Genomic DNA, 54,743 nt, shown 5'->3' on the forward strand with positions numbered 1-54,743 from the left:
TCGCGGTAGCGCTCGGCGTAGTCGAGGCCGTAGCCGATGACGAACTCGTTGGGGATGTCGAACCCGATGTACTTCACCGGCACCTCGACCTTCACGGCGTCGGGCTTGCGCAGCAGCGCGCACACCTCGAGCGACGCCGGCTGCCGGCCGCCGAGGTTCTTCAGCAGCCAGGAGAGCGTGAGGCCGGAGTCGATGATGTCCTCGAGCACGAGGACGTGCTTGCCGGTGATGTCGCGGTCGAGGTCCTTGAGGATCCGCACGACGCCGGAGGAGCTGGTGGCCGAGCCGTAGGAGGAGACGGCCATGAACTCCATCTGCGTGGGCAGCTGCAGCGCCCGGGCGAAGTCGCTCATGAAGAGCACCGCGCCCTTGAGCACGCCGACCAGGAGGACCTCCTTGCCGGCGTAGTCGGCGGCGATCTCGGTGGCCAGCTCGGCGATCTTCTGCTGGATCTGCTCCTCCGAGAGGAGCACGTGGTCGATGTCCGGGCCGTACCCGTGGTCGGGGCCGAGGGCCCCGGGAGTGCTGACGGCTTCGGTCACGCGAGCGGCTCCTCGGAGTGCGGGGGTGGTGCGACCCGGTCGTCCGGGCCCAGCAGGACCAGCCTGCCAGACGCCCGGACGACGCCCGCGCCGCCGGGTAGGTCGACCCGGCCCTGCCCCCGCCACCGGACGAGCAGCGCCTCGACCGCGGCCAGGTGCACCGCCTGCAGGTCGGGGACCCCGCCGGCCCGCAGCCACAGGCGCAGCACCCGTCGCCGCAGCGCCGCGGGCAGCGCCTCCACCGCCTCGACCGGCAGCTCGCCGCCGTGGCCGGGCAGGGCGTCGGCGGCCAGCGCGTCGAGGGCGTCGAGGTCCTCGCGCAGCTGCGCCGCCGTCCTCGCCAGCGCCGGGGCCACCCCGCCGCCGAGCACCTCCTCCAGCAGCGGCAGGACCTCGGTGCGCAGCCGGACGCGCGTGTAGGCCGGGTCGGCGTTCCACGGGTCGTCCCACACGGGCAGCCCCTGGTCGGCGCACGCCTGGCGCGCGGTGGCCCGGCGGACGCCGAGCAACGGGCGCCAGTACGGCGGGCGGTACTCGACCATGCCGGCCACCGAGCGCGGCCCCGAACCCCGGCCGAGGCCCAGCAGGACCGTCTCGGCCTGGTCGTCGAGGGTGTGCGCCAGGGCGATCCGGGCGGCGTGCTGCTCCGCGGCGGCGCCCAGGACGGCGTACCGGGCGGCGCGCGCGGCCCCTTCCGGTCCGCCGTCGTCCCCCACCTTGGCGCTGAGCACGACGACGGGGTCCAGGCCGAGCCCCCGCAGCAGCTCGGCGGTGCGGTCGGCGCGCTGCGCCGACCCCGGCTGCAACCCGTGGTCGACGGTCACCCCGCCGACCCGGACGCCGGCGTCGCGCGCCTCGAAGGCCAGGGCGGCCGCCAGCGCGACGGAGTCCGCTCCCCCGCTGCACGCCACGAGCACCGGCTGCGGCGAGCTCCGCAGCCCGGCGCGCACCGCGTGCCGCAGGACGGCGACCGCGCGGGGAGGACCGGCCACGGCGGGCTCAGGCGGGGATGGCGGGACGGCCGTGCACGCGCTCGACCCAGCGCTCGGGCGCGGTGAGCTCGTCGATCCGCGGCAGGTTCTCGGGGCCCTCCCACACGCGGTTGAACCCGTCCATGCCGACCAGCTCGATCACCCCGCCGACGAAGACGCGCCCCTCGGCGTACTGCTTCATCTTCTGCTCGAGGCCGAGCAGGCGGCGCACCACGCGGTCGAGCGGGCCGCGGCCCTTGCGGCGCTGGGCGAACCGCTTCCGCAGGGTCCGCACGGACGGGACGACGTCCGGGCCGACCTCGTCCATGACGTACTCGGCGTGCCCCTCGACCAGGCTCATGACCGCGGTGACCCGGTCAAGCACGGCCCGCTGCTCGGGGTCGCGGACCAGCGCCATCAGGCCCTCGGACTCGCCGTCGCCACCCCGGACGGCGTCGGTGAGGCTGCGCAGCACGTCCTGCAGCCGCTCCCGCAGCACGTCCGCGTTCAGGTCGGTGGCCTCCACGAACCGGGCGATCTCCGCCTCGAGGTGGCCCTTGAGCCAGGGCACGGCGGTGAACTGCAGCTGGTGGGTGACCTCGTGCAGGCAGACCCAGAGCCGGAAGTCGGCGGGGTCGACGCCGAGCTTCCGCTCGGTCGCCACGATGTTGGGGGCCACGAGGAGCAGCTGGCCGCCGGTGCCGAAGACCTCGTACTGACCGAGGACGCGCGAGGACAGGAAGGCCAGGATGCCGCCGGCCTGGACGCCGGTGGCCCGGGACCCGATCGCGGTGGCGATCGCCCCGGGGCGGGAGTCCTGCTTGGCGGCGAGGGCCTCAACCAGCGGGTCGAGGAGCGCGGCCATGCCCCGGGCGTTCGCGTCGGCCCAGCCGGGGCGGTCGACCACGACGACCTGAGGTGCCGGGCCGCCGGGCACCGGGCTCAGGCCGGTCAGCCGCTCGACGTGCGCGACGGCGACGGCCGCGGCCTCGTGCAGGTCGCGGACGACGCCGGCGGCCTCCTCGCGCGTGGTCGCGGGTCCCGCGCTCATCAGCTTGCGGGCCGTGCGTCCGGCGAGGTCCCAGTCGACCATCGAGGAGGCGCTCGTCATCGCCTCACCGTACGCGGACGGGCGCCGGACGGGCCTCCGTTCAGCGGCAGCCGCAGCCGGCGAGCGCAGCGGCGACGTCGTCGAGCGCGGCCTCGGCAGCGGCCTCGCTGCCGGAGCCGTCGGCCACGACGGCGAACGACAGCAGTCGACCGTCGGTGGTCACCACCGTCCCGGCGAGCGCGTGCACCCCGAGGAGGGTGCCCGTCTTGGCACGGACGGTGCCGGGCGCGGCGCCGGCGTCCCCGCGGTCGAACAGCGTGCCGTCGTAGCCGGCCACCGGCAGGCCCGACAGCAGCGCCGAGGTCCCGTCGAGGGTGCCGTCGGCGGCGCTGGTGACGACCTCGGTGAGCACGGCGGCCGGGATCCGGTCGGACTGCGACAGCCCGCTGCCGTCGAACAGCGCGACGCCCGTCGTGTCGATGCCCGCCCCGGACAGCGCCTGGACGATCGCCTGCGCGCCGCCCTCGAAGGTGGCCGGGAGGTCCTCGGCGATCGCCACGTGGCGGGCCAGCGACTCGGCCAGCATGTTGTCCGACATCGACAGCATCTGCTCGACCAGCCGGCCGACCGGCGCCGACCGGACCGTCGCGAGCGTCTCCGCGCCGGCCGGGGCCTCGCCGAGGACGACGGTCGCGCCGGGCGCGCCGAGGGCGTCGGCGAGAGCAGACCCGGCGTCGATCCCCGGCTGCCCGCTGCGCGCCTGGGAGCCCGGGCTGACCCGGGCGCCGTCGACGGCCGTCGCGGTCACCGGGGCGGCGTAGGTGGAGGGGGCGTCGCCGGTCCCCCACCCGGACGCGGTCAGTGCGCCGCTGAAGAGCGAGTTGTCGACGACGATCCGGGTGACCGGCGTCCCCGCCGGCATCGCGGCGACGACCTGGGCGGCCAGGTCGGCGACCGTCGCTGCTCCCGGGTAGGACTGGGACGGCGAGGTGCGGGACAGGGTGGGGTCGCCGCCGCCGACCAGCACGACCTCGCCCGGGCTCGCGCCGGCGACGACCGTCGTCTCCAGGGTCTCGGCCGGGTCGAGGGTGACGAGGGTCGCCGCGGCGGTGAGCAGCTTCGCCGTCGACGCGGGGACGGCGGGGTCGCTGGCGTCCAGGTCGAGCAGGACGCCGCCGGTGGCGACGTCCACGACCTCCGCGGACACCCCGGTGCCGAGACCCGCGGCGGTCAGCAGCGGGGTGAGCTGGCTGCTGAGGACGGCGGGGTCCGGGGCGGGGGCGTCGGTGCCCAGCGAGGCGAGGACCGGGGAGGCGTCGCCCAGGTCGGGCAGCTCGGCGTCGGGCACGTCGACGGCCTCGGGGCCGCCCCCGCCGTTCCCGCCGCTGAGCAGCAGGCCGACGCCGACACCGCCGCCGATGAGGAGCAGGACGAGCCCGATGATGCCCATCGCGAGCCGTCGGCGGAAACGCCCGGTCTTCGCTGTGACGATCGTCGAACCACTCGACGCGATGGTGCCCACCCCCCAGAAAGGCGACCCGCCGATTGCTGCGGGTCGCCGTGGGTCACACTACGTCCGTGCAGTTCGACGTGACGGTAGAAATCCCGAAGGGCCAGCGGAACAAGTACGAGCTGGACCATGCCACCGGACGCATCCGCTTGGACCGGATGCTGTTCACCTCCACCCGCTACCCGGCGGACTACGGCTACATCGAGAACACCCTGGGGCAGGACGGCGACCCGCTCGACGCCCTGGTCCTGCTCGAGGAGCCGACCTTCCCCGGGTGCCTGATCACCTGCCGGGCCATCGGCATGTTCCGCATGACCGATGAAGCGGGCGGGGACGACAAGGTCCTCACCGTGCCGGCGACCGACCCGCGGATGTCCCACCTCATGGACATCTCCGACGTGTCGGAGTTCGACCGCCTGGAGATCCAGCACTTCTTCGAGACCTACAAGGACCTCGAGCCCGGCAAGTCCGTCGAGGGCGCCGAGTGGGTCGGCCGAGAAGAGGCCGAGAAGGAGATCCTGGCTTCGCTCGAGCGCGCCAAGAACGGCGACGCCCACCACTGAACCGGCTCGGTCCGCCGGGTCGCCGAACGCATCGACGGCGGCACACCTCCCGCGAGGTGTGCCGCCGTCGGCGTTCCAGCCCTGCTCAGCCGGCGCGCGTCAGCGACGTCGTGTCCACCCGGCCGAAGACGTCGACCACCAGGTCGGCGACCGCGTCGGAGTGGACGGACTGGGTGACGTCGAAGAACAGGGGGATGACCGGCATGTCCTCCAGGACGACGTCCTCGGCCCGGTTGTAGGCGCCGATGGCGTCGGCACCGCTCGCGGCCGCGTTGCCCTCGGCGACCAGCGCGTCGAACGCCGCGCTGCTGTAGAAGGCGTAGTTGGCATCGGACCCGGTGGAGAACAGCGGCTCCAGGAAGTTCTGCGGGCTCGGGTAGTCCATCGACCAGCCCATGCGGAACGGGCCGGTCATGCCCTGGGTGGCCAGCAGCGGGCCGTACTGCGGCGGGGCCAGCTCGCCGTGCAGCACGTACTCGACGCCGAGGTTGCTCCGCAGCTGGTTGCCGACGGCCTCCATCCACGGGTCGTTGCCGGCGCCGGCGTTGAACCACAGGTCGATCGGCCGGGTCCGGTCGAAGCCGGCCTCGTCGAGCAGCTCGTTCGCCCGCTCGACGTCGAGGGTGCAGTACGCGCAGGCACCGTCGCGGTGACCGTCGACGACCGGCGGCACGATCGCGTCCGCAGCCTCGCGGGTACCGGCGAAGATCTGCTCGGCGATGAGGTCGCGGTCGATCGCGAGCGACAGCGCCTGGCGCACCCGCGGGTCGCTGTAGCGCTCGTCGTACAGCGGCAGGCCGAGGTAGGTCAGGCCGGACGCGGAGGTCTCGACGTAGCGCCCCTCGAAGTCCTCGGGCGCGGTGCCGCTCGCGTCGGCCGGGATCCGCGGGACGACGTCGACGTTGCCGGCCAGGGCGTCGGTGTACGCGGTGCTGGTCTCGGCGTAGACGCGGAACTCGATCGCGTCGACGGCGGGCCGCTCGCCGGCGAACTCGTCGTAGGCCCGGACCGTGATGCCCTCGCCCGGCTCGAACGCGCCGTCGGCGCGGAACGGCCCGTTGCCGACCGGACGGGTGCCGAAGGCCTCCGGGTCGTCGAAGAACGACTGCGGCAGCGGGAAGAACGGGTTGTAGCCGAGCGTCACCGGGAACTGCGCGAACGGCGCGGCCAGCGTCACGGTGAAGGTGGAGTCGTCGACCACCCGCAGGCCGCTCATCTCCGTCGCGGCGGGCTCGCCGGTGGGCTCGCCCTCGTCGTCGGTCGGGGCCTGCAGGTCGCCGAAGCCCTCGACGTTGGCGAAGAAGTAGGAGCCGGCCTGCGCGTTCTGGCTGTACGCCGTCCAGTTCCAGGCGTCGACGAACGACGCGGCCGTCACCGGGGTCCCGTCGTGGAACGTCCAGCCGTCGCGCAGCTCCACCGTCCAGGTGGTGCTGTCCTCCGAGGTGACCGACTCGGCGACGCCGGTGTAGCTGACCTCCCCGTCGGCGGTGTACTCGACCAGGCCGGTCCAGAGGGACTCGAGGACCTGGCTGCCGTACTCCTCGACGGTGTTGCCGGGGACCAGGGAGCTCATCGGCTCGCCGATCGCGATGCTGACCGCCTCCGGCGAGCCCGTGCCACCGGCCGCCGCCCCACCGCAGCCGGTGAGGAGCACGGCGCCGGCGAGGACCGCGACGTGGAGACGGAGGGAACGCTTGAGAGGTGTCATGACCGCGCTTTCCCGCAGCCGATCGTCGTGGCCGCGGACGTGGAACGGCGCGGCTGCGGTCGCAGCCGTACTCACCGGCATCCGCAGAGCAGGTCGTCGCGAAGCGGGCGCCGCTTGAGGGAGACGTGGGTCATAGGACCCCGGGAACGACGCAGCGGGCCCGTCCGGATGGACGAACCCGCTGGTGGTGAGGGAGAGCCGCCTGTCGGAATCGAACCGACGACCTTCTCATTACGAGTGAGATGCTCTACCGACTGAGCTAAGGCGGCGGACTGCCCGCACAGCCTACGACACCGCGGCGCCCGCTCCGCGCAGGGCCACCCGGGTCAGGCGGGCAGGCGCAACGCCACGGTCAGCGCCTCGAGGGCGATCCGCGGCTTCACGTTCTGCTCGAGCGCGAGCCGGCAGTCCAGCACGGCGTCGATGCGCCGTAGCGCCCCCTCGGCGCCGATCCGGCGGGCCAGCTCGGCGGCGTCGGCCCGGCGGTCGGGGTGCAGCAGCTGGGGCGGGTCCTCGCCGGTGGCGTCCAGGACGAGCGCGTCCCGGTAGAGGCCGGCGAGGTCGACGAGGGCACGGTCGAGCGAGTCGCGGCCGAGCCGGGTCGCCCGCGACTTCTGCCGCTTCTCCAGCTCCTTGAGCTGGCCCGCGCCGCGGCTGGCGGCCGCGACGCCCGGGCCGCGGGCACCGACGCCGAGGCTGGCCTTCACCGCCTCGGTCTCGGCACCGTCGAGCGCGGCCGTCGCCTCGTCGGCCTCCTCCTGCGCGGCCCCGACCAGGTCGTCGGCGGCGTCGAGGCAGGCGGCCAGCGAGACGAGCTTCAGAGGCACGTCGAGGACGGCCTTGCGCGCCATCCGCGCCGCCTCGTCGCGGGCCAGCCGGCGGGCGCGGCCGACGTGCCCGGCCGCCGCCGCGGCGGCCCAGGCGGCGAGGGCCGGGTCGATGCCGTCGCGGCTCACCAGGACGTCGGCGACGGCGTCGACGGGCGGGGTGCGCAGACCGACCACGCGGCAGCGGGAACGGATGGTCACCGGCACGTCGTCCGGGTGCAGGCTCGGCGCGCAGAGCAGGAAGACCGTCCGCGCGGGCGGCTCCTCGAGCATCTTCAGGACCGTGTTGGCCGCCTGCTCGGTCATCCGGTCGGCGTCCTCGACCAGCACGACCTGCCAGCGACCCTGCGACGGCGCGCGCCCGGCGATCCGCACGATCTCGCGGACCTCGGCGACACCGATCGACAGCCCCTCGGGGACCACGGTCTGCACGTCGGCGTGCGTACCGGCCAGCACGGTCCGGCAGGCGTGGCAGGTGCCGTCACCGCCGGCGGGGCACTGGAGCGCCGCCGCGAAGGCACGGGCCGCGACCGAGCGGCCGGACCCGGGCGGGCCGGTGAACAGCCAGGCGTGCGTCATGGCCGCGGGGTCGGCGACGGCGGCCCGCAGCTCCGCGACCACGGCTTCCTGGCCGATGACCTGCGACCAGACTCCCCCGGCGCCGCTCACGGGTGCAGCTGCGGGGTCGAGCCGGTCTGGGCGTGCGGCCGGTGCGGCCCGGTCGGGGTCAGCTCCTCGTGCGCCACCGTGGCGCCGTTGACCCGGGACCGGCCGACGTCCTGCTGCGCCAGCTGCTGCAGGGGCAGGCCGGAGAGCAGCTCGGCGATGCGGACGCGGATCGCCGCCGCGATCTGGTCCGGCGACTCCCGGGCGTCCAGGACCAGGTACCGGTCGGGATCGGACTCGGCCAGGGCGCGGAACGTCTGCCGGACCCGCTGGTGGAACTCGAGGGACTCCGACTCCAGCCGGTCGGCCACCGCGCGGCCGCGCGCCCGCGCGAGGCCCACCTCCGGCGGCAGGTCGAGCAGGATCGTCAGGTCGGGCTGCAGGCCCTCGGTGGCCCAGCGGGAGAGCATCCGGACGTCGTCCAGCGGGATGGTGCGGCCCGCGCCCTGGTAGGCCAGCGAGCTGTCGACGAACCGGTCGGTGATCACGACCTCGCCCGCGTCGAGGGCCGGGCGCAGGACGTCGTGGACGTGCTGGGCGCGGTCGGCGGCGTAGAGCAGCGCCTCGGACCGGGACGAGATGCCGACCTGCGCCTTGTCGAGCACGATCGCCCGGATCCCGGCGCCCGAGGGGGTGGCGCCCGGCTCGAAGGTGGCCCGTGCGACCAGCCCCTCGTTGGTCAGCCACTCCTGCAGCCGGCGGACCTGCGTGGACTTGCCGGCTCCCTCGCCGCCCTCGAACGCGATGAGCACCCCGCCGCCGGCCAGGCGCCGCCGGGCGGTGGTGTCGCGGCGGATGGCGGTGACGACGTCGGCCAGCAGCGGCACCGGCCGCCCGTCGTCCATCTGGCGGTAGGCCAGGATGCCGACGCCCAGGGCCAGCAGGCCGGCGACGAAGAGCATGATCCGCTCGCCGGTGATCGGGACGGCGAACACCCCGACGTCCACGGAGTGCTGGCCGATGGCGCCGACGCAGAACGGGACGACCGCCAAGGAGAGGATCAGCGCCGCCCGGACCAGCGACTGGACGATGGCGAACGTGCGGCCGCGGATCTCGTCCTCGACCTCGGTGCCCAGCAAGGTGAAGCCGGCCAGGTACGCGATGCCGGCGAAGAACCCCATGAAGACGACCAGCAGCAGCGCGATCCACAGCGTGAAGGTCCACGACATGAGCAGGACCATCACCCCGGCCACCGCCACGGCGAGGCCGAAGATCCGCTCGCGCGCGAGGTCGCGGGCGATGCTCGGACCGAACGCGATGCCGGCCCCGAGGCCCACGAAGACGGCCCCGAAGAGCAGCCCGTAGGCGGCCTCCCCACCGCCGAGCGCGTTGGCGAAGGCCTGCCCGGTCGCGATGATCACGCCGGCCGCGGCCATGGCGCCGGTGATGCCGATGACCAGCCCGCGCACCAGCGGGGTGTGCCCGGCGAAGGAGAAGCCGTGCCGGAGGGAACCCAGGAAGCTCTCCTGGGTCGTGACCGTGCCGGCCGCGCGCCGGCCGCTGATCGACGGCAGGTTCCAGATGACCACCGCGGCGACCAGGAAGGTCAGCGCGTTCAGGTACAGCGCGAGGTCCACCTCGTCGACGCCCGGCAGCAGGTCCGAGACGGTCCCGCCGATGGTGGCCAGCACGGCGAACACGATGGCCGCGAGCACGGGGGTGAGCCCGTAGGTGGTCACCAGGGACAGCTGGTTGGCCGGCTCCAGCTGGTCCTTGCGCAGCATGTTCGGCACCGCGGCGTCCTTGGCCGGGATCCAGAACAGGCTGAACGCCTCGATGACGAACTGGGCGATCAGCAACCAGAGCAGGTTGTCGACGATGGGGATCGAGGCGAACAACCCGAACCGGATGACGTCGGTGATCACCATCGTCTTGCGGCGGTCGAACCGGTCGGCGAAAGCCCCGGCCAGGGGGCCGAGCACGATCGCCGGCAGCAGGCGGAAGAGGAGCACGGCGCCGGTCGCGAAGTTCTGCGCGGCGTAGTCCTCGAAGGCCATCCGGGCGGTCGCGGTGATCGCCAGCAGGCCCAGCCAGTCGCCGAAGCTGGACAGCGACATCGACAGCCACAGCTTGCGGAAGTCCTTGACCCGCAGCACGGCGCGCAGCTTGGCCACCAGGCCGACCCCGCCCAGCGCGTCGACGTGCCCGTCCTCGTCGGTCTGCCGCTCACCGACCGGTGCATCGTCCTGGCGCGCCCCGGCGTCCAGCTCCGTCATCGGCACCGCGGCGTCGGCCGGCACCGGCGTGCCCGCAGAGGGCAGGCCGTCGGCCGGCGAAGTCGTCCCTGCGGCCGGGCGCGCCTCGTCGGGCGGCGGCGCCGGGGACGTCGGGTCGGACGGAATCGGTGCTCCCGGGGTCGGAGGTAGGGCGGCGAGCGGTCCCTGGGAAGGGTCACGTTACCGGGGCGCGAGGACGATTCCGGGAGCTTTGCGCCCGGACGGCTGACGGACGCCGCCGATTCCGGCCGCCAGGTGACCGGGGCGGAACTAGGGTCCGAACCGATGGTGGAGCCCGGGCGGACGAGCGGTGACGGAGCGCCGGACGGTGGCCGCGCGCCCGCCGCGTGGGATCCGGCCGGCTACCTGCGCTTCGCCGGGGAGCGGGCGCGGCCGTTCGCGGAGCTGCTCTCGCGGGTCGCGGCGGACGCCCCCGCGCGGGTGGTCGACCTGGGCTGCGGCGAGGGCAGCCTGACCGCGTCCCTGGCCCGCCGCTGGCCGGGAGCGCACGTCACCGGGATCGACTCCTCCCCCGAGATGCTCGCCGCCGCGGCCGCGTCGGCCGTGCCGGGCCGCGTCGAGTTCGAGCTCGGCGACGTGCGGGAGTGGGCGGCCGGGGAACCGGTCGACGTGGTGGTCAGCAACGCCGTGCTGCACTGGGTGCCCGGCCACGAGCGCCTGCTGACCCGGTGGGCGGGTGGTCTGCGTCCCGGCGGCTGGCTCGCCGTGCAGGTGCCGGGCAACTTTCGTGCGCCGACCCACGCCCTGCTCGCCGCGCTGTGCCGGTCACCAAGGTGGGCCGGGCGGCTGGCCGGCGCGGCACCGGACCCGGACGCCGTCCTCGACCCCCTCGGGTACCTCGACGTCCTGACCGCGGCAGGGCTGTCCGCCGACGCCTGGGAGACGACGTACCTGCACGTGCTGCGGGGGCCCGACCCCGTGCTCGGGTGGGTGCGCAGCACCGTCCTGCGTCCGGTGCTCGCCCTGCTGCCCGACGACGACGCGACCCGCTTCACCGCCGAGTACGCCGCCGGGCTCCGCGAGGCCTATCCCCCACGGCTGGACGGCACGACCGTGCTCCCCTTCCGCCGCGTGTTCGCGGTGGGGAGCCGGCTCAGCGAGGGGTGAGCCGGTAGGCGCGGGTCACGTAGGGCAGGTCGATCCCGCTGCTGCCCGCCGTGCCGGGGTGCTCGGACAGCAGGTGCCGCACGCCGGACAGGAACTCCGTCCGCCGGGCGTCGTCCATCACCGCGACGTAGCTGCGGGTCGCGATGCCGGCCACGACGTCCTCGGGCGTCAGCCGCTGCACGATGCCCGATTCGCGCACGGCGACCTCGGCCGAGAGCTCCTCGGCGAACCGGTCCACCACGCCCTGGTCCGCCTCGTGGCCTCGCGCCTCGTCGGCGATCAGCTCCTCCAGCGCCGCGATCCACGGCACCCGGGCGTCCCGGGTGTTCCAGACCAGCCCCAGCACGCCACCCGGGCGCAGCACCCGGCGGATCTCCCGCGCGGCCGGTGCCGGGTCGAACCAGTGCGCCGCCTGGCCGGCGACGACGGCGTCGACCGAGCCGGCCTCCGCCGGCAGCGACTCCGCGGTGCCCACGGCGGTCCGCACCCCCGGGAGCCGGGCGGTCAGCTCGGCCAGCATCTCCGGCGACGGGTCGACCGCCAGGACGTCGTGTGCCAGTCCGGCGACGACCTCGGTCAGCAGACCGGTGCCCGCACCCAGGTCCAGCACGCGCTCCCGCCGGCCCTCCAGCAGGAACGCCACCGCGTCCGCCGGGTAGGTCGGGCGCAGCGCGGCGTAGCCGGCCGCGACCGCCCCGAACGAGCGCGCCCTGACGGCGAAGTCCTGCTCGACCGGGCCGGTCACGCCGGTCAGCCCGCGGTGACCGGCGCGCTCGCCTTGGCGGCGGCGGCCTTCTTGGCGGGCGCCTTCTTGGCCGCCGTCTTCTTCGCCGCGGTCTTCTTGGCTGCCTTCTTCTTCTTGGACGGGCCGGCAGCGCGGCGGTCGGCCAGGAGCTCGGCGGCGCGCTCGATGGTGATCGTCTCGACGTCGTCGCCCTTGCGCAGGCTGGCGTTGGTCTCGCCGTCGGTGACGTAGGGACCGAACCGGCCCTCGCGGACGGTGATCTGCCCCTGGGTCACCGGGTCGGGGCCGAGCTCCTTGAGCGGCGCCTTCGCCGCGGCGCGACCACGCTGCTTCGGCTGGGCGAAGATCGCCAGCGCCTCCTCCAGCGTCGTCGTGAAGAGCTTCTCCTCGCTGTCGAGCGAGCGGGAGTCGGTGCCCTTCTTCAGGTAGGGCCCGTACCGGCCGTTGAGCGCCTGGATCTCCTCGCCGTCCGGCGCGGTGCCGACCGTGCGCGGGAGGGTCAGCAGCCGCAGCGCGTCCTCGAGGGTGACGGTCTCCGGCGACATCGACGAGAACAGGCTCGCCGTCCGCGGCGTGTCCTTGCTGCCCTCGGGGACCACCGTCGTCACGTACGGGCCGTACCGGCCGGCCTTCACGACGACCGGGTGCCCGGACTCGGGGTCGGTGCCGAGCTCGCGGTCGCCGGAGGGCGCCTCCAGCAGCTCGCGCACCTTGTCGGTGGTCAGCTCGTCGGGCGCGAGGTCCTCGGGGATGCTGACCCGCGCGCCCTCCTCGCCGCCGGCCTGCAGGTAGGGCCCGTAGCGGCCGACCCGCACCACGACCGGCTTGCCGTCCGGGCTGGTCGCCCGGAGGGGAATGGAGTTCACGCCGCGCGCGTCGATCTCCTCGAGCCGCTGGCCGACGATCTGCTTGAGCCCGCCGGACTCGGCGATCCCGCCGTCGCCACGGCCGCCACCGCCGAAGTAGAACTCGGTCAGCCAGTCGACCCGGCCGAGGGTGCCGCCGGCGATCTCGTCGAGCTCCTCCTCCAGCGAGGCGGTGAACTGGTAGTCGACGAGCTGGGCGAAGTGCTGCTCGAGCAGGTTCACCACGGCGAACGCGATGAACGAGGGCACGAGCGAGTTGCCCTTCTTCCAGACGTAGCCGCGGTCCTGGATGGTCTGCATGATCGACGCGAAGGTCGACGGCCGGCCGATCCCCAGCTCCTCGAGCCGGGCGACCAGGCTCGGCTCGGTGTACCGCGCCGGCGGGCTGGTGGTGTGGCCCTTGGCGTCGAGCGCCTGGGTGTCGAGCTGCTGGCCGCGCTCGAGCCGGGGCAGCCGGCGCTCGGCGTCGTCGGAGCCCTCGTCGTCGCCACCGTTGGCCGGCGCCTCGTCCCGCGACTCCACGTAGGCCTTGAGGAAGCCGGGGAAGGTGATCGTGCGGCCGCTGGCGGTGAACTCGACGGCTTCGTCGGTGGCGCTGCGCCCGGCGAGCCGGATGCTGACCGTCTGCCCGACGGCGTCGGCCATCTGCGAGGCCACGGTGCGCTGCCAGATCAACTCGTAGAGGCGGAACTCGTCGCGAGCGAGCTGGGGGGCCAGCTGGCCGGGCGTGCGGAAGTTGTCGCCGGCGGGACGGATCGCCTCGTGCGCCTCCTGGGCGCCCTTCGCCTTGCTCTTGTACCGGCGCGCCTCGGCCGGGACGTACGCGTCGCCGTAGAGCTCGCGGGCCTGCTGCCGGGCGGCGTTGATCGCCTCCTGCGACAAGTTCGTCGAGTCGGTGCGCATGTAGGTGATGTGACCGTTCTCGTAGAGCCGCTGCGCGACCCGCATCGTCTGCGCCGAGGACCAGCCGAGCTTGCGGCCGGCGTCCATCTGCAGCGTCGAGGTGGTGAACGGCGCGTACGGGCGACGGCGGTAGGGCTTCTCGTCGACCCGGCCGACGGTCACCTGGCGGCCCGCGAGGCGCGCCGCGAGCCCGCGGGCGCCGGCCTCGTCCAGGTGGACGACGTCACCGCTGACCCGGCCGGTGGCGGGGTCGAAGTCCTTGCCGGTGGCGACCCGGCTGTCGTCGACGCTGACCAGCTTGGCCCGGACGGTCGTGGGCTCGCCCTCGTCGGTCGCCGCGCCCGGGCGGGGGACGGCGAAGGTGCCCTCGAGCGACCAGTAGTCGGCGGCGTGGAACGCCATGCGCTCCCGCTCGCGCTCCACGACGATCCGCGTCGCGACCGACTGCACGCGTCCGGCGGAGAGCTTGGGCAGCACCTTCTTCCAGAGCACCGGGGAGACCTCGTAGCCGTAGAGGCGGTCGAGGATCCGGCGGGTCTCCTGCGCGTCGACCAGGGCGGTGTCGAGCTCGCGCGGGTTGGCGACCGCACGGGCGATCGCCTCCGGGGTGATCTCGTGGAAGACCATGCGGTGCACGGGCACCCGGGGCTTCAGCGTGTCCACCAGGTGCCAGGCGATGGCCTCGCCCTCGCGGTCCTCATCTGTGGCGAGGTAGACCTCGCTGGCGCCCTTCATCAGCTGCTTGAGCCGGCTGACCTGCTGCTTCCGATCGGGGCTGACGACGTACAGCGGCTCGAAGGAGTTGTCGACGTCGACGCCGAGCCGCGCCCAGGCGGCGCCCTTGTGCTCGGCGGGGACGTCGGCGGCGTTGCGCGGCAGGTCGCGGATGTGCCCGACGCTGGCCTCGACCACGTAGCCACTGCCGAGGTAGCCGGCGATCTTGTTCGCCTTGGTCGGCGACTCCACGATGACCAGCGGCTTGCCGCCGGGCGCAGCGGCGCGACGGCGGGCGGGCGCCTTCGTCCCGCCGTCGGTCGCGGTGGCGCTCTCGCTTCCGGGCTGGCTGGTCTTCGTGGGCACGGTGCTCCTGTCGGTGGTGCTGCGTCGGTGCTCTGGTGGTGCTGGGTGTCGAGCGGCGCGGGCTGCCGGGACGGTGCCCGGTTCGTCGGCCCAGTGCGGGCGGACTCCCCCGGCGCCGGCGGGCGCCGCCGCGAGAACGCCCCTCGGCGGGCCACGGTAGGCCACGCACCGGACGCAGTGCCGGGGGCGACCCACCGTGGGCGTGCCGTCACCCGGACAAACGTCGGCCGCACCCAGGTGTTCCCCGACCCGCCCGACCCGGCCCTCAGCCGGGGACGCGCACCCCCACGACGACCTCCCCCACGGCGGGCAGGGTCGGGCCCTCCGGGTCGTAGTAGTCGGAGTGCCCGGCATCGGGGTCGACGGGCAGCGCGCTGGAGCCGAAGGCCGCGGAACCGGTCCAGCGCCCGAACCACTGGGAGAGGACGACGAGGTCGCCCGGGGCCGCGGCGTCGTACACCTCCCGGGCCTCCAGGCTCCGCGCGTCGTCCTCCATCCCGGGGCTGCCGAGCAGGACGACCGCGTCGGCGTCGAGCGCGCCCGGCTCGTCCGCCGCCTCGTCGACCACCACCGTGCCGTAGCTGTGCGCCAGGACGGTCGCCCGTGCGTCCGCGGCGGCGACGGCGGCCCGCCCCGCGTCCAGGCCGGCGAGGGAGTCGGCCAGCTCGTTTCCACCCTCGACCGCGCTGCGCCGGGTGAGGATCCGACCCAGGCTCGTGGGGCTGTCGTAGCCGAGCCAGACCGCCGTCGCCACGGTGGTGCCCGGCGCCGCCAACCGGGCCGCGCGTCCCACGTCACGGGCGTCACCCACCAGCGCGCCCAGGTCGTCCGCCGGGGTGTTCTGGATGCCGGGGACGAGCACCGCGACCGCGTCGGCGGTGTCGAGGTCGCCGAGGCCGAGAACCACGCGGTCGGCGGGCAGGTCGAACAGCTGCAGCTGCACCTGCCGCCCGGCGGCCTCCTCCTCCTCGATGCGGCGGGCGACGGCGCGGGCGGTCGCGGCGGGTCCCGGCGGCATCCCGCGGTCGTCGAGTGCGGCGGCGAGGAGCTGCCGGTTGGCCAGGTCGCGAGCCCACGCGGGGAGGCCGTCGCGGCTCCCGAGACCCACCGGGTCGGCGCGCAGCGCGGCGAGCTGGGTGGTCAGCGGCAGCGCCGCCCACCACAGGGCCACCGCCTCCGGCGGACCGGACGGGCCCCGGCTGCTGCAGACCGGGTCGGCCACGGGGACCCAGGAGGCGAGGTTCGCGAAGTCGGGCGGGGCGAAGGCGTCGCGGACGCCCACCGCCGCCAGCGCGGCGCCCGCGACGGCCGACGCGTCGGACGCCGCGGACGCGTGGCGGAGGGCCGCCTCCGCCGCCGCCACCGCGGCCGAGGCGGACGGGGTCAGCTCGGTTCCCGGCACGAGGGCCTCGACGGCGGAGGCGAGGCGGCCGCGGTCGTCGAGGGCCGCGCCGAGCCCGCCGGGGACCTCGTCCGCCCTCGCCAGCGCCTCGCGGGCTAGCTCCTGCGCCGCGTCGGCCTCGGCGCCCAGCCGCTCGAAGGCGGTGACCGACTCGGCCAGGGCGCGCTCGACCGCCCACGCCCCCGTGGCGAGCTCGCGGACCGCGGCGGCCGCGCTCAGCGCGGCGGGGCCCGCCCAGTGCTCGCCCGAGTCGAGGGTGCGCGCGATGCCCTCCAGCCGCGCGCGCCACCCGGGCAGCCGCTCGGCGACGGCGCCGAGCGCGGTGACCGCCCCGCGCACGCGGTGGACCTCCCAGCTCGCGACCGACTGCAGGCGCAGCGGAGTGGTCATCGGGGCATCTCCCGGCGGCGGCCCATCCACCCGGCGATCCGGGCGTCCTCCTCCAGGTAGGCCTGCACCGCGCCGGACACCGTCCGCGCCAGCGCCGACGTGCGCTCGGCCAGCGATTCCTCGAGGCCCGCCCAGGCCGTGCCTGCCGCGCCCGCCGCCCAGCCCTCCTCCCCCTCCAGCGCGGCCGCGAGGGAGCCGGCCGCCGCCCGGCAGCGGTCGACGTCGTAGGCGAGCTCGCCCGCCAGACCGGTGAGCTCCTCGGCCAGCGCCGCCAGCGCCTGCGGGTGGACCAGGACGGACCCGGTGGGACTCGGCGATGTCATGGGTGCTCCCTGTCGTCCGGCGGCCTGATGGGGCCGTGGGGTCCGGACGCTAGGAGCGCGGAGCGGTACGCGTGCGCCGTCGTCCACAGGCACGCGACCGGTCCACACCTCGCGTGGGAACCTCCGGCCGGGCGGTGCCGGCCGGAGGATCCCCGCGAGGTCAGGGCGCGGTGGTCGTGAGGCTGCCGTCCGCGGCGTCGCTCGGGGCGCCGCCGACGACGACCGACCGGCGCTTCGAGACGACCACGGAGACCACGATGATCGCGACGGCGGCAAGGGCGATGAGCACCCGCACCGTCGTGTTGGCGTCGTCGCCGACCGACAGGCTCACGATGGCCGGCGCGATGAGCAGGGCGACGAGGTTCATCACCTTGATCAGCGGGTTGATCGCCGGGCCGGCGGTGTCCTTGAACGGGTCGCCCACGGTGTCGCCGATGACCGTGGCCGCGTGGGCCTCGCTGCCCTTCCCGCCGTACGCGCCGTCCTCGACCATCTTCTTGGCGTTGTCCCACGCGCCGCCGGAGTTGGACAGGAAGACCGCCATCAGGGTGCCGGCGGCGATCGCGCCGACCAGGTAGGCGGCCAGCGGCCCGAAGCCGAGGCCGAAGCCGACCGCGACGGGCGCGAGGACGGCGAGCAGACCGGGGGTGGCCAGCTCGCGCAGCGAGTCCTTGGTGCAGATGTCGACGACTGCGCTGTAGTCGGGGCGCTCGCTGAAGTCCATGATCCCGGGCTTGGTCCGGAACTGCTCCCGCACCTCGAAGACCACCCGTCCGGCGGCGCGGGACACCGCGCTGATGGCCAGGCCGGAGAAGAAGAAGACCACCGCGGCGCCCACCACGGCCCCCACCACGTTGTTCGGGTTCACCAGGCTGAAGGCGTCCCCGAGGGTGTCGCCCGCCTCGTCGAGGGCCACCCCGATCTGGGCGTTGTACGACCCGAAGAGCGCGGTGGCGGCCAGGACCGCCGTCGCGATCGCGATGCCCTTCGTGATGGCCTTGGTGGTGTTGCCGACGGCGTCGAGGTCGGTGAGCACCCGCGCGCCCTCGTCGTCGATGTCGCCGGACATCTCGGCGATGCCCTGCGCGTTGTCGCTGACCGGGCCGAACGTGTCCATCGAGACGATGACGCCCGCGGTGGTGAGCAGGCCGCAGCCGGCCAGGGCGACCGCGTACAGGGCGGCGCCGCCACCGATCAGGAAGGCGCCGTACACCGCGCCGCCGATGAGGACGGCCGCGTAGACGGCGGACTCCAGGCCGAGCGAGATGCCGGAGAGGATCACCGTCGCCGGGCCGGTCAGGGAGCTCCGGCCGATGTCCTTGACCGGCTTGCGGCTGGTCTCGGTGAAGTAGCCGGTGAGCTGCTGGATGGCGGCGGCGAGCACGACGCCGATGAGCACGGACACGAAGCCGAGCACCTGCGGGCTGACCGAGAGGTCCACGCCCTCGTCGATGCTGGGCAGGTAGATGAAGGCCGCCGCGGCGACGAGCACGAGGGAGACCGCCGCCGAGGTGAAGAAGCCCCGGTTGATGGGCGCCATCCCGCTCGCGTCGGTCTTGCCGGGGTTGGAGGCGAGGATGCCGACGACCGAGGCGATGACGCCGATGGCGGCGATCAGCAGCGGGAACACCATGCCGACCGACCCGAAGAAGACCTGACCGAGGATGAGCGCGGCCACGAGGGTGACGGCGTAGGACTCGAAGAGGTCCGCGGCCATGCCGGCGCAGTCGCCCACGTTGTCGCCCACGTTGTCGGCGATGGTGGCGGCGTTGCGCGGGTCGTCCTCGGGGATGCCGGCCTCGACCTTGCCCACGAGGTCGGCCCCCACGTCGGCGGCCTTGGTGAAGATGCCGCCGCCGACACGCATGAACATGGCCAGCAGGGCCCCGCCGAAGCCGAAGCCCTCGAGCACCACGGGGGCCGTCTCGTTGAAGAAGAGCAGCGCCAGCGCCGCACCGAACAGGCCGAGGCCGACGGTGATCATGCCGACGACACCGCCGGTGCGGTAGGCGATGCGGAAGGCCGGCATGAAGCCGCCGCCGCGGGCGGCGGCCGCCACGCGCACGTTGCCGCGGGTGGCCAGCGTCATGCCGATGAACCCGACGGACGCGGAGAAGAAGGCACCGACGAGGAAGAAGACGGCCCGCCCGATGCGGGTCTCCCAGCCGCCCTCGGCGACCGGGAGGACGAGGAGGAGCAGGAACACGATCACTGCGAAGACGCCGAGCGTGCGGAACTGCCGTCTCAGGTAGGCCGCCGCGCCCTCCTGCACCGCCTGCGCGATCTCGCGCATCTTCACCGTGCCCTGGTCGGCGCCCAGGACGGCGCGGACCAGGTACCCGGCGAACCCGAGGGCGGCCAGGGAGACGACGAGGACGACGGCGACCAGCGCCATGTCCCCGCCGGACAGCGAACTGTCGGGCATGTGTTCCTCCAAGTGCGGTCGGCAGCCGCCGGGAGGCGTCGGTGCTCCCCGGAACGGCGGAGGTCCCGCTCGGCACCCGGGGAGCCCCGCGAACCGAACGTTGCGGGAGTGTAAGGGAGATCACACCGAGTGCAGATGCCCAGCACGGCTTGTTACCCGCATCACACGGATGGGATTCGTCGCCGACGTCCGTCGGCGGGGCGTGTGACAGTTGAGCCGTGACCACGCTGCACCCGGTCGCCCCGGTCGTCCCGCCGGGCGCCGACCTCCTCGCCTCCGTCCTCGCCGGCACCGGCGACGACGAGCAGCCGGTCACGCACGTCCACCACCTGCCGGTGCGCGAGAGCAGCACCCTGCCGTGGCCGGAGTGGGTGAGCGGTGACCTGCGCGAGCGGCTCGAGGAGCGCGGGGTGCTGGCCCCCTACCGGCACCAGGTGGAGGCCGCCCAGCTCGCCCACGACGGCCGGCACGTGGTCGTGGCCACGGGGACGGCCTCGGGCAAGTCGCTGGCCTACCAGCTGCCCGCCCTCACCCGGCTGACCGAGGACCCGCGCGCCTGCGTGCTCTACCTGGCACCGACCAAGGCGCTGGCCCGGGACCAGCTCGCCTCGGTCGCCGCGCTCGCCGACGCCTCCGTGCGTCCCGCTGCCTACGACGGCGACACCCCGGGCGAGGAGCGCGACTGGGTCCGCCGGCACTCGCGGTGGATCGTGACCAACCCCGACATGCTCCACCGCGGGATCCTGCCCGCGCACCAGAAGTGGTCCAGCACGCTGCGGCGGGTGGCCTACGTGGTCATCGACGAGTGCCACGCCTACCGGGGCGTCTTCGGCTCCCACGTCGGGCACGTGCTGCGCCGGTTGCGCCGCATCTGCCGGCGGTACGGGGCGGAGCCGGTGTTCGTCCTCGCGTCCGCCACGGTGGCCGAGCCGGCGGCGGCCGCGTCCCGGCTGGTCGGCGCGCCGGTCGAGGCGGTCACCACCGACGGCTCCCCGCGGCCGGGCGCGACGTTCGCGCTGTGGGAACCACCGCTGACCGAGCGCACCGGTGAGCACGGCGCTCCCCTGCGCCGCTCGGCCGCCGCCGACGCGGCGGGCCTCCTGGCCGACCTGGTCGAGCGCGGCGCCCGCACGCTGGCGTTCGTCCGCTCCCGGCGCAGCGCGGAATCGGTGGCGGAGCAGGCGCGCAGGCTGCTGCACGACCGCGGCCGGTCGGACCTGGTCGGCCGGGTCGACTCCTACCGCGGCGGTTACCTGCCCGAGGAAAGGCGGGAGCTGGAGCGGGCGCTCTCGGCCGGCGACCTGCTCGGGGTGGCGACGACGAACGCTCTCGAGCTGGGCATCGACATCGCCGGTCTCGACGCCGTCGTGCTGGCCGGGTACCCGGGCACGCTCGCCTCGATGTGGCAGCAGGCGGGCCGGGCCGGCCGCGCCCAGCGGGAGTCGCTGGTGGTCTTCGTCGCCCGCGACGACCCGCTGGACCACTACCTCGCGCACAACCCGCGGGCGGTGTTCGGCCGGCCCATCGAGGCGACGGTCACCGACCCGGCCAACCCCTACGTGCTCGGACCCCAGCTGTGCTGCGCCGCGGCCGAGCTGCCGCTGACGCCGGCGGACCTCCCCGAGTTCGGCGGTCCCGTGGCCGAGGCGCAGCTCGACGAGCTGGTCGCCGCCGGTCAGCTGCGCCGGCGACCCGCCGGCTGGTACTGGGCGGGGCGTGGCCGCCCGGACGTGGACATCCGCGGCAGCGGCGGCGAGCCGGTGTCGATCATCGAGACCGGCACCGGGCGGCTGCTGGGCACCGTCGACGGCGGTGCCGCGCACGCGACAGTTCACGAGGGCGCCCTGTACGTGCACCGGGGCGAGACGTTCGTCGTCGACCAGTTCGACGTCGACGACGCGTGCGCCGTGGTGCACGCCGACAACCCCGAGTGGACGACGGTCGCGCGCGACGTGACCGACCTGTCGATCGTGTCGATCGAGCAGACGCGGCCCCTCGGCGCCGTCACCGCCCACACGGGGGTGGTCGACGTGACCAACCAGGTGGTCGCTTACCAGCGGCGACGGCTCGGGACCGGCGAGGTGCTCGCGGAGTTCCCCCTCGACCTGCCCCCGCGGCAACTGCGGACGAGGGCTGTCTGGTGGACGCTGAGCGACCGCGCGGTCGAGCGCGCCGACGTGGACGACACCGCCCTGCCCGGCTCCCTGCACGCCGCCGAGCACGCGGCCATCGGCATCCTGCCGTTGCTGGCCACCTGCGACCGCTGGGATCTCGGCGGGCTCTCCACGGCGCTGCACCCGGACACCGGGACGGCGACGATCTTCGTCTACGACGGGCACCCCGGGGGCGCCGGTTTCAGCGAGCGCGGCTTCGGCGTGCTGCGCCGCTGGCTGCAGGCCACGCGGGCGACGGTCGCCAGCTGCGAGTGCGAGAGCGGCTGCCCCTCGTGCGTGCAGTCGCCCAAGTGCGGCAACGGCAACGACCCGCTCGACAAGGCCGGTGCCGTCCGCGTGCTGGACGTCGTCCTGGACGAGCTCGCCGCCCGCGAGGGCATGCCCGGGCCGGACCGGGAAGCGCCGGACGTCGCGGCCGAGGTCGTCCGCGCCGGCGTGCCGGAGGACACCGGGGACGACGAGGACGAGCTCGTCTTCTGATCCGCCGCCCGCCAGCGGGTCGACCGGCCCCGCGCGGGCCCGTGCGGTGGCCGAGAAGACCCCGAGCCGCCCCAGCCGGACCGGCACGAGGACCTCGACGTCGACGACGGCGCCCGCCGATGCGGCGCACGTGACCAGAGCCGCCCCGTTCGCCGAGGCGAGCCGCTCCGCGGCGCCGCACGCGTCGGCCCCTTGGACCGCCCGCACCGCCCCGGCGAGCGCCGCGAGGTCGGCGGCGGTGGTGGCGCGGTGCCGGGCGACGACGGCGGCGCCGACGAGGACCGCGGCTGCCCCGATCGCCGCCAGCACGCCGCCGGCCATGAGCACCCAGACCGTCGCCGACCCGCGGTCGTGCCCCCGCCGCCTCATGCCGTCCCGCCGTCGGGCTCCCGGAGCGCCACCGCCTCGGCGGACACGGTGATGCGCAGGGGCAGCGGCCCCAGCGGGGCGATCCGTGCGGTCACGGTCACGCGCACGTTCCCGCCCTCCGTGCTGACCGCCGTGACCGCGCCGTCGGGAGCCGCCCGTTCCACAAGCGCCGCAACCGCGGCGGCGTCCTCCCCGCGGGCGGCGGCACGGGCTCCCTCGCGGGCCGCGTCCACGCAGCGCAGCTGCGCACCCACGACGACCACCGCCGCCACCACGCCGGCGAGGACGAGGAGGAGCACCGGCAGCACGACCGCCGTCTCGGCGGTGACCATCCCTTCCTCCGCCCGGTGGTCCGGGCGCGGGGTCCGCCGCACCGTCAGGACAGGGTCGCGAGGGCGGAGTCGATGAGCTCGGTCAGCCCCGTGACGATCGAGCCCCCCGTCACCACCCGGTAGAGCACGGCGGCGAACGCGCACGCCGCCACCGTTCCGACCGCGTACTCGGCGGTGCTCATCCCCGCCTCTCCCGCCGCCCGCACCGCGGCCCACCGCCGAGCCAGGCTCGTGCGCGGCGACAGCTCCACCGTTCCGGGCTGGTCGACGTCCGGCGTCTTCTCCACAGGTGCCTCCTCGATCGGGGCCCGCCCTCCGGGCCGTGGTCCGAGCCTCGTGCCGCTGACCCTCGGAGCGGACGCCTGCGCGGGATCTGTGGACCGGGCCGCGCGCTGTGCACAACGGTCAGCCGAAGACGTCGGCCGCGACACCGAGCACCATCGGGACGACCCCGAGGCAGACGAAGGCCGGCAGGAAGCACAGGCCCAGCGGCGCCAGCACCCACACGCCGGCCCGACGGACCGCTGCCTCCGCGGCGGCGCGGGCGGAGCCGCGCGCATCCGCCGCCAGCGTCCGCAGCGCCGGCACCACCGCCGCGCCCGACTCCCCCGTCCGCACCAGGACCCGGCCCAGCGCCGCGAGCTCGGGCGGCGTCCCCGCCCACGCCCGTCGTGCGTCGGCCCCGAGCGCGCTGAGCGCGGCGATCCGCCCCAGCTCGGGACCGAGGGGCGCCGGCACGGCCGCGCCCACGGCCGCCAGGGCCGCGGTCACCGGCACCCCTGCGGCCAGGCACACGGCGAGCAGGTCGCAGGCGCCGGGGAGGGCGCGCGCGACCGCCGGCCCGTCGTCGGGAGGGGCCTGGTCCCGGCGCAGCCACCGGTCCCCCGCCACGGCCACCGCTGCGGCGGCGGCCACGCCCAGGAGCCCGCCGACGAGCAGGCCCGCCGCCAGTCCTGCTCCGCCGGCCAGCAGGCGCCGACGGAGCGGGGACACAGGGTCGACCACTGCCGCCTGCCGTGCCGGCCGCAACGCGCGGGCACGCAGCGACGCCACCCCGGCAGCGGGCGACCAGAGCAGCAGGGCCCCGGCGAGCACGAGCGCGGCGGCGGGGGTCACCGGACGGCCCTCCTGACGAGGCGCTCCGACCACAGCAGACCGAGCAGCTCGAGGGCGACGCCGACGACCAGCAGCACCTGCCCGACCGCCGTCGTCGTGAGCACCCGCCAGGGATCCGCACCCACCCCGCTCCCCATGGCGAGGCCGAGGGCCGGCAGCCCCGCCAGCAGCATCGCGCTGGCCCGCGGACCGGCGGTGGCGGTCCGGAGCTCCTGCCGGAGCCGGTCCCCGGCTCGGAGGTCGTCCTCGACCGCGGCGGCGACCGCGGCGAGCGAAGCCCCCGTGCGCGCGCTGAGCAGCGCGCCCGCCGAGATCCTGTCCAGGGCGGCACCGAGCGCGGGGCCGACCTCCGGCGGGGCGCCGGCGGCCGGAGCGCGGAGGGCGCGGGCGAGGGCCGCGCCGCACTCGTCGTCGGCGCACGCCGCCACCGCCGCCTCGGTCGCCGAGTCCACGGAGCGTCCGCTCCGCAGCTCGGCACCGAGCGCTCCCAGGCCGTCCGTCAGGGAGCGCACCCTGGCCACCGCACGCCGGCCCGCGGCGCGCGCGGCCCGGAGCCGCACGCCGGCGAACGCCAGCACGCCCGCCAGGCACCCGACGAGGAGCGTGCTGACCAGCGCGACCACCACCGCCGACGCGACCGCCGCTGCCAGCGGGCCGGTCGCCGAGGTCGGCGGTCGCCGGACCGGGTGGTCCGCACGTACCGCGGCCACCCGCGCCCGGCGCCGGACCTGCCGGTCGGGCCAGAGGAGGACGGCCAGAGCCGTCGCGAAGAGGGACACGCTCACGGCGCCTCCCCGTCGACGAGGTCGCGCAGCCGCCCCGCGGCCGGGCAGTCGAGCCCGTCGGCCCGCCACCCCGCCTCCACGAGAACCCGGTCCCCCGCACGCCGGACCACGCCGATCTCGGTCACCCGGCGCCCTCCGGCCGTGCGCCGGAGCTGCACGACCAGCGCCAGCGCCGCGGCGGCCTGGCTGTGCACCGCGGCGCGGTCGAGCCCGGCGGCGACCCCGAGTGCCTCCAGCCGGGCGGGGACCTCGGCCGGCCGGTTGGCGTGCAGCGTGCCGCAGCCGCCGTCGTGGCCGGTGTTGAGCGCCGCGAGCAGGTCGACGACCTCGGCACCGCGGACCTCGCCGACGACCAGCCGGTCGGGACGCATGCGCAGCGCCTGGCGGACGAGGTCGCGCAGCGTCACCGCGCCGACGCCCTCGACGTTGGGAGGCCGGGTGACCAGCCGCACCACGTGCGGGTGCGCCGGCGCCAGCTCCGGGGCGTCCTCGCACAGCACGATCCGGTCGGCGGGATCGGCCGCGCCGAGCAGCGCCGACAGCAGGGTGGTCTTCCCCGACCCCGTCCCGCCGGTCACGAGGAACGCCAAGCGCCGCGCCATGGCGCCGCGCAGCAGTTCCTCGCTCCCACCGGACAGGGTGCCGAGGGCCGCCAGGTCGTCGAGCGAGTGGGCCGTCCGGCGCAGCACCCGGAGCGACAGGCAGGTGCCGCTGCCCGACACCGGTGGGAGCACCGCGTGCAGCCGCGTCCCGTCGCCCAGGGCGACGTCCACCCACGGAGACGCGTCGTCCAGCCGGCGACCGACCGTGGCCGCGAGGCGGACGGCGAGCCGGCGGACCGCGTCGTCGTCGGGGAACGTCACGCCGGACCGCTCGAGCCCGTTCCCGCGTTCCACCCACACCTGGTCCGGCCCGTTGACCAGGACGTCGGTGACTCCCGGCGTCCGGAGCAGCGGCTCCAGCGGACCGGCGCCGGCCAGCTCGTCGACGGCGTGGCGGACGGCGAGGAGCACGTCGTCGTCGCCGAGCAGCCCGCCGGCCTCCTCCCGCACGAGCGCCGCCACCACGGCGCGGCTGGGTGGACCGGCCTGCACGGCCAGCCGGGCGCGGACCCTGTCCAGCAGCGCCGGAGCGCTCACCGGGCGGCGTCCGACGCCCGCAGCGCACCCAGGACGCGGCGGGCCACCGTCCCGAGCGGGGATCGCGCGGACACGAGGGGCGGCTCGCCGCGCTCGCCCCGGGGCACCGCGCTCCTGTCGTGGCCGAGCTCGGCCAGGACCGGACGACCGACGACGTCGGCCACCTCGCCGCGCGCCAGACCGCCGGCGACCGGCCGCACGACGAGCTGCGCCGTCGCCCAGGGTGAGTCCTGCGCGTCCACCAGCAGCCGCGCGGCCGTGGCGGCCCGCAGGCGCCCGGGCACCACGAGCACGGCCAGGTCCGCGTCGGCCACCACCGGCGGCGCGGTGCCGGCGGCGCTCCGGGGCACGTCGACCACGACGGGGCAGCCGACCGCGCGGGCGGCGTCGACCACGGCCGCCAGCGCATCGGGCGGAACGGCCCCGGGGTCGCTCCGGGAGGCGGCCACCAGGGAGACGCCCGCCACGTCCGGCAGCGCCGCGAGCAGCGCATCCCCGGCCACCCGTCCCCGGAGCTTCGACAGGTCCGGCCAGCGCAGCCCGTCGGCCCGCTCGGCACCCAGCAGCAGGTCCAGACCGGCTCCCCACGGGTCGGCGTCCACGAGGGTGACGCCCGGTGCGGCGGCCAGCGCCACCGCCGCCGCGAGCGTGCTGGCACCGGCTCCGCCGCACGCCCCGCCGACGACGACCAGCCTGCCGCGCTCGACCGGGCCGGCCACGGCGGCGGTGCACCGGGCGAGGAGCCACGACTCTTCTGCCGGGAGGACCACCACCCGCTCGGCGCCGATCTCCACCGCCGCCGCCCAGTCGCCGGCCGGGAGCTCACCCCCGGAGACGACCACCACCCCCGGACGGCGGGGCAGCGTGCGCAGGCCGGGCGCGGAGAGCGCATCGGCCCCCACGAGGACCAGGGGCGCCTGCCGATGGGCCCGGCGCAGCGCCGGCCCGCCCGTGGCCACCTCGGCCTCCGCCCCGGCGGTGGCGAGCAGCCGCAGCAGGTCGTCGAGGAGGGCGTCGTCGGTGCTGACGACGAGGGGACGCGCGGGGATCCGGGAGGTGGGCACGGGCCGACCTCACGCGGTGATCGGCAGCAAGTGCCAGAACGGGCGGCGAACTGTGGATGACCCGAACGGGTGTGGACGGCGCGCGACGCCAGCCACCGTCACCCGCTCCACTTAGCATCGTGCCTTGTGACCCGCGCCGCGGCGTTCTTCGACCTGGACAAGACGGTCATCGCCAAGTCCAGCGCGCTGGCCTTCGGCCGGCCGTTCTTCAACGGTGGGCTGATCAACCGCCGTGCCGTGCTCAAGACCGCCTACGCGCAGCTGGTCTTCTCGCTCGCCGGTGCCGACGCCCAGCAGATGGAGCGCCTGCGGGCCCAGCTGACGGCGATGGTCACCGGCTGGGACGCGGCGACCGTGCACGACATCGTCGAGGAGACGCTGCACGAGATCGTCGACCCGCTGGTCTACGCCGAGGCGGCGGACCTCATCGAGGAGCACCGGGCTGCCGGCCGGGAGATCGTCATCGTCTCGAGCAGCGGCGCGGAGATGGTCACGCCGATCGGCGAGATGCTCGGCGTCGACCGGGTGGTCGCCACCCGCATGGTGGTCGAGGACGGCCGCTACACCGGCGAGATCGAGTTCTACGCCTACGGGGAGAACAAGGCCGAGGCGATGCGCCAGGTGGCTGCGGAAGGCGGCTACGACCTGGCCGACTGCTACGCCTACAGCGACTCGATCACCGATCTGCCGATGCTCTCCGCCGTCGGGCACCCGACCGCGGTCAACCCCGACCGGGGGCTGCGCAAGGCCGCGCTGGAGCGCGGCTGGCCGGTCCTGCAGTTCACCCGTCCGGTGAGCATGCGGGCCCGCTTCTCCGCTCCTCCCGCACCGGTGGTCACCGGGGCTGCCGTGGGAGTGGGCGCGGCCGTCGTCGGGCTGGCCTGGTACGCCCGGCACCGGGCCCTGCGCGCGGGCCTGGCGGCCGCCGGGGAGCCCGGCCCGCTGACCGGGCGACGGCGCCGCCGCGGGGCCTGAGCCCCCGCCGCACCGCTGGTCCCCGGCGGGGCGCCGACCCGCGCAACGCCCGGTGGGACATCCTGCCGACGTGCTCACCCTGGTCCTCGCATGGCTTGCCGCGCTGGCCGTCTGCGTGGCCGCGGTCCTGTTCGGCCAGTCCAACCGCACCGCGCGCCGTGGGCGGCGGCGCCGGTCGCGCGCCGGCCGGGTGGGCCTGTTCCTGTCGCTGTCCGGGCCCTGGCTGTCGTTCGTCGGGGCCGGGGTCGCCGGTGCGGTCACCGGGGCCTGGCTCCTCGCCGCGGCGGCCGGCGCGTGCGGGGTCGTGCTCACCGCCGTCCTCGGCTTCGCGCTGGCGCCCCGCTGATCGAGGACGGCGCCCCGGATCAGCCGCGGAGCAGGCTCTCGCAGATGGCCAGGCCCTCGAGCGCACCGTGCTCCGTCGCCCGGCAGCAGTGCACCAGCCACCCGGCCACGCCCGCCTCCGTGCCGGACGCGTAGCCCGCCAGCGCCTCGGCGTACGCCTCCCTGCCCAGCTCGGCGAAGCCGACCTCCGGCACCGAGACCGCCTTGGGGTCCAGGCCGCGGGTGATCCCGGTCAGCCGGCCGGCGCCCCGCGCGACGACGCCGTCCGCGGTGCCGAACGGCGCCAGCGCGGCCAGCTCGCCGTGCACGAGCGCGGCCACGATCACGGCGGGCACGGCGCTCGTGCCGGTGACCAGCGAGAACAGCCCCGACAGCCGCGGACCGGCATGCGGCGCCGGCCGGCCGAGCGCCGCGCGGTCGGCCAGGTCCGCGGCGGCCAGCACGTGCAGCCGGGCCAGCACCTGCCCTGGCGCGCGAGGCCAGGTCTCGACCATCCCGCCGAGCCCGGCGGAGACCCGCAGCGCACCCTGCACGACCGGGTCGGCGACGGCGCCGGACCGCAGGTCGGCCAGCGGCACGTCAGCGCCCTCCAGCGCCGCCGAGGCGCGGGCCCCCCGGAGGGCGGACTCGGTGCTCACCCCGGCCGACTCCCGCCGCAAGACCCGGTGGCCGAGCAGCCGGTCGATGCCGGCGCGGGCGGCGTCCGCGGCCTCGCGCACCCCGGGCAGGTCGAGCAGAGGGGCCAGCGGGTCGGGTGCGGCCGGGCGGTTCGCGGGGCGGGCGGCGCCCGGGCGGACGGGAAGGGTCACGAGGACGACGGTACGAGGCACCCCGCCGGAGCCCGCAGGGTCCTCGCCTACGCTCCCCCCTGCCATGTCCCGTCCTCTCACGCTGCTGCTCGTCCGCCACGGACAGAGCGAGTGGAACGCCGCCGGCCGGATGCAGGGCCAGACGCCGCACGTGCCGCTGACCGCGCTCGGTCACGCGCAGGCCCACACGGCCGCGGCCGAGCTGGCCCGCCTCCGCCCGGGCGCGCTGATCTCCAGCGACCTGCTGCGCGCGGTCGAGACCGCCCAGCACTGCGCACGCGCCACGGGCCTGCCGATCGAGACCTCGACCGCGCTGCGGGAACAGGGCTACGGCGAGCTGGAGGGCCTGCCCTCCCGCGACCTCTGGGACGTCGTCGACTGGACCGACCCGCACTGGTCCGCGCCCGGTGGGGAGAGCCTGGCCGAGCTGCACGCCCGCGTGGAGGCGTTCCTCAAGCACCTGGGTGCCGAGCCGCCGGCCGACGTCATCGCCCTGGTGACGCACGGGGACACCATCCGCGCGGCCCAGGCCGTGGTCGCCGGCCTCGGCCCGGACGCGATGCCGGCGGTGACCCCGCACAACGGCTCGATCACCCGGCTGGAGCTCATCGCGTGAGTGCGCCGGCTCCGGCGCGATGAGGTTCACCGGGCCCCTGGAGTCCGCCGCGCTGCTGACCGTGCTCCCCGTGCCACGGGCCGCCGCCGCGTCGACCCGCGGGGTCCTGCCGTGGGCGCCGCTGGTGGGCCTGGTCCTGGGCGGGGTCGCGACCGGCGTCGCGGTCCTCGGGCAGCGGTGGATCTCCCCGACGGCAGGTGCGGTGCTCGCCGTGGCGGTGCTGGCGGCGCTCACCCGCGGCCTGCACCTGGACGGGCTGGCCGACACCGCCGACGGGCTCGGACCGCTGCGCGGCCGGGAGCGGGCGCTGCAGGTGATGCACCAGAGCGACGTCGGCCCGTTCGGGGTCGTGGCGCTCGTCCTGACGCTGCTGCTCCAGGTCGCGTGCCTGGCCGCGCTGCTGACGACGGAGCGCGGCTGGGTCGCCCTCTGGCTGGCGGTCGCGGTCGCGCGGCTGGCGATGGCACGGACCGGGCTGCCCGGCGTCCGGACCGCGGAGGGTTCTTCGCTCGGCGCGCTCGTGGCCGGCACGGTGTCGGCGGCCTGGCTGGCCGGCTGGGCGGTCGTCCTGCTCGGGCTGGTCGCCGCGGCCACGACGGGCGACGTGGCGACGGCGGTCCGGCTGGCGGCCGGCGCGCTGGCCGGGCTGCTGGCGGCGGAACTGCTGCACCGGCGGGCCCGCGCCCGCCTGGGCGGGGTGACCGGTGACGTGATGGGTGCGATGGGCGAGACGGCGACGGCGGCCACCCTGCTGGTGGCCGCCGTCCTCCTCTAGCGGGTCAGCGCCGGCGCAGCAGCCCCTGGACGAGGCCACCGATGCCGCCGGCGGGCGCCGGCGCGGGCGTGCGCCGCCGGCTCAGCCCCCGCCGGCCGGACGGACCGGCAACGCCCCGCCCCGGACGTGCCGACGCGCGCCCTCCGCGGGCGGCGCCGCGGGCGGCGGTCTCTGCGGTTCCCATCAGTCTTCCGAGGATGCTCATGCGTCCAGGGGTGCCCGGGCCGACCCGGTGCGATTCGGCACCGGGCCGGTTGCGGCTCGTCCCCCGGCGTGGCGTGACCGAGCGTCAGGCGGCGCCGAGCGCGTCCGCCATCCGGTGGTGCGGCTCCGCCTCGGCCGCACGGCTCTGCCGTTCCAGCGTGCGGGCCAGGGCGCGACGGGCCCAGCCGTTCGCGGGCGCGAGCGCGACCAGCCGGGTCAGGGCGTTCTCGGACTTCGTCAGCTGGGCCGAGCCGAAGTAGGCCCGCGCCAGGAGTTCCAGCGCCGCCTCGTTGGTGGGGTCGTCCTCCACCACGCGCTCCAGGATGCGAGCCGCCTCGGTGGGCTGGCCCATCGCCAGGAGCAGATCGGCCCGGAGGAACTCCGAGTGCATGTCGATCTCGAAGGGCTGCGTCATGCCCGCTGCAACCACGGCCGGGGCCCTCGGCTTCCCGGCCCCCGCAGCGCGCATCCGCGCGCCCGGAACCGGGCGAAGAGCAGGCATCACCCCCCCCACCCGTGGAGGTCCCGATGCAGCTGCGCCACTTCCCCCACCGGCGGACCCAGGAGCCGGCCGCCCAGGAGGACGCCCCCGCCGACGGCAACCGGGTCTTCGCCGTCCAGCGGACCGGAGCCCTGGCCGTCGCGGCGGTGATCCTCGTCTTCGGCCTGCTCGGCTTCGCCGGCGGCCTCGACTTCTTCTCCACGGAGGGCGAGCCCATCCTCGGCATGTCGTCGAACGGGCTCCTGTCCACGATCTCCGTGCTCACCGCCGTGGTGCTGGTGGTCGCGGCGCTGCGGAGCCCTCGCGTGGCTTCCACGGTGATGATCGTCGTCGGCACCCTGTTCCTGGTCTCGGCGCTGGCCAACCTCGCGGCGCTCCGCACGTCGTTCAACGTGCTGGCCTTCGAGATGGAGAACGTCGTCTTCTCCGTCGTCGCCGGCCTGCTGCTCCTCCTGCTCGGCGCGTACGGGCGGGTCAGCGGCAGCCTGCCGCCCGACAGCCCCTACGCCCGCCCCCGGACCGAGGACAGCGAGCCGGAGTCCTACCCGTCGACACCGGCCGAGTTCGCCGCCGAGCGGGCGATGCGGGCCGCCGAGATCGCCGTCGTCAACCACGTCGCGACCGCCGATCAGCGCCGCCGCGTCGCCGCGATGGCGGAGGTGCACAGCCGGGGGGATCGCCGGCGGGTGTGGATGGAGTTCGACCGGTCGTCCTCCTGACGCCGGTCAGTCCTCCGGTTCGGGGTGCCGCGAACCCGGGGCGATCTCGGCCCCGGCCTCGAGCCGGGCGGCCCGGCCGACCAGCGTGATGTCGCCGTCCCCACCGACCACGGCGCCCTCCCCCACGTCGACCCCGTCGTCGAGGACGGCGCGTTCCACCCGCGCTCCCGCACGCACCCGCACCCCCGGCAGCAGCACCGAGTCCACGACCGCCGCCCCTCGCTCCACCACCACGCCGGGCGACAGCACCGATCCGCGCACGTCGCCCGAGACGCGGGTGCCCCCGGACAGGAGGCTGTTCTCGATCCGCCCGTCGTCGAGGACGCGTGCCGCGCTGTGCCGGCCACCCCGGGTGTGCAGCGGCCAGGCCGGGTCGTCGAGGTCGATCGGGGGTTCGGCGGCGAGGAAGTCGCGGTGCGCCTCCCAGTAGGCGGGCACGGTCCCGACGTCGCGCCAGTAGCCCTCGAGCGGGTACGCGCGGGCCAGGCCGTCGCGGGTCTGGGCCGGCAGCAGGTGGCTGCCCAGGTCCTCGAGGCCCTCCTCGCCGAGCTCGTCCTCGAGCCCGTCGAGCCGGTCGAGCGTGGCACCGGGCGTGAAGACGAAGACCTCGTTCGTGGCCGTGGTCGTCGCGGGCTCGTCGGGCTTGTAGGCGTAGCCGGTCACCCGGTCGCCGTCGACCTCCACGATCCCGTACCGCGAGGCGTCATCGGCCGCGACCTCGGTGGTCACCATCGTCACCTCGGCACCGGACCCGAGGTGCGCGTCGACCACCTCGCGGTAGTCGAGCTTGTAGACCGCGTCGGAGCTGACGACGACGAGCGCGTCCGGGGCGTGCTCACGGATGAGGTCCGCCTGCCGCCAGAGCAGGTTGGCCGTGCCGGTCACCCAGCCGCCGCGGTCGGTGCCCTGGAACGGCGGCAGCACCATCATCCCGCCGGTCGTCCGGTCGAGGTCCCACGGCCGGCCGTTGGCGAGGTGGTCCGACAGCGACGTCGGGTGGTACTGCACCGACACCCAGACGTCGGCGATCCCCGAGTGCTGGCAGTTGCTGAGCGGGAAGTCGACCAGCCGGTACACGCCGGCGAACGGGACGGCGGGCTTGGCGCGCTGCTCGGTGAGCAGCTCGAGGCGGCCCCCCGCGCCACCGGCGAGCACGAGCACGAGGATCCGGGGAAGGGCCATGCCCCGCCCCCTACCCGGCGTGCCGACACGCACGCACCGGGAATCACGCGGACGCCATCGGGCTTCGCACCTGTCGTGCCCGTCTCCCGCCGCCTGCCGCGGACCGCCGCCTTCTGGTCGGTCGCCGTGCTGCTGGTGCTCATGCTCGCCGCGTCAGGAGTGCCCTCCCCGCTCTACCGCGTCTACCAGGAGCAGTTCGGGTTCAGCTCCGGCGTCCTGACGACGGTCTTCGGCATCTACTCCTTCGCGCTGCTGGCCTCCCTGCTGGTCGTGGGCGGGCTGTCCGACCACGTCGGGCGGCGGCCGGTGCTGGTGGCGGCGTTCCTCCTCGAGGCCGCCTCCATGGCGCTGTTCCTCTTCGCGGACGGCGTCGGCTGGCTGCTGGCCGCCCGCGTCGTCCAGGGCCTGGCCACCGGTGCGCTCACCAGCACGCTCGGCGCCGCGCTGCTCGACCTGCAGCACCGCGACCGGCCGCTGGGCCCCTTCATCAACAGCGCCTCCCCGGGCCTCGGCCTCTCCCTCGGCGCGGTCGGGGCCGGGCTGCTCGTGCAACTGGTCCCCTCGCCCACCGACTGGGTGTTCGGCGTGCTGACCGTCGTGTTCGTGCTGGCCGCCGTCGGCACGTTCGTCCTGCCGGAGAGCTCGCCGCGGCTCCCGGGGGCGGCGGCCTCGCTCGTCCCGCGCGTGCACGTCCCCCCGGCGCACCGCCGGGCCTTCGTGGTCGCCCTCCCGCTGCTGGTGGCGTGCTGGTCGGTCGGGGGTCTCTACGCCTCGCTCGGCCCGTCGCTGGTCGCCGACGTCTTCGGCATTGACAACCACCTCGTCGGCGGCCTGCTGATCCTCGCGCTGAACGGCACCGGCATCGTCGGCTCGCTGGCGCTGCGGACCGCACCCCCGGAGCGCGCCATGCTCGTCGGGGCGCTCGCCTTCACCGCCGGCATCGCCGGCACCCTCGTCGCCCTCTTCACGACCTCGACGCCGCTGCTGTTCGCCGCGGCGGTCGTCACCGGCTTCGGCTTCGGGGCCGCGTTCCTCGGCGCGGTCGCCACCATCACCGCCGGGGTGGCCGCGGGCTACCGCGCCGGCCTGCTCGCCAGCATCTTCGTCGTCGGCTACCTGGCCTTCAGCATCCCGAGCATCGTCGCCGGTATCGCCGTCGAGGGCGTCGGGCTGACCAGGACGACGGAGGTCTACGGGGGCGCCGTCGTCGTCCTCGCCCTGATCGCCGTCGCGGGCCTGCTGCGGGCCCGCCGGACCGCCGGGTCGCTGGCCGCGGCGGCCGAGCGACCCGAGGCCCTGGCGCCGGCTCATCTGCCCGGGTAGGGGCTCGCCTTCAGGGCGCGGGCCAGCGAGGCGGCGTTCTCCGCCAGCGTGGCGGTCGTCGAGGCGACCGCCTCGGGCGTCTCGTCCAGGTCCTTGTAGTCCCGGCTGCCCATGGCCTCGTCGTTCCAGTAGGTGCCCCCCTGGGCCGGGATGGTGAAGCCCATGTCGTTGAGGCCCTGCATGAGGTCGGCGGTGATCTTGTGCGCGCCGTCCTCGTTGCCGACGACGGCGGTCACGGCCACCTTGCCGGTGATCAGCGGCCGCCCGGTGTCGTCGGTCTCCGACAGCTCGCCGTCGAGCCGCTCGAGCACGCGCTGCGCGACGCTGCTCATGTGCCCGACCCACGTCGGGGTGGAGACGATCAGGATGTCGGCGGCCATCATCCGCTCCCGGATGGCCGGCCACTCGTCGCCCTCGCCCATGTCCACCTCGACGCCGGGCTTCACGTCGTGGTCGACCACGCGGACGACGTCGCCGGTGACCCCGTGCTTCGCCAGCTCGTCGAGCACCTGGCGGGCCATGACGTCACTGCTGGAGGGCGCCGGCGAGGGCTTGAGGCTGCAGACGAGGGCAAGGGCACTGAGCGGCGCGGATTCGGTCATGCGCCGTCAGATGCCCCGCAACCGATCGCCTTCACACATCAGCGCCGGACGGCCTCGACGAACCCCGACACCCGTTCCCGCAGCTCGGCGGCCCGTTCGGCGACCACCTCGTCGGGGTTGCGGTCCTGCAGCCACGGCGGGATCTCCGTCCGGACCCGCTGCGCACAGGCGAGGTCGGCGCAGATGTAGGTGCCCACCGTGTTGCCGTTGCGCCCCGCCGCGCCGGTCCGCTTCGCGGTGAACAGCGAGACGGCGTCGCCGGACTGCGTGGTCTGGCAGAGCAGGCACATCGCCGTCGTGCGGACCGACATCCTCGACTCCGCCGCCCGCACCGCGATGCCCACCGGGCGGTCGTCGGCCTCCACGACCAGGTAGCCGCGGAGCGGGGCCTTGGGGTCCCGCCAGCCCAGCAGCTCGAGGGAGGACCAGTCCAGGTCCGCGAAGTCCCGGGGCAGCGTCAGGCCCTTGGCCTCGCCCTGCGAGCAGTTGAGGAACGAGCGGCGGATCTGCTGCTCGGTGAGGGCGTGCACGATCGATCTCCTTGCGATGGGGGCCCGTCCATCCTGCGCGACGGGTCCGCCGTCCTCATCCGATTTTCGCCAGCGCCGCCGGCACCTCGGCCGGGGTGGTCACGACCACGGCAGCTCCCGCGTCCTCCAGCTCGCCGTCCTCCGCCGGGCCCCAGCCGGCTCCCACGCAGGGCAGACCGTGGGCGGCGGCGCCGAGCACGTCGTGCGACCGGTCTCCGACGAGCACCGGCGAACGGCCGTCCGGGTGCGCGGCGAGGGCCGCGGCCACCACCTGGTCCTTGTGCCGGACGGCGCCGTCCATCGTCGCGCCGTGGACGCTCGCGAACTGCCGCAGCAGGCCCGTGTGGTCCAGCACCCGGACGGCGAAGGGCTCGGGCTTGCTGGTGGCGACGGCGAGCGTCGCGCCCGCCTCCCGGAGCACCTCCAGCAGCTCCGGGACGCCGTCGTGCACGGTGACGTCGAGCAGCGCCCCGGCCGCGTAGTGCTCGCGGTAGGAGGCGACGGCGCGGGGGACGTCGGCGACCGGCACGCGCAGCACCAGCGCGAAGCCGTCCTGGAGGGGCGGGCCGACCATCGCCCGCAGCTGCGCCGGCGTCGGCTCGGGCAGGCCCAGCTCCCGGGCCGCGTGCCGCACCGAGGACCAGATGCCCGGCGACGAGTCGACCAGCGTGCCGTCGAGGTCGAAGAGGACGAGCCGGTTCGCCGCGTTCATGGGCGCGACTCCGACCTCGATCCGCTCCTCGCTCGCTGGCGCTCGCTGCGATGCTCCCTCGGGCGTCGTCACGCCGGCAGGTCGCCGCCCGGCCCCGCCGCTTCCGCCAGCAGCCGCTCGCGCAGCTCCTCGGGCAGCCGGTCGACGTAGACGGTGCCGTCCAGGTGGTCCATCTCGTGCTGCAGGCAGCGGGCGGCCATCCCGGTGGCCTCGATCGACATCGGGTCGCCCTTCACGTCCACCCCGTCGACCCGCGCGCGGAAGGCCCGCGGCAGCTCGGCGTAGGGGCCGGGCACCGAGAGGCAGCCCTCCTCGGTGACCTCCTCCGCCGGCTCGTCGCCGACCGGCTCCGGGATCGTGAGGGTCGGGTTGACCACGTAGCCGACGACGTCCTCCCCCTCGGCGTCGGGGCAGTCGATGACGAACACCCGGGCGTCGACGCCGATCTGGTTGGCCGCGAGACCGACGCCGTCGGCCGCCTCCATGCTGGCGAACATGTCGAGCAGCAGGCGGCGCAGCGGCTCGCCGAACTCGGTCACCGGGGCGCACGGCCGGTGCAGGACCGGGTTGCTGCCGTAGGTGACGATCGGCCGGGCGACGCCGTCGTAACGGCCGGGCAGGCGCATGGGCACCGATCCTAGGGACGGCCCGGATCCGACCGGTTGGCACGATGACCGCCGTGACCGTCCCGACCGCCCTGGGCCTCGCCCTGGGCTCCGCCGCGGACCACCTCCTGGGCGACCCCCGGCGCGGTCACCCGGTGGCCGGGTTCGGGACGACGGCACTGGCCCTGGAGCGGCGCACCCACCGCGATTCCCGGGCAGCCGGCGCCGCCCACGTGCTGCTGCTGACCGGCGCGGCGGCGCTGGCGGGCGCGGCGCTGGACCGGTGCACCCGGCGCCGTCCCGTCGTCCGCACGTCGGTGACCGCGGCGGCGACGTGGGCGGTCCTGGGCGGCACGTCGCTCGGCCGGGCGGCGACGACGATGCGGCGGGCGCTGGACGCCGGCGACCTGCCCGCCGCGCGCGCCGCCCTGCCCGCGCTCGCGGGACGGGACCCCGCCGGGCTGGGCGAGGCGGAGCTGGCGCGGGCGACGGTGGAGTCGGTCGCGGAGAACACCTCCGACGCCGCGGTCGCCCCGCTCGTCTGGGGCGCCGTCGCCGGCATCCCGGGGCTGCTCGTCTACCGGGCGGTCAACACGCTCGACGCGATGGTCGGCCACCGCTCACCGCGCTACGAGCGGTTCGGCTGGGCCGCCGCCCGGCTCGACGACGTCGCCAACTGGGTGCCCGCCCGCGTCACCGCCGCGCTGACGGTGGCGTGCGCACCGCTGGTGGGCGGCTCGGCCGCCGGCGCCCTGCGCACCTGGCTGCGCGACGGTGCCCACCACCCGAGCCCGAACTCGGGCAGGTGCGAGGCCGCGGCCGCCGGGGCGCTGGGGCTGCGGCTCGGCGGTCGGAACGTCTACGGCAGCCGGATCGAGGTGCGGCCCGCCCTCGGGGACGGCCGTCCACCGGGCACCGGGGACATCGGCCGGGCGGTCCGGCTCTCGCGGGCGGTCTGGACGGCGGCGGCGATCCTCGCGACGGCGGGCCGGATCGCCCGCCGGCGCTGACCGCCGTCGAGCAGCCCGCGCGGGCGGGAGAGGACGAAGAACCCGGCGGGATCGACCCGCAGGTGGCTGGCGGGCGGGTCACCCGGGCCACGGCCACCCCGGACGGCGACGACGAGCGTGGTGATCGCGAGCCCGCCGAGGGCCAGCAGGACCAGGACGAGGAGAACGGTGGCTGAGGTCATGCCGGAACAGTGGCATGGTCGGGACTGGACAACAGCAGTCCACTTCGGCATGGTGGTCGCATGCCACCGGTCGTCGAGCAGTCCACCCCGCGCGAACTGGCGGGTCTGATCGGGCCGGTCGACGGCCTGCCCGCGCCGCGCTACGCCGGTCTGGCCCGCCGCATCCGCGACCTCGTGACCACCGGCTCTCTCCCGGCCGGCCACCGGCTCCCGGCGGAGCGGGAGCTCGCGGCCGAGCTCGACGTCAGCCGCGTGACGGTGGCGTCGGCCTACCGGGTGCTCCGCGAGGAGGGCTTCGCGAGCACCCGGCACGGCTCCGGCACGGTGACCGAGCTGCCGGCCGCCGGCTCCCGCTGGCTCCCGCCGAGCAACCGGCCGGGCGTGCTGGACCTGGCACACGCCGCCCCGGAGGCCGCACCGGCGCTGGTGGACGCCTACGGGGAGGCGATGGCCGTCCTGCCGTCGCGCCTGGGCGAGCACGGCTACGCGACGGGCGGCCTGCCGGAGCTGCGGGCGGCGATCGCCGAGCGGTTCACGACCCGCGGGCTCCCGACCGACCCGGACCAGGTCGTGGTGACCGCCGGCGTCGGCGACGCGACCGCCGTCGTCCTGGAGACGCTCCTCCAGCCCGGCGACCGGGTGCTCGTCGAGCACCCGACGTATCCCGGCATCCTCGCGCAGGTGGCGGCCGCCGGCGGGCGGTGCACGCCCGTCGCCGTCGACGCCGCGGAGCCCGACGCCCTGGTCCGCGCGGCCGACCTCGCCGCGCGGCAGAGCAGCCCCCGGCTGGCCTTCGTGATGCCGGACTTCTCCAACCCGACCGGCGCCCGGCTGTCCGCCTCCGGGCGCCGTCGGCTGGCCGCGACCCTGTGGCAGCACGGCGTCCTCACCGTCGTCGACGAGGTGTCCGCCGAGCTGCACCTCGACGACGGTCCGCTTCCGCCCTTCGCCGGGAGCCTCCCCGACGCCGCGACGGTGACCGTCGGCGGTCTGTCGAAGGCGGTCTGGGGCGGCCTGCGGATCGGCTGGATCCGCACCGACGCCGCGCTGGCCGCCCAGCTCGGCGAGACGCTGGGCCGGCGGCAGCTCTCGGTCGGCCTGCTCGACCAGCTGGCGGCCACGATCCTCCTGGGCCGGCTCGACGAGGTGCTCGAGCACCGCCGCGCGCAGCTGCGGGACCGGCGGGACGCGCTGCTGGCGGAACTGGCCCGCCTGCTGCCGGACTGGCACGCGCCGGCGCCCGCCGGCGGCCTCTCCGTCTGGTGCCGGCTGCCGCCGGGCGGGAGCTCGGCCGCCCTCGCCGCGGGAGCCGCGCAGCGCGGGCTGGTGCTGGCCGAGGGCCGCGCCTTCGGCACCGGGCACGCGTTCGACGACCACCTGCGACTGCCGTTCACCCGCCCGGCCGACCAGCTCCGCCGGGCGGTCGAGCTGCTGGCGCAGGTGCAGGCGGGCCTGCGGGCCGAGCCGGCGGGCGACGGTCTCCCGCTTCCGCGCACCGTCGTCTGACCCCCGAGCGCGCACGTCGGGCCACGGTGGGTGACGGCGCCCCGCCGGTGCCCCGATGCGACCGGAGCGGTTCCGTTCCCCCCTGCCCTTCGACTCCTGCGGCGGCGCCCCAGCCGTCGTACCGTCCTCCCAGCGGAGCGACCGGTCCCGACGAGGGGCCCGGCATGACGGAGTCGAACTCACGGCTGATGCGCCGCGTGGCGCGCCGCGTTCGAGGGGGAACTGCCATGGCGTCTCCAGCGCTCTCACGCCCACGTCCGAACACCCGTTCCGCGAGGGCGCCTCGGCACGACGCGGCGCCGAGGGCCGCCGCACCCCGCGCGCCCGAGCGGGTCACCGGTCGCTACCGGTACGACCGGGCGACGCAGTCGTGGTGGTGGTCCCCGGAGATGTTCACGATGCACGGCCTGCCGGCGACCTCCCCGCCGCCGGCCACCGACGAGTACCTGCGCTACCAGCACGCCGAGGACCGCACGCGCGTCCTCGAGGCGATCGCGCGGGCCTGCGGGGACGGCCGCGCCTTCGCCCTCGAGACCAGGATCGTGCGCGCCGACGGGCAGGAACGGGCCGTCGTCCTGGTGGGCGAACCGCAGCGCGGCACGGCCGGTGAGATCACCGCCGTCGAGGGCATGTGCGTCGACATCACCGACGGCCGACCGCCCGCCGGCGCCGACCGGACCAAGGCGCTGGAGGCCGAGGTCGAGCAGATGCGCGCCGCCATGGCCAGCCGGGCCGCGATCGAGCAGGCCAAGGGCATCCTCATGCTCCTGACCAGCTGCGGCGACCAGGTCGCCTTCGACCTGCTGGCGCACATCTCCAGCCACACCCACCGCAAGGTGCGCGACGTCGCGGAGGTCATCACGCAGTCGGCGGCGGGCGCGCGGCGGCTGCCGGACGACGTGCGCGCCATCATCCGCGACGCCTGCCCGCCCACCCAGCCGCTGCGCTGATCCCGGCCTGGGTCGGGCCCGCGCCGGGCCGTTCGGGACAATGCCGGAGCCACGTGCCGACATCCGTCGACGGCGTGCACCCGACGTGCCCGAGGAGGAAAGCGCGGCGTGGTCTACCTCATCTCGCGGCTCATCCTGCGACCGCTGTTCCTGCTGGTGTTCCGGCCGCACGTGGAGGGCCGCGAGAACGTCCCGCCGACCGGCCCGTTCATCATCGCGAGCAACCACCTGTCCTTCATCGACAGCATGGCCATCCCGCTGATGGCGCCCCGGCGCGTGGGCTACCTGGCCAAGGCGGAGTACTTCCGCGGGACGGGGATCAAGGGCTGGTTCACCAAGACCTGGTTCACCGCGCTGGGCGCGCTCCCTGTCGAGCGGCAGACCCACCGCGCGGCGCAGGAGGCCCTCGACACCGCGATGACGGTGCTGCGCGCCGGCGGCGGCTTCGGCATCTACCCGGAGGGGACCAGGTCCCGCGACGGGAAGCTGGCCCGCGGGAAGACCGGCGTCGCCTGGTTGGCGCTCACGGCCGACTGCCCCGTCGTGCCGGTGGGCATCCGGGGCACCGACCGCATCCAGCCGGTGGGCGCCAGCTGGCCCCGGCCGCACCGGTTCTCCGTCGTCTTCGGGGAGCCGCTCACCTTCCCCGACCACCGCGGTCAGGCCGGCAGCAACCGCGCCCGCCGCGAGGTGACCGACACGATCATGGAGTCGGTCGCGCGGCTGTGCGGGCAGGAGAAGGCCGGCTGGTGAGCGTCAGCCGGCGGTGAGCCGGTCCCGGATGTCGTCCGGCCACGGGATCGCCCGTCCGCCGTCGGTCGCGACGTAGGTGTTGCGGACGACGCAGCACTCCCGCTCCCCGACGCGGATCGTGTAGCGGACCGTGACGCTGGTCCGGCCCACCCGCTCGGTCTCCGCGTCGACCGCGACCGTGTCGCCCCAGCGCGCCGACGACGTCCACTCCAGAGTGCTGGCCTTGACCACGGGGTTCACCCGCCCGGCGACCACGTCCCAGGGCAGGCCGTGTGCGGCCCACCAGTGGTTGGAGGCCTCGTCGGCCCACGTCAGGTAGTGGGCGTTGAACACGACGCCCTGCTGGTCGCACTCCACGAACCGGACCGGCGAGCTCCACACCTCTGGCACGGGGCGCCACGCTAGCGGGGGCACCGGTTACCGTCAGTCCGTGGACACCGTCGAGGACGTGCTGGCCGGCTACCGCGCCCCGGGCGGGCTGGTGCTGGACAAGGTCATCGACCACCTCGACCGGCACTGCCGCGAGTTCATCGCCCACTCCCCCTTCGCCACGCTGGCCACGGCCGACGCCGAGGGGTGGCCGGACATCTCCCCGCGCGGCGGCGACCCCGGCTTCGTGCACGTGCTGGACGAGCACCGCCTGCTCCTGCCCGACCGCCCCGGCAACAACCGCGTCGACAGCCTGCGCAACGCCGCGGCCAACCCCCGGGCCGCCCTGATGTTCCTCGTGCCCGGCATCGAGCAGACGCTGCGCGTCTACGGGACGACGACGCTGCTCCGGCCGGAGGACCTCGACGTCGACCTCACCGAGTTCGGCCGGGCACCGCTGTCGGTCCTGCAGATGACGGTGCACAAGGCCTACTTCCAGTGCCCGAAGTCGGTCATGCGGTCGGGCCTGTGGGACTCCTCGCGGCACGTCGACAAGTCCGCGCTCACCCCGTTCGGCCGCGTGCTCAAGGACCACTGCGCGCTCGAGACCGACCTGCCCGACGACGCGACCATCCGCGCCGACCTCGCCCAGGAGCTCTGAGCCGACCGGAACGTCGGTCCCCCGCTCTAGCCTGCGCCCATGTCCTTCGACGTCCAGATCGTCATCGACAGCTCCGGGCCGCACGACCTCGCCGACTGGTGGGCGGAGGTGCTGGGCTGGCAGGTCGAGGTCCAGGACGAGTCCTTCATCCGCCGCATGGTGGAGACGGGGGCCGCGGCCGAGTCCGACACCACCCAGCACCAGGGCGCGCTGGTGTGGAAGGCCGGCGCGGCGGTCAACAGCCCCGACCCCGGCCGTCCGCGGCTGCTGTTCCAGACCGTCCCCGAGCCCAAGACGGTCAAGAACCGGCTGCACCTCGACGTCCGCGTCGGCGCGGACCGCCGCGAGGCGGAGGTCGCCCGGCTGCTGGGTCTGGGCGCCACGGAGCTCTGGCGCGGGTCGCAGGGGCCCTTCGAGTGGGTCACCATGGCCGACCCGGAGGGCAACGAGTTCTGCGTGACCTGAGGGCGGCCGGCCCGCCCGGCCTCAGCCGGCGCGGAGGTCCCGGAGGAGCTTGCGGTCCGCGACCGCGCGCTCGGCCAGGATGCGCGACCGCTGACGGCGCCGGCGCCGACCGCTGCCGGAGTAGCGGGCGTCCTCCACGAGCTGGAACGCGGCCAGCACGCTGGCCTGCACCTCACGGGCTCGCGGCACAGCCGGTCGTACCGGTTCGAACGTCGTCACTGGGACCCCCGTATCCCGGAGCGTCCCGCCGCGTCCGCCCCGTGGGGCCATGGTGCCCCGCTATCGGCAGTCGCAACCCTCTCCGTGACCAATTGGTGCCGATGTGTCACAAGTGACAGTCGAGCACCCGTACCGTGCCCCCATGGCACGTCCCCTCACGCTGATCGGTCGCGTCGCCGGGCTGGTCCGCCGCACCGTCGCGGCGAGCGCGCCGCGACGGCGACCGGCCGGTCCGCCGTCCGCCGCGGTCCCGGACGTCGAGTACCGACCCCGGGCCGACGGGCGCCCCGACCCCGGCGAGATCGTGTGGGCCTGGGTGCCCTACGACGAGGGCGACGGCCGGGGGAAGGACCGCCCGGTGCTCGTCATCGGCCGGCGGGGCGAGGTCCTCCTCGGCCTGATGCTGACCAGCAAGGACCACGACCGGGACGCCGCGGACGAGGCCCGGCACGGGCGGGTGTGGACCGACATCGGCACCGGCTCGTGGGACGCCCGCAACCGGCCCAGCGAGGTCCGGCTCGACCGGTTGCTGGAGCTCGACCCGGCGGCGGTGCGCCGGGAGGGCGCCGCGCTGGACCGGGAGCGGTTCGACCGCGTGGTGGGCGCCGCGCGACGGGTCCAGGGCTGGTGAGCGGCTAGAACGGGACCTGCTGCGCCAGCAGGCCCTCGCCCCGGCCCCGGCCGGACAGCACGCGGCAGAACTCGACGGCGTCCAGCTCGAGCTCGTCACCGTCCGTGCCGGCCGACCACCTGCCGCCCGCCGGCCCGGTGAGCCGCAGGCGGTACGGGCGGCCGTGCCGCGCGGCCCACTCCGCGACGACGTCGGCGACGATCGTGCCGTCGTGGCCGGGGGTCAGGTGCAGGTCGCGCCCGGTCGCCCGGGCGACGTCGGTCCGGTGCATCCAGGTGTCGCGGGTGAGGACCACGTCGAAGAGGAAGCCGAACCGCCATCGCTCGGTCTGCCCGCCCACCTCCTGCGCCTCGGGGAGGACCACGCGCCCCAGGACGGCGGCGAGCCGGCGCCGTCCCCGCACCGCCCGCGGGGCGACGGAATCCAGCTGCGCGACGACGTCCTGGGCCGACAGGCCGGAGGTCCGCCGGACCTGGACGGCGGTGAGCGCGTCGATGCCGCCGCCGGCGCGTGTGGAGGCGATGTTCTGGCTCGCGAGCCCCCGCACGGAGGCCACCATCTGCGCCATGCCGAGCACGTGGCCGGCCATGGCGCGCACGTCCCAGGCGGGGCAGTCAGTAGGCCGTGACCAGTCCTCGGGGCCGAGGTCGCGCAGCTGGTCGGTGAACCGGCGGTACTCCTCGGCGGCCAGGCGCATCGCCGGTCCGCGGTCGAGGACGGCGGCTCGGGCAGGAGGACGGGCGGTCGTGGTCGCGGTCATCGGCGTGCCTCTCCGGGTGGGTTCATCGGATTCCGCCGTGGTGGGCCAGCCACATCGCGACCACGGCGGGCAGGGTCGACGTGTAGGTGCCGGTCTCGAACGGTTCCCCCGGCGCGTTGGCCAGCTGCTGGGAGACGACGCCGCTGATCAGGGCGGTCTGGGTGCGGTACGCCAGCTCGAGGTCGGCGCTGTCGGCTAGGAGCCCGGCGTCGCGCAGCTCGACGAGGAAGGCGCGGTTCAGGCGTTCGAGCTCCACGGCCGGCGCGTAGGCGCGGGCCGAGGGCGTGAAGCCGGGAACCGGCCGCCAGAACATCAGCGGCGCGTAGGCCGGGTGCTCGACGGCCCAGCGGACGAAGGCCGTCTCGACCACCACCAGGGTCTCGGCCGGCGGCCGTCCCGCGGACTCCTCCTGGGCCCGGACGACGACGGCGAGCAGCTCGCGCCACCCCCGCTCGAACAGGGCGTCGTAGAGCGCGTTCTTGCCGTCGAAGTACCCGTAGAGCGACGGCGGCCGGATGCCCATCCGGCGAGCGACCTCCCCGAGCGTCAGCCCGGCGACCCCCTGGTCGGCCATGACCTCGACAGCGACGTCGAGCACCTGCTCGATGGTCTCCTGCCGCCGCCGCTGCCGGCGGTCCAGGGGCACGGTCCCGGTCACGACCGAAAGTGTCCTAACACCGTTAGGACATCAACAGGGTCGTAGGACCCCGATCGTCACTCGGCCGCGGCGGACTCGTCCCGCGCGGGCTTCCGCGCCGGCGGCCGGAGGTTGTAGACGCCGACGCCCTCGGTCAGCGGCTCCAGGTCGTACCGGTGCACGACCTTGGGGCCGCCGTGGAGGTGGACGTGGGTGACCGTCGGCAGCGGGTCGCCGTGCCGGGCCGCGCGGATCTCCACACGCCCGTCGAGGGGACCGCCGACGAAGAGCAGCACGGCGTCGTCCGCGCTCGCGCCCGTCCCGGTCGATGCGTCCTCGGTCAGCTCCGCCTCCAGCGTCTGGTGCGCCGCGCCGCCGGTCGGCACGGTGCCCGGCCAGCAAGGGTAGGCCCGGAGGACGGTCCCGGTCAGCTCCCGGCGGATCTGCGCAGCCATCGGGCGACCAGCGGGGCGCTCAGGAGCATGACGAACAGCCGCAGCACCTGGACGGCGAGGACGAACGTCGCGTCGGCGCCGATGTCGCTCGCGGTGGCGAGCACCGCGTAGAGGCCGCCGGGGGTGGTGGCGAGGTAGCCGTCGAGCGCGCTGACGCCCGTGGCCACCGAGAGCACCGCGCCGAGCCCGGCCGAGGCTGCGATCAGCCCGAGGATCACGGCGAGGGCCAGCGGCAGCGCGCGGCCGATGGTGCGCAGGCTGTCCCGGGTGAAGCTCACGCCGACCTGCAGGCCGATGACGAGGAAGGCGGCGGCCTGGACGAGGGCGGGCACCTCCGCGCCGCGCCCGAGCCCGGTCAGGTCGACGACCGCGGCCGCCACCATCGGGCCGAGCAGCGCCGCCACGGGCACCCGCGCCAGCCGCCCGGCGACCAGCCCGACCACGCCGCACCCGACGGTGAACAGGAGCCCGGCGGGCCAGCCCGGGCCCTCCTCGGCCGGACCGGCGGTGCCGCTCCCCGAGGCCCCGTAGACGACCGTCGCGACCACGGGCATCAGGACGACGATCAGCAGCACCCGCAGGTACTGCAGGACGGCGACCATGCGGTCGTCGGCGCCGAGGTCGCGCGCCATCGCGATGATGCCGGAGGCGCCGCCGGCGATCATCGAGAAGGCGCCGGTCACCGGCGTGATGCCACGCTGCAGGCGCAGCAGCAGACCGGCGCCGAGGCTCAGGGCGAGCGTCCCCACCGTGACCAGGAGGACGGGCAGCCAGTTGGCGGCCACCGCCCGGAGCGTCTCGAGGTCGACCAGCGCCCCCATCGCCACGCCGATCACCGCCTGGCCCGCGGTGGTGGCCGGACCGGGGACGGCGACCGCGCCGGGGAGCGCGAGCGCCCTGACCAGGCCGGCCAGCAGCCCGCCGAACAGCGCTGGGGAGGGCAGGCCCAGGGCCGCGAAGCCGAGGCTCGCGACCACGGCGGCGGCGACGACGGTGGCCAGCGGGAGCAGCTCGCGACCCCGGTTGCCCACGGGGCCACTCTGCCCGGTCAGGCTCCGGTGATCCGCCGCAGCTCGGCCACGTGTGCGTCGAAGGCCGCCCGCCCGGCTGCCGTCAGGGCGAGGTTGGTGCGCACCCGGGAGGCGCGGGTGGACTTGCGGACGGTCACGTAGCCGGCCTCCTCCAGCTGCTTGACGTGCTTGGAGAGGACCGAGTCGCTCACGCCGACGCGCTCGCGGACCAGGGCGAAGTCCATGTCGGTGACCGCCGCGAGGAGGCCGCAGACCTGCAACCGCGGCGGCATGTGCACCACGGAGTCGAAGCGCGGCTGGACCGAGGTCACAGCTCGCCCCGCAGCTCCGCGACGTAGATGCGCGCCCACCACTGGCTGATCGCCGCGAGCCCGATCCCGACGACGACGCCGGCGACGACCATCGCGCCGCGGATCTCCAGCCCGAACTCGAACGCCGCACCCGCGGCCACGACGACCGCGTAGCCGACGAACCAGACCCTGACGGCCCGCTGGGTCGCCCCGGGGCGGAGCCCGCTGACCCACATGCCGGTGATCCGGCGGTAGATCGCCATGAGCGCGCGGAGGCCGAGCAGCAGCACGAGGAGCGCACCGGCGATGACCCAGGCGTTGCGCGTCGAGTAGGACGCGATGAAGCCGGCGACCAGCAGGCCGAGGAGCGCGTCGTACCACCACGGCTGCACGGCCCGGTCGGCCAGCGCCGCCCGGTCCGCATCCAGCGCGGCGAGCTCCGCCGCGGCCGCCGTCCGGTCCATGGTCTCGCCGTCGCTTTCCATGTCGGAAAGCATGGCGCTCGCTTTCCGGATCGTCAAGTGACCCGTCATCGGCGTGCAACAAACGCCTGCGAGGGTCCCTCCCGGACCTCGCGCGCGGGAGCCGGCCGCGGCGCTGCGATCCTGTTGTCCCCACGACCCGCGCCCGAGGAGACGAGCTGAGCACCGACCCGCACCCGTTCGCCGGCACCCTGCTGGGCGAGACCATCGACGCCGTCGTCCCGCGGGACGTCGCGGCCGAGCGCGCCGCCCGGGAACGGCTGGACCGGATGACCAAGCCGCCGGGCTCCCTCGGCGTGCTCGAGGACGTCGCGGTGCAGCTCGCCGGGATCGCCGGCACCTGCCCCGCCCCGCTGCCGGTCCCGGCCGTGGTCGCTGTCTTCGCCGGCGACCACGGGGTGCACGCGCAGGGGGTCACACCGTGGCCGCAGGAGGTGACCGCCCAGATGGTGGCGAACTTCCTGGCCGGCGGGGCCGTGGTGAACGCCTTCGCCGCCGAGCTGGGCGCCGAGGTCGTCGTCGTGGACGTCGGCGTGGCCGCGCCACTCGATCCGGCGGAGAACCTGCTCGACCGGAAGGTGCGCGCCGGCACCGCCGACCTCGCCGAGGGCCCGGCCATGACGCTCGACGAGGCGCGCCGCGCGGTCGAGGCGGGCATCGAGGTGGCCACCCGCCTGGCCACCGCCTCGCCGTGCCTGGTCACCGGCGACATGGGCATCGCCAACACGACCGCGTCCGCGGCGCTGGTCTGCGCGTTCACCGGCGCGGACCCGGCCGCGGCGACCGGCCGCGGGACCGGGGTCGACGACCCGACGCTCGCGCGCAAGGTGGCCGTCGTGGCACAGGCCGTCGAGCGGGTGCCGACGCCGCCGGCCGGCCCGGACGAGGCGCTGGCCGCGCTCGCGGAGGTGGGCGGGCTGGAGCACGCGGCACTGGCCGGCTTCGTGCTCGGCGCCGCGGCCGCCCGGGTGCCGGTGCTCCTGGACGGTGCGATCGCCGGCTCCGCCGCGCTGGCCGCGGCCGCCCTCTGCCCCACCGCGATCGAGTACGCGATCGCCGGGCACGCGTCGGTCGAGCCGGGGCACGCGATCGCGCTCGAGTCGCTCGGCCTGCGCCCGCTGCTCGGGCTGGACCTGCGGCTCGGCGAGGGCACCGGCGCACTGCTGGCGCTCCCGCTGGTGGCGAGCGCCGCACGGGCGCTGCGCGACGTGGCCACCTTCGACTCCGCGGGCGTCACGGAGAAGTGAACGCGACGCCGGTGGACCCGGGCAGCGGGGTCGTCTACCCCGTCGGCCTGCGGCTGCTCGACCGCCGGGTGGTCGTGGTCGGCGGCGGTCAGGTGGCCCACCGCCGCGTCGCCGGCCTGCTCGCCGCGCGCGCCCGCGTCACCCTGGTCTCCCCCGAGGTGACGCCGGCGCTGGAGGCGCTCGTCGAGCCGGGCTCGCTCACCTGGGTGCGCCGTCGCTACGAGCCGGGCGACCTCGACGGCGCGTGGTATGCCGTGGCGGCGACCGACGACCCGGCCGTGAACGCGGCCGTGGCCGAGGAGGCCGAGCGCGCCCGCATCTTCTGCGCCCGCGCCGACGACCGCGCGGCGTCGAGCGTCTGGACCCCCGCGGTCGGCCGGCACGGCGAGCTGGTGGTCGGCGTGCACGGCGGTGGCGACCCCCAGCGGGCGATCGGTATCCGGGATGCCGTCGTCGCCGGCCTCACCGACGGGAGCATCGCCGACCGCGCGGCGCGCACGCCGGAGGTGGCCCGCGGCGGCAGCGTCGTCCTGGTGGGCGGAGGGCCCGGTGATCCGGGGCTGATCACCGTGCGCGGGAGGCAGGCGGTCGCGCAGGCCGACGTCGTCGTCGCCGACCACCTCGCCCCGCTCACGCTGCTCGAGTCGCTGCCCACGTCGGTCGAGGTCGTCGACGCCTCGAAGCTCCCCCGCGGCCGGTCGATGGCGCAGGAGCAGATCAACGCCCTCCTGGTTGAGCGCGCGCTCGCCGGCAAGCGGGTGGTCCGGCTCAAGGGCGGCGACCCGTTCGTGTTCGGCCGCGGCATGGAGGAGCTCGAGGCGTGCGTGGCCGCCGGCGTGCCGGTCGAGGTGGTCCCGGGCGTCACCAGCGCGATCTCCGTCCCGGCCCTGGCCGGCATCCCGGTCACGCACCGGGGCCTCACCCACGAGTTCGTGGTCGTGTCCGGGCACCTGCCCCCGGGCCACCCCCAGTCGCTGGTCGACTGGCCGGCGATCGCCCGGCTGCGCGGCACAGTCGTCGTCCTCATGGGCGTGGACACCGCGCCCGCCATCGCCACCGCGCTCGTCGAGCACGGGCGGGCCCCGGACACGCCCGTGGCGGTGATCGCCGACGGCTCGACGCCGACACAGCACGCCGTCCGCACCACGCTGGCCGAGCTGCCCCGGACGATGGCCGAGGCGGGGATCCGGCCGCCCGCCGTCTGGGTGGTGGGCGCCGTCGTCGCCCTGAACGGCCCGCACGACGCTCCCCCGCCGGACGACGACGACCTGGACTGAGCGCTAGCTCCCGGAGTCCTCCGCGAGCGTGTGCGCCACCAGGGCGTTGGCGTGGCCGTGCCCCAGCCCGTGCTCGGTCTTGAGCCAGCTGACCAGTTCCATGTGCTTGGTCAGCGGCGAGGAGCGGATGACCTCCTGCCATTCCGCGATCGACCGGCCGTACTTCTTCTCGATGGAGGGGAAGTAGCTGGCCGGGCCCGTGACTGCGTCGCTCACGCGCCCACTCTGCCGCATACCGCCGGCGAAAGCACTTGTACTGCAGATGTAGCACTCCTACTATCTGCGCCATCGATCCGGGAACGCGCTCCAGGGACGGTGTCGCCGCATGAGCTCGCAGTTCGAACCGGTGGTCCGGGTCTCCGGCCTGCAGATGACCTACGGCACGCACGACGTCCTCACCGGCGTCGACTTCGAGGTGAACCCGGGCGAGGTGGTGTGCCTCCTCGGCCCCAACGGCGCCGGCAAGACGACGACGATCGAGATCCTGGAGGGCTTCCGGAAGCGGTCCGGGGGCGCCGTCCAGGTGCTCGGCGAGGACCCGGCGGTGGCCGGGGACGCCTGGCGGGCCCGCGTCGGGGTGGTGCTCCAGTCGTGGCGCGACCACGCGCGCTGGACACCCCGTCGGCTGCTCGAGCAGCTGGGCGGGTACTTCGCCCCGTACTCGACGCCGGAGCACCCGCGGCCCTACGAGCTCGACCGGCTGCTGGACACGGTCGGGCTGACCGAGAACGCCGACCGGAAGATCGGCACCCTCTCCGGCGGCCAGCGGCGGCGGCTGGACGTGGCGATGGGGATCATCGGGCGACCGGAGCTGCTGTTCCTGGACGAGCCCACGGCGGGGTTCGACCCCCAGGCCCGGCGCGACTTCCACGACCTGGTCCACCGGCTCTCCGACCTGGAGGGCACGAGCATCTTGCTGACCACGCACGACCTGGCCGAGGCCGAGCGGCTGGCCGACCGGATCCTCGTCCTGACCGCGGGCCGGATCGTCGCCGACGGCAGCGCCGACGAGCTCACCCGCCAGGTGGCGGGCACGTCCGAGGTGCGCTGGTCCCGCGGCGGCGAGCGGTTCGTGCACGCGACCGAGGAGCCGACCCCCTTCGTGCGGCGGCTCTTCGAGCAGCACGGCGAGGAGATCACCGACCTCGAGGTCCGCCGGGCCAGCCTCGAGGACACCTACATCGCCATGGTGCGGCGGTTCGAGGCCGGCGACCGGACCGCTCCTGCACTCGCGGAGGTCTCCCGGTGAACCCGACCCGTCACGCGATCGCGCTCGGCCTGCGACGCGGCTGGACCGAGTTCGTGCTCAGCCTGCGCAGCACGCAGGACCAGGGCTTCTACCTGTTCGTGGGGGTCGGGACGCTGGCCTACCTGTGGTTCAACCGGAACAGCGAGGTCGAGGGCAGCGACCTGATGCTGCCCACGTTCGCCCTCCCGAGCATCCTCGGTGCCCTGCTGGCGTTCGGCGTCGTCATCGGGCCGGCGTACGCGCTGGCGATGGAGCGGGAGGACGGCACGCTGCTGCGCCACAAGGCCCTCCCCCACGGGATGCAGGGCTACGTGACCGGCCAGCTGCTCTACCACTCGCTCGGGCTGGTGCCGCTGCTGCTGGTGATCCTCGTGCCCAGCTTCTTCCTGTTCGACGACGTCATGAGCAACGGCCTGGCCGGGTGGGCCACCGTGGCCTGGGTCGCCGTGCTCGGGCTGCTCGCTACGCTGCCGCTCGGCATGATCCTCGGCTCGGTCGTGCCGAGCGTCCAGAAGGTCGGCACCTGGGGGATGCTGCCGATCATCGTGCTGACGACGATCTCCGGGATCTTCTTCCCGATCCAGCAGATGTGGGGGTGGCTGCAGGTCGTCGCCCAGGTGTTCCCCACCTACTGGATCGGCCTGGGCATGCGCTCGGCGTTCCTCCCCGACGCCGCGGCCTCGCTGGAGGTGGGCGACTCCTGGCGCACCGGCATGACCGTGCTCGTCCTGGCCGCCTGGGCGGCGTTCGGGCTGCTGGTCACCCCGCGGGTGCTGCGCCGGATGGCCCAGCGGCAGTCCGGGTCCCAGGTGATGGAGGCCAAGGAGGCGGCCCTGCAGTGGGTCAAGTGACCGGGGACGCCGTCTACAACCGGATCGCGCTGCTCCGGGCGGAGCAGGGCGTGACGAGGCGGCAGCTGGCCGACGCCCTCGGCGTCCACTACCAGACCGTGGGCTACCTGGAGCGGGGCGAGTACAGCCCGAGCCTGCACCTGGCCCTGCGGATCGCGGAGTTCTTCGGACTGCCGGTGGAGACGATCTTCTCGACCGAGCCCTTCCCGCGGATCAGCGACCTTCGGCCACCGGCGGGCGACGAGCCGCCGGGCCGCACGGCCTGACATGCGAGTGGCGGGGTTCCTCCGCTCCCAGGCGGGGCTGGCCCGGGCGCTGTGGTGGTGGCTGCGCGGGCGCACGTCCGCCGGGCCGGACGACGTGCAGCTGCCCTACAACGGGCTCGACGGCGCGGTGATCTGGACGATCACCGCCGTCGGCGTGCTGGAGACGGTGGTCGTGCACGTGCTCGTCACCTGGGCGCCCCTGCGCTGGCCCCTGCTGGCGCTCAGCGTCTACGGGGTGCTGGGGCTGCTGGCCTTCGACCGCACGATGCGCCAGCACCCGCACCTGCTGCGGCCCGGCGAGCTGCTGCTGCGGTCCGGCCACTTCCGCGCGGTCCGCGTCCCCCTCGCCACCCTCGCCGGGGTGGCGAAGAGCGTGCGCAGCGAGCACCCGAGGACGCTCGAGGTCGACGGCGACTCCCTCGCCCTGTCGTTCATGGGCGGCACGGGCGTCGAGCTGCGGTTCTCCCCCGCCGCGACCGTCGAGGCGGACGGCACGGCCCACGCCGTCGAGCGGGTGTCGTTCGCCGCGGCCGATCCCGCCGCCGCGGTCCGCCTGCTGCGCGAGCGCGTGGCCGCCCCGGAGCACTAGATGTTGGCGCCGTCCGCCGGCGGGCCCTCCGGCAGCGGCGCGGCGAACCCCGACCCGGACGACGGTGGTGCGTCCATGCCGACCGTGTACGCCGTCATGGACAGCGAGCCGTACGCGTAGCCGTCGACGAGCACCTCCGCGGTCGTCCCGGTCGCCCCCGCGACCCCGGCGACGTAGAGCAGCGGCAGGAAGTGGTCGGGGGTGGGGACGGCGAGGTCGTAGTCGCGGTGCCCGTCGAGCCGGCCGACCTCGGTGGGGTCGGTCAGCATCACCTGCTTGGCCTCCTGGTCGAACCGCTGCGCCCAGTCGAAGCCCGAGTCCGGCAGCGCCCGGCTCACCCCACCCAGGTTGTGCACCACGTTGCCGCTGCCGATCACCAGCACCCCGTCCTCCCGCAGCGGCGCGAGCGCGGCCCCCAGCTGCAGGTGGTAGTCGAAGGACTTGAGCGCGTTGATCGACAGCTGGACGACGGGGGTGTCGGCGTCCGGGAAGGCGTGCACCAGCACCGACCAGGCCCCGTGGTCGATCCCCCAGCTGTCCACGTCGGCCCCCACCCACGTCGGGTGGACGACGTCGGCGATCTCCTCGTAGAGCTCCGGCAGCCCGGGCGGCTGGTAGTCGACGTCGAAGAGCTCGCGCGGGAAGCCGAAGAAGTCGTGGATGGTGCGCGGGCGGGGCATCGCCGTCACCGCGGTGGCCTGGACGTACCAGTGCGCGGAGACGACCAGGATGGCTCGGGGCCGTGGCACCGCCTGACCGAACGCCCGCCAGGCCTCGGTGTACCGGTTCTTCTCGAGCGCGTTCATCGGGTTGCCGTGGCCGAAGAACGCAGCAGGCATGACGGGCATCTGCTCTCCCCCTGTCGCCTCGACGACGGTCCCCGCAGCGATCATCACCCCGAGGACGACGGAGTGCGAGCGGTCCTCATCCCGTGGCGCTGGCCTCACACCCGAACCCCGCCGTGTGACGTGGGACACGGTGACCTACTGTGCATGCACCGTCACCGATGCCGGGAGGCTCCTCCGTGAGACGTTCGCACCGCCTGCTCTTCCTTCCCCTCGCCCTCGCGCTCTGCGTGCCCGCCGTCGCCGGTCCGGCCACCGCCGCCCCCACACCGAAGTACCCCGTCCCCCCGCCGGTCGAGTACTACGTCGACGAGACGAAGCTGCCGTTCGAGGCGCTGCCCGGCACGACGACCACCCGCGAGTGGGGCGTCCTGCAGGGCGCGGGCTTCCGCCTCGAGGTCCCCGAGAACTGGAACGGTGACCTGGTCGTCTACGCCCACGGCTATCGGGGCACCGGCGCCGAGCTGACGGTGAGCAACCCGCCGGAGCGCGACTTCCTGATCGGGGAGGGATACGCATGGGCGGCCTCGAGCTACGACGAGAACGGCTACGACGTCGTGTCCGGCGTGAAGAGCACGCACCGGCTCGCCCAGTACTTCGACCGCACCTACGGCGAGCCCGAGCGCCGCTACATCACGGGTGACTCGATGGGCGGGCACGTCATCGGCGTGACGATCGAGCAGTACCGCAACCAGTACGACGGTGCGCTCCCCCGCTGCGGGGTCATGGGCGACCGGCGCCTGTTCGACACGTTCCTCGACTACAACCTCGCGGCCCAGGCCCTCGCGGACGTCCCGCAGGTGTACCCGGCACCGGCGGACTACCTGACCACCACCGTGCCGCGGATCGAGCAGGCGCTCGGCGGCGGCCCCTCCTACCCGCGGACGCTCACCCCCGCAGGGCAGCAGCTTCGCGCGCTGACCGAGCAGCGCACCGGCGGGGAGCGCCCGCTCGCCGAGGCCGGCTTCGCGTCCTTCGGGGACTTCCTGTTCACCGTGCACCCGCAGTACCCGGGCTACGGCGAGGAGGGGCAGTCGAAGTCGGTCCCCGGCAACGCGGCCACCGTCTACCAGTTCGACGCCGACCCGGCCCTGACGCCCGCCGAGCAGCAGCTCAACGCCGAGGTGCTCCGGGTCGAGGCCAGCAGGGGCAGCAACGGTCTGTCCGGCGTGCCCACGATCGACGGCACGTTCGACGTCCCGGTGCTGACCCTGCACGGCCTGGGCGACCTGTTCGTGCCGTTCAGCATGGAGCAGCTGTACGCGCAGGACGCGGCGGCCAACGGCCGGTCCGACCTGCTCGTGCAGCGGGCCATCCGGTCGGTCGGCCACTGCGACTTCACCG

At 75.2% G+C, this 54,743-nt stretch carries 58 protein-coding genes, 1 tRNA gene and 1 pseudogene (2 of these 60 only partly in view); 23 read left to right on the forward strand and 37 right to left on the reverse strand.

Translation table 11 applies throughout. From position 1 onward, the window contains the following. The 4 genes in view from hpt to dacB are tightly spaced (at most 40 nt apart) and all read right to left on the reverse strand, a layout consistent with a single transcriptional unit that may run on beyond the window. Window positions 1-542: the 5' portion of a hypoxanthine phosphoribosyltransferase gene (gene hpt / locus ACI78T_RS05735; RefSeq protein ID WP_456557119.1), read on the reverse strand. 43 nt of this gene lie to the left of the window's left edge; the window shows 542 of its 585 coding nt (coding positions 1-542); its start codon is at window positions 540-542; its stop codon lies off the left edge, out of view. Then, window positions 539-1,534, reverse strand: a complete 996-nt coding sequence (gene tilS / locus ACI78T_RS05740; protein ID WP_456557120.1) for a tRNA lysidine(34) synthetase TilS — start codon at window positions 1,532-1,534, stop codon at window positions 539-541. The genes hpt and tilS overlap by 4 nt, the downstream gene beginning before the upstream one ends. A 7-nt stretch (window positions 1,535-1,541) precedes the next feature. Further along, the gene (locus tag ACI78T_RS05745; protein ID WP_456557121.1) at window positions 1,542-2,624 is read right to left on the reverse strand and encodes a zinc-dependent metalloprotease; all 1,083 of its coding nucleotides are present in this window, start codon (window positions 2,622-2,624) and stop codon (window positions 1,542-1,544) included. Between the two features lie 40 nt (window positions 2,625-2,664). Further along, window positions 2,665-4,014, reverse strand: coding sequence for a D-alanyl-D-alanine carboxypeptidase/D-alanyl-D-alanine endopeptidase (dacB, locus tag ACI78T_RS05750; protein ID WP_456557122.1), 1,350 nt, complete (start codon window positions 4,012-4,014; stop codon window positions 2,665-2,667). 128 nt (window positions 4,015-4,142) lie between these two features. Between dacB and ACI78T_RS05755 the strand changes: the two genes are divergently transcribed. Further along, complete coding sequence (locus ACI78T_RS05755) at window positions 4,143-4,637, forward strand: inorganic diphosphatase (RefSeq protein WP_456557123.1); 495 nt, start codon at window positions 4,143-4,145, stop codon at window positions 4,635-4,637. Window positions 4,638-4,722: 85 nt separating this feature from the next. Here the strand turns inward: ACI78T_RS05755 and ACI78T_RS05760 are convergent, their stop codons facing one another. From ACI78T_RS05760 to tmk, 4 genes are all read right to left on the reverse strand, one after another. Further along, window positions 4,723-6,345 carry a peptide ABC transporter substrate-binding protein gene (locus ACI78T_RS05760; RefSeq protein WP_456557124.1) on the reverse strand — a complete coding sequence of 541 codons (1,623 nt, stop codon included), beginning with the start codon at window positions 6,343-6,345 and terminating at the stop codon, window positions 4,723-4,725. Window positions 6,346-6,541: 196 nt separating this feature from the next. Continuing rightward, a tRNA-Thr gene (locus tag ACI78T_RS05765) sits at window positions 6,542-6,614 on the reverse strand. Window positions 6,615-6,671: 57 nt separating this feature from the next. Next, the gene (locus ACI78T_RS05770) at window positions 6,672-7,841 is read right to left on the reverse strand and encodes a DNA polymerase III subunit delta' (protein WP_456557125.1); all 1,170 of its coding nucleotides are present in this window, start codon (window positions 7,839-7,841) and stop codon (window positions 6,672-6,674) included. Continuing rightward, complete coding sequence (gene tmk / locus ACI78T_RS05775) at window positions 7,838-10,054, reverse strand: dTMP kinase (RefSeq protein WP_456557126.1); 2,217 nt, start codon at window positions 10,052-10,054, stop codon at window positions 7,838-7,840. The genes ACI78T_RS05770 and tmk overlap by 4 nt, the downstream gene beginning before the upstream one ends. A 285-nt stretch (window positions 10,055-10,339) precedes the next feature. Here tmk and ACI78T_RS05780 point away from each other — a divergent pair, with 285 nt between their 5' ends. Next, a complete protein-coding gene (locus ACI78T_RS05780; RefSeq protein WP_456557127.1) occupies window positions 10,340-11,182 on the forward strand; it encodes a trans-aconitate 2-methyltransferase in 843 nt (280 codons plus the stop codon). On the opposite strand, the gene ACI78T_RS05785 is transcribed toward ACI78T_RS05780, so the two are convergent. From ACI78T_RS05785 to ACI78T_RS05805, 5 genes are all read right to left on the reverse strand, one after another. Then, window positions 11,169-11,927: a class I SAM-dependent methyltransferase gene (locus ACI78T_RS05785; protein WP_456557128.1), complete on the reverse strand. Its 759-nt coding sequence runs from the start codon at window positions 11,925-11,927 to the stop codon at window positions 11,169-11,171. The genes ACI78T_RS05780 and ACI78T_RS05785 overlap by 14 nt on opposite strands. 5 nt (window positions 11,928-11,932) lie before the next feature. Next, on the reverse strand, window positions 11,933-14,776 hold the full coding sequence (gene topA / locus ACI78T_RS05790; RefSeq protein ID WP_456557129.1) for a type I DNA topoisomerase: 2,844 nt from the start codon (window positions 14,774-14,776) through the stop codon (window positions 11,933-11,935). A gap of 265 nt (window positions 14,777-15,041) precedes the next feature. Beyond that, entirely contained in the window at window positions 15,042-16,568 is a 1,527-nt protein-coding gene (locus tag ACI78T_RS05795; protein ID WP_456557130.1) for an alpha/beta hydrolase, read from the reverse strand. Beyond that, window positions 16,565-16,891 (reverse strand): hypothetical protein, encoded by a 327-nt coding sequence (locus ACI78T_RS05800; protein ID WP_456557131.1) that lies wholly within the window; start codon window positions 16,889-16,891, stop codon window positions 16,565-16,567. The genes ACI78T_RS05795 and ACI78T_RS05800 overlap by 4 nt, the downstream gene beginning before the upstream one ends. A gap of 160 nt (window positions 16,892-17,051) precedes the next feature. Beyond that, window positions 17,052-19,316 carry a sodium-translocating pyrophosphatase gene (locus ACI78T_RS05805; protein WP_456557132.1) on the reverse strand — a complete coding sequence of 755 codons (2,265 nt, stop codon included), beginning with the start codon at window positions 19,314-19,316 and terminating at the stop codon, window positions 17,052-17,054. A 218-nt stretch (window positions 19,317-19,534) separates the two neighbouring features. On the opposite strand from ACI78T_RS05805, the gene ACI78T_RS05810 reads away from it, so the two are divergent. Then, window positions 19,535-21,970: a DEAD/DEAH box helicase gene (locus ACI78T_RS05810; RefSeq protein ID WP_456557133.1), complete on the forward strand. Its 2,436-nt coding sequence runs from the start codon at window positions 19,535-19,537 to the stop codon at window positions 21,968-21,970. Between the two features lie 36 nt (window positions 21,971-22,006). Here the strand turns inward: ACI78T_RS05810 and ACI78T_RS05815 are convergent. The 7 genes and pseudogenes from ACI78T_RS05815 to ssd form a co-directional block, all read right to left on the reverse strand. Then, window positions 22,007-22,339, reverse strand: a pseudogene (locus ACI78T_RS05815) (Rv3654c family TadE-like protein); the annotation flags it as partial. Further along, window positions 22,336-22,671, reverse strand: a complete 336-nt coding sequence (locus tag ACI78T_RS05820; protein WP_456557134.1) for a TadE family type IV pilus minor pilin — start codon at window positions 22,669-22,671, stop codon at window positions 22,336-22,338. The pseudogene ACI78T_RS05815 and the gene ACI78T_RS05820, both read right to left, overlap by 4 nt. A 44-nt stretch (window positions 22,672-22,715) precedes the next feature. Beyond that, window positions 22,716-22,958, reverse strand: a complete 243-nt coding sequence (locus tag ACI78T_RS05825; protein WP_456557135.1) for a DUF4244 domain-containing protein — start codon at window positions 22,956-22,958, stop codon at window positions 22,716-22,718. A gap of 118 nt (window positions 22,959-23,076) precedes the next feature. Further along, a complete protein-coding gene (locus ACI78T_RS05830) occupies window positions 23,077-23,787 on the reverse strand; it encodes a type II secretion system F family protein (protein WP_456557136.1) in 711 nt (236 codons plus the stop codon). Continuing rightward, a complete protein-coding gene (locus tag ACI78T_RS05835) occupies window positions 23,784-24,572 on the reverse strand; it encodes a type II secretion system F family protein (RefSeq protein ID WP_456557137.1) in 789 nt (262 codons plus the stop codon). Before ACI78T_RS05835 ends, ACI78T_RS05830 begins: the two co-directional genes overlap by 4 nt. Beyond that, a complete protein-coding gene (locus ACI78T_RS05840) occupies window positions 24,569-25,711 on the reverse strand; it encodes a TadA family conjugal transfer-associated ATPase (RefSeq protein ID WP_456557138.1) in 1,143 nt (380 codons plus the stop codon). Before ACI78T_RS05840 ends, ACI78T_RS05835 begins: the two co-directional genes overlap by 4 nt. Beyond that, on the reverse strand, window positions 25,708-26,775 hold the full coding sequence (gene ssd, locus ACI78T_RS05845; RefSeq protein ID WP_456557139.1) for a septum site-determining protein Ssd: 1,068 nt from the start codon (window positions 26,773-26,775) through the stop codon (window positions 25,708-25,710). Before ssd ends, ACI78T_RS05840 begins: the two co-directional genes overlap by 4 nt. A 126-nt stretch (window positions 26,776-26,901) precedes the next feature. On the opposite strand from ssd, the gene ACI78T_RS05850 reads away from it, so the two are divergent. Together ACI78T_RS05850 and ACI78T_RS05855 are read left to right on the forward strand one after the other, a co-directional pair. Continuing rightward, window positions 26,902-27,750, forward strand: a complete 849-nt coding sequence (locus tag ACI78T_RS05850; RefSeq protein ID WP_456557140.1) for an HAD family hydrolase — start codon at window positions 26,902-26,904, stop codon at window positions 27,748-27,750. Between the two features lie 70 nt (window positions 27,751-27,820). Then, complete coding sequence (locus ACI78T_RS05855) at window positions 27,821-28,096, forward strand: hypothetical protein (RefSeq protein ID WP_456557141.1); 276 nt, start codon at window positions 27,821-27,823, stop codon at window positions 28,094-28,096. Between the two features lie 19 nt (window positions 28,097-28,115). Here ACI78T_RS05855 and ACI78T_RS05860 read toward each other — a convergent pair whose 3' ends face one another. Further along, window positions 28,116-28,904, reverse strand: coding sequence for an oxidoreductase (locus tag ACI78T_RS05860; protein WP_456557142.1), 789 nt, complete (start codon window positions 28,902-28,904; stop codon window positions 28,116-28,118). A 64-nt stretch (window positions 28,905-28,968) separates the two neighbouring features. On the opposite strand from ACI78T_RS05860, the gene ACI78T_RS05865 reads away from it, so the two are divergent. Beyond that, on the forward strand, window positions 28,969-29,520 hold the full coding sequence (locus tag ACI78T_RS05865; protein WP_456557143.1) for a histidine phosphatase family protein: 552 nt from the start codon (window positions 28,969-28,971) through the stop codon (window positions 29,518-29,520). A gap of 19 nt (window positions 29,521-29,539) precedes the next feature. Continuing rightward, window positions 29,540-30,295: an adenosylcobinamide-GDP ribazoletransferase gene (locus ACI78T_RS05870; protein ID WP_456557144.1), complete on the forward strand. Its 756-nt coding sequence runs from the start codon at window positions 29,540-29,542 to the stop codon at window positions 30,293-30,295. Window positions 30,296-30,584: 289 nt separating this feature from the next. Here the strand turns inward: ACI78T_RS05870 and ACI78T_RS05875 are convergent, their stop codons facing one another. Next, the gene (locus tag ACI78T_RS05875; RefSeq protein ID WP_456557145.1) at window positions 30,585-30,914 is read right to left on the reverse strand and encodes a tetratricopeptide repeat protein; all 330 of its coding nucleotides are present in this window, start codon (window positions 30,912-30,914) and stop codon (window positions 30,585-30,587) included. A gap of 113 nt (window positions 30,915-31,027) precedes the next feature. Between ACI78T_RS05875 and ACI78T_RS05880 the strand changes: the two genes are divergently transcribed. Beyond that, window positions 31,028-31,720 (forward strand): DUF4383 domain-containing protein, encoded by a 693-nt coding sequence (locus tag ACI78T_RS05880; RefSeq protein ID WP_456557146.1) that lies wholly within the window; start codon window positions 31,028-31,030, stop codon window positions 31,718-31,720. Window positions 31,721-31,726: 6 nt separating this feature from the next. On the opposite strand, the gene ACI78T_RS05885 is transcribed toward ACI78T_RS05880, so the two are convergent. After that, window positions 31,727-32,902, reverse strand: a complete 1,176-nt coding sequence (locus ACI78T_RS05885) for a glucose-1-phosphate adenylyltransferase family protein (protein WP_456557147.1) — start codon at window positions 32,900-32,902, stop codon at window positions 31,727-31,729. A 75-nt stretch (window positions 32,903-32,977) separates the two neighbouring features. Between ACI78T_RS05885 and ACI78T_RS05890 the strand changes: the two genes are divergently transcribed. Next, entirely contained in the window at window positions 32,978-34,225 is a 1,248-nt protein-coding gene (locus ACI78T_RS05890) for an MFS transporter (RefSeq protein ID WP_456557148.1), read from the forward strand. On the opposite strand, the gene ACI78T_RS05895 is transcribed toward ACI78T_RS05890, so the two are convergent. The 4 genes from ACI78T_RS05895 to def all read right to left on the reverse strand — a co-directional run bounded on the left by ACI78T_RS05895 (window position 34,210) and on the right by def (window position 36,695). Continuing rightward, window positions 34,210-34,827 (reverse strand): flavodoxin family protein, encoded by a 618-nt coding sequence (locus tag ACI78T_RS05895; RefSeq protein ID WP_456557149.1) that lies wholly within the window; start codon window positions 34,825-34,827, stop codon window positions 34,210-34,212. The genes ACI78T_RS05890 and ACI78T_RS05895 overlap by 16 nt on opposite strands. 38 nt (window positions 34,828-34,865) lie before the next feature. Further along, the gene (locus tag ACI78T_RS05900; RefSeq protein ID WP_456557150.1) at window positions 34,866-35,357 is read right to left on the reverse strand and encodes an FBP domain-containing protein; all 492 of its coding nucleotides are present in this window, start codon (window positions 35,355-35,357) and stop codon (window positions 34,866-34,868) included. A 55-nt stretch (window positions 35,358-35,412) separates the two neighbouring features. Further along, a complete protein-coding gene (locus ACI78T_RS05905; protein ID WP_456557151.1) occupies window positions 35,413-36,069 on the reverse strand; it encodes an HAD hydrolase-like protein in 657 nt (218 codons plus the stop codon). 68 nt (window positions 36,070-36,137) lie between these two features. Beyond that, window positions 36,138-36,695 carry a peptide deformylase gene (gene def / locus ACI78T_RS05910; RefSeq protein WP_456557152.1) on the reverse strand — a complete coding sequence of 186 codons (558 nt, stop codon included), beginning with the start codon at window positions 36,693-36,695 and terminating at the stop codon, window positions 36,138-36,140. A gap of 53 nt (window positions 36,696-36,748) precedes the next feature. On the opposite strand from def, the gene ACI78T_RS05915 reads away from it, so the two are divergent. The 4 genes from ACI78T_RS05915 to ACI78T_RS05930 all read left to right on the forward strand — a co-directional run bounded on the left by ACI78T_RS05915 (window position 36,749) and on the right by ACI78T_RS05930 (window position 41,075). Then, window positions 36,749-37,684: a cobalamin biosynthesis protein gene (locus ACI78T_RS05915; protein ID WP_456557153.1), complete on the forward strand. Its 936-nt coding sequence runs from the start codon at window positions 36,749-36,751 to the stop codon at window positions 37,682-37,684. A 242-nt stretch (window positions 37,685-37,926) separates the two neighbouring features. Continuing rightward, entirely contained in the window at window positions 37,927-39,372 is a 1,446-nt protein-coding gene (gene yczR, locus ACI78T_RS05920) for a MocR-like transcription factor YczR (RefSeq protein WP_456557154.1), read from the forward strand. A 227-nt stretch (window positions 39,373-39,599) separates the two neighbouring features. Then, window positions 39,600-40,322, forward strand: coding sequence for a PAS and ANTAR domain-containing protein (locus ACI78T_RS05925; RefSeq protein WP_456557155.1), 723 nt, complete (start codon window positions 39,600-39,602; stop codon window positions 40,320-40,322). Between the two features lie 108 nt (window positions 40,323-40,430). After that, window positions 40,431-41,075, forward strand: a complete 645-nt coding sequence (locus tag ACI78T_RS05930; protein WP_456557156.1) for a lysophospholipid acyltransferase family protein — start codon at window positions 40,431-40,433, stop codon at window positions 41,073-41,075. A gap of 3 nt (window positions 41,076-41,078) precedes the next feature. Here ACI78T_RS05930 and ACI78T_RS05935 read toward each other — a convergent pair whose 3' ends face one another. Then, window positions 41,079-41,465, reverse strand: coding sequence for an acyl-CoA thioesterase (locus ACI78T_RS05935; RefSeq protein WP_456557157.1), 387 nt, complete (start codon window positions 41,463-41,465; stop codon window positions 41,079-41,081). A 40-nt stretch (window positions 41,466-41,505) separates the two neighbouring features. On the opposite strand from ACI78T_RS05935, the gene ACI78T_RS05940 reads away from it, so the two are divergent. Further along, on the forward strand, window positions 41,506-42,105 hold the full coding sequence (locus tag ACI78T_RS05940) for an MSMEG_1061 family FMN-dependent PPOX-type flavoprotein (RefSeq protein WP_456557158.1): 600 nt from the start codon (window positions 41,506-41,508) through the stop codon (window positions 42,103-42,105). 39 nt (window positions 42,106-42,144) lie between these two features. Further along, entirely contained in the window at window positions 42,145-42,570 is a 426-nt protein-coding gene (locus tag ACI78T_RS05945) for a VOC family protein (RefSeq protein WP_456557159.1), read from the forward strand. 21 nt (window positions 42,571-42,591) lie between these two features. Here ACI78T_RS05945 and ACI78T_RS05950 read toward each other — a convergent pair whose 3' ends face one another. Next, window positions 42,592-42,759, reverse strand: coding sequence for a hypothetical protein (locus ACI78T_RS05950; protein ID WP_456557160.1), 168 nt, complete (start codon window positions 42,757-42,759; stop codon window positions 42,592-42,594). Window positions 42,760-42,931: 172 nt separating this feature from the next. Here ACI78T_RS05950 and ACI78T_RS05955 point away from each other — a divergent pair, with 172 nt between their 5' ends. Then, a complete protein-coding gene (locus ACI78T_RS05955) occupies window positions 42,932-43,420 on the forward strand; it encodes a type II toxin-antitoxin system PemK/MazF family toxin (RefSeq protein WP_456557161.1) in 489 nt (162 codons plus the stop codon). Window positions 43,421-43,424: 4 nt separating this feature from the next. Here ACI78T_RS05955 and ACI78T_RS05960 read toward each other — a convergent pair whose 3' ends face one another. From ACI78T_RS05960 to ACI78T_RS05985, 6 genes are read right to left on the reverse strand one after another with little or no spacing between them, the layout of a single operon-like run. Next, the gene (locus ACI78T_RS05960) at window positions 43,425-44,180 is read right to left on the reverse strand and encodes a maleylpyruvate isomerase family mycothiol-dependent enzyme (RefSeq protein ID WP_456557162.1); all 756 of its coding nucleotides are present in this window, start codon (window positions 44,178-44,180) and stop codon (window positions 43,425-43,427) included. Between the two features lie 22 nt (window positions 44,181-44,202). After that, window positions 44,203-44,838 (reverse strand): TetR/AcrR family transcriptional regulator, encoded by a 636-nt coding sequence (locus tag ACI78T_RS05965; RefSeq protein WP_456557163.1) that lies wholly within the window; start codon window positions 44,836-44,838, stop codon window positions 44,203-44,205. Between the two features lie 56 nt (window positions 44,839-44,894). Further along, window positions 44,895-45,272: a hypothetical protein gene (locus tag ACI78T_RS05970; RefSeq protein ID WP_456557164.1), complete on the reverse strand. Its 378-nt coding sequence runs from the start codon at window positions 45,270-45,272 to the stop codon at window positions 44,895-44,897. Further along, window positions 45,245-46,303, reverse strand: coding sequence for an AbrB family transcriptional regulator (locus ACI78T_RS05975; protein WP_456557165.1), 1,059 nt, complete (start codon window positions 46,301-46,303; stop codon window positions 45,245-45,247). The genes ACI78T_RS05970 and ACI78T_RS05975 overlap by 28 nt, the downstream gene beginning before the upstream one ends. Before the next feature lie 17 nt (window positions 46,304-46,320). After that, complete coding sequence (locus tag ACI78T_RS05980; RefSeq protein ID WP_456557166.1) at window positions 46,321-46,614, reverse strand: transcriptional regulator; 294 nt, start codon at window positions 46,612-46,614, stop codon at window positions 46,321-46,323. After that, the gene (locus tag ACI78T_RS05985) at window positions 46,611-47,078 is read right to left on the reverse strand and encodes a hypothetical protein (protein ID WP_456557167.1); all 468 of its coding nucleotides are present in this window, start codon (window positions 47,076-47,078) and stop codon (window positions 46,611-46,613) included. The genes ACI78T_RS05980 and ACI78T_RS05985 overlap by 4 nt, the downstream gene beginning before the upstream one ends. Window positions 47,079-47,281: 203 nt before the next feature. Here ACI78T_RS05985 and cobT point away from each other — a divergent pair, with 203 nt between their 5' ends. Further along, window positions 47,282-48,322 (forward strand): nicotinate-nucleotide--dimethylbenzimidazole phosphoribosyltransferase, encoded by a 1,041-nt coding sequence (gene cobT / locus ACI78T_RS05990; RefSeq protein ID WP_456557392.1) that lies wholly within the window; start codon window positions 47,282-47,284, stop codon window positions 48,320-48,322. After that, a complete protein-coding gene (gene cobA, locus ACI78T_RS05995; RefSeq protein ID WP_456557168.1) occupies window positions 48,319-49,599 on the forward strand; it encodes a uroporphyrinogen-III C-methyltransferase in 1,281 nt (426 codons plus the stop codon). The genes cobT and cobA overlap by 4 nt, the downstream gene beginning before the upstream one ends. Window positions 49,600-49,602: 3 nt before the next feature. On the opposite strand, the gene ACI78T_RS06000 is transcribed toward cobA, so the two are convergent. Beyond that, window positions 49,603-49,815 carry a DUF4287 domain-containing protein gene (locus ACI78T_RS06000; RefSeq protein ID WP_456557169.1) on the reverse strand — a complete coding sequence of 71 codons (213 nt, stop codon included), beginning with the start codon at window positions 49,813-49,815 and terminating at the stop codon, window positions 49,603-49,605. 109 nt (window positions 49,816-49,924) lie between these two features. On the opposite strand from ACI78T_RS06000, the gene ACI78T_RS06005 reads away from it, so the two are divergent. Genes ACI78T_RS06005 through ACI78T_RS06020 form a run of 4 tightly spaced genes read left to right on the forward strand, consistent with a single transcriptional unit; the run spans window position 49,925 to window position 52,554 of the window. Then, entirely contained in the window at window positions 49,925-50,848 is a 924-nt protein-coding gene (locus ACI78T_RS06005; RefSeq protein ID WP_456557170.1) for an ABC transporter ATP-binding protein, read from the forward strand. After that, on the forward strand, window positions 50,845-51,699 hold the full coding sequence (locus tag ACI78T_RS06010; RefSeq protein ID WP_456557171.1) for an ABC transporter permease: 855 nt from the start codon (window positions 50,845-50,847) through the stop codon (window positions 51,697-51,699). Before ACI78T_RS06005 ends, ACI78T_RS06010 begins: the two co-directional genes overlap by 4 nt. Beyond that, a complete protein-coding gene (locus tag ACI78T_RS06015; protein WP_456557172.1) occupies window positions 51,696-51,965 on the forward strand; it encodes a helix-turn-helix transcriptional regulator in 270 nt (89 codons plus the stop codon). Before ACI78T_RS06010 ends, ACI78T_RS06015 begins: the two co-directional genes overlap by 4 nt. Window position 51,966: 1 nt before the next feature. Next, on the forward strand, window positions 51,967-52,554 hold the full coding sequence (locus tag ACI78T_RS06020) for a hypothetical protein (protein WP_456557173.1): 588 nt from the start codon (window positions 51,967-51,969) through the stop codon (window positions 52,552-52,554). Here ACI78T_RS06020 and ygiD read toward each other — a convergent pair. Continuing rightward, the gene (gene ygiD / locus ACI78T_RS06025) at window positions 52,551-53,393 is read right to left on the reverse strand and encodes a 4,5-DOPA-extradiol-dioxygenase (protein ID WP_456557174.1); all 843 of its coding nucleotides are present in this window, start codon (window positions 53,391-53,393) and stop codon (window positions 52,551-52,553) included. The genes ACI78T_RS06020 and ygiD overlap by 4 nt on opposite strands. Window positions 53,394-53,578: 185 nt before the next feature. Between ygiD and ACI78T_RS06030 the strand changes: the two genes are divergently transcribed. Continuing rightward, window positions 53,579-54,743: the 5' portion of an esterase gene (locus tag ACI78T_RS06030; protein ID WP_456557175.1), read on the forward strand. 179 nt of this gene lie beyond the right edge of the window; the window shows 1,165 of its 1,344 coding nt (coding positions 1-1,165); it begins with the start codon at window positions 53,579-53,581; the stop codon falls past the right edge of the window.

Source organism: Blastococcus sp. SYSU D00922 (assembly GCF_054050495.1).

Bases quoted from the DNA above. Each gene is read 5' to 3' on its own strand.
- ACI78T_RS05745 (WP_456557121.1), bottom strand. From the start codon at position 2,624: ATGACGAGCGCCTCCTCGATGGTCGACTGGGACCTCGCCGGACGCACG.
- dacB (WP_456557122.1), bottom strand. From the start codon at position 4,014: ATGGGCATCATCGGGCTCGTCCTGCTCCTCATCGGCGGCGGTGTCGGC.
- ACI78T_RS05760 (WP_456557124.1), bottom strand. From the start codon at position 6,345: ATGACACCTCTCAAGCGTTCCCTCCGTCTCCACGTCGCGGTCCTCGCC.
- tmk (WP_456557126.1), bottom strand. From the start codon at position 10,054: ATGACGGAGCTGGACGCCGGGGCGCGCCAGGACGATGCACCGGTCGGT.
- ACI78T_RS05780 (WP_456557127.1), top strand. From the start codon at position 10,340: ATGGTGGAGCCCGGGCGGACGAGCGGTGACGGAGCGCCGGACGGTGGC.
- ACI78T_RS05795 (WP_456557130.1), bottom strand. From the start codon at position 16,568: ATGACCACTCCGCTGCGCCTGCAGTCGGTCGCGAGCTGGGAGGTCCAC.
- ACI78T_RS05800 (WP_456557131.1), bottom strand. From the start codon at position 16,891: ATGACATCGCCGAGTCCCACCGGGTCCGTCCTGGTCCACCCGCAGGCG.
- ACI78T_RS05805 (WP_456557132.1), bottom strand. From the start codon at position 19,316: ATGCCCGACAGTTCGCTGTCCGGCGGGGACATGGCGCTGGTCGCCGTC.
- ACI78T_RS05820 (WP_456557134.1), bottom strand. From the start codon at position 22,671: ATGGTCACCGCCGAGACGGCGGTCGTGCTGCCGGTGCTCCTCCTCGTC.
- ACI78T_RS05865 (WP_456557143.1), top strand. From the start codon at position 28,969: ATGTCCCGTCCTCTCACGCTGCTGCTCGTCCGCCACGGACAGAGCGAG.
- ACI78T_RS05870 (WP_456557144.1), top strand. From the start codon at position 29,540: ATGAGGTTCACCGGGCCCCTGGAGTCCGCCGCGCTGCTGACCGTGCTC.
- ACI78T_RS05875 (WP_456557145.1), bottom strand. From the start codon at position 30,914: ATGACGCAGCCCTTCGAGATCGACATGCACTCGGAGTTCCTCCGGGCC.
- ACI78T_RS05880 (WP_456557146.1), top strand. From the start codon at position 31,028: ATGCAGCTGCGCCACTTCCCCCACCGGCGGACCCAGGAGCCGGCCGCC.
- ACI78T_RS05885 (WP_456557147.1), bottom strand. From the start codon at position 32,902: ATGGCCCTTCCCCGGATCCTCGTGCTCGTGCTCGCCGGTGGCGCGGGG.
- ACI78T_RS05895 (WP_456557149.1), bottom strand. From the start codon at position 34,827: ATGACCGAATCCGCGCCGCTCAGTGCCCTTGCCCTCGTCTGCAGCCTC.
- ACI78T_RS05905 (WP_456557151.1), bottom strand. From the start codon at position 36,069: ATGAACGCGGCGAACCGGCTCGTCCTCTTCGACCTCGACGGCACGCTG.
- def (WP_456557152.1), bottom strand. From the start codon at position 36,695: ATGCGCCTGCCCGGCCGTTACGACGGCGTCGCCCGGCCGATCGTCACC.
- yczR (WP_456557154.1), top strand. From the start codon at position 37,927: ATGCCACCGGTCGTCGAGCAGTCCACCCCGCGCGAACTGGCGGGTCTG.
- ACI78T_RS05925 (WP_456557155.1), top strand. From the start codon at position 39,600: ATGGCGTCTCCAGCGCTCTCACGCCCACGTCCGAACACCCGTTCCGCG.
- ACI78T_RS05945 (WP_456557159.1), top strand. From the start codon at position 42,145: ATGTCCTTCGACGTCCAGATCGTCATCGACAGCTCCGGGCCGCACGAC.
- ACI78T_RS05955 (WP_456557161.1), top strand. From the start codon at position 42,932: ATGGCACGTCCCCTCACGCTGATCGGTCGCGTCGCCGGGCTGGTCCGC.
- ACI78T_RS05960 (WP_456557162.1), bottom strand. From the start codon at position 44,180: ATGACCGCGACCACGACCGCCCGTCCTCCTGCCCGAGCCGCCGTCCTC.
- ACI78T_RS05970 (WP_456557164.1), bottom strand. From the start codon at position 45,272: ATGGCTGCGCAGATCCGCCGGGAGCTGACCGGGACCGTCCTCCGGGCC.
- ACI78T_RS05985 (WP_456557167.1), bottom strand. From the start codon at position 47,078: ATGGAAAGCGACGGCGAGACCATGGACCGGACGGCGGCCGCGGCGGAG.
- ACI78T_RS06005 (WP_456557170.1), top strand. From the start codon at position 49,925: ATGAGCTCGCAGTTCGAACCGGTGGTCCGGGTCTCCGGCCTGCAGATG.
- ACI78T_RS06020 (WP_456557173.1), top strand. From the start codon at position 51,967: ATGCGAGTGGCGGGGTTCCTCCGCTCCCAGGCGGGGCTGGCCCGGGCG.
- ygiD (WP_456557174.1), bottom strand. From the start codon at position 53,393: ATGCCTGCTGCGTTCTTCGGCCACGGCAACCCGATGAACGCGCTCGAG.